Origin of the sequence: Hyphomicrobium sp. DMF-1 (assembly GCF_027886585.1) — a bacterium.
Taxonomy (GTDB): Bacteria; Pseudomonadota; Alphaproteobacteria; order Rhizobiales; family Hyphomicrobiaceae; genus Hyphomicrobium_C; species Hyphomicrobium_C zavarzinii.
The window spans coordinates 4,613,251-4,669,524 of record NZ_CP115706.1; the positions used below are offsets into that span (position 1 = coordinate 4,613,251).

Consider the following 56,274-nt stretch of genomic DNA (forward strand, 5'->3'; position numbering starts at 1 on the left):
CGGACAGCGTTTCGACGATCTGGCGCTCGCTCGCGCCTTGGCCCGCGAGCGCGAACGCGAGGCGTCCGGTGCCGGTCAGCCGATCGAGGTCAGCCGCGTCCGTGAGGAGAGGCTGGGCGGAAATGCCGTCGAGCGTGATGTTGGCTGCGAGGCTCGCCGTGTTGCCGGCGGTGCCATCGAGCGTCACCGTGCCATGGCCGCGTCCATTGTAGAGGCGCACCTCGTCGAGCGTGGTCTTCATCACGCGGTTCTTGAGGGCGACGGTGAGATCGGACTGGTCGAGGTGGATGGTGCGGACGGTCAGCCGCCCGATCGAGAGCTTTGCGTTGGCGTCGATTGCACCGAGACCGTCGAGGTTCAGCGGCTCCTCGTCCCAGCCGTCGCGCTTGGTGTAGCCCTGCACGCGCGGACCAGGAGGCGGCCGCTCGCTTTCCTGCAGCAAATCCTCGATGGACTGCGCGCCGCCACCGCTGCTCTCGCGGGGCTTCGCTGCGGGCGCAGATCGCACGCCGTGGGACGCATACGTGTTGAGGTCCAGCTCCGTGAGCTTGAGATTGGCTTTCACGTAAGGCCGGGCGCCGCGCGTATCGAGACTGATCTCGCCGCGCGCCGTCGTCTTGTCGAGCACGATCTCCGCGGTCGAGAAGCTGAACTGGTCCGGCGCGCCGCGGAAGAGCCCCTTGGCCGTCATCGGGCCAAAACCTTCGGACGGCGGGATGTCCGTGCCGAGCCAGGCCGCGAGGGAGCGCGCCGAGGACGACTTAGCGGACAGGATACCTTCGGCGAGGAGCGCATCCTTGAAGTTCGCCGAGCCCTCGAAGGTGGCATCGAGCGCGTTGGCGGCGAGTGTCAGCTTGAGCTTCGCCGGCCGGCTTTCCATGACTTCCGAGAGCGACGTCAGCGCGCTGTCGAAGGTGACTGTCTGGCCTTTCCACGCGACGTTGCCTTTGGCGAGCAGCGGCTCTGTGAGAGCGGCCAGTGCCATGTCGACGTTGATCGCGGAGAGCCGAGAGGAGCTGCCCGTGCGCGCGTCTTGATAATTGAGCGTGCCGTTGTCGATGTGCACGTCGTCGAGCTTCAGGTCCCCGAGGCGCAGGAAGGAGCCGTTCCGGCGCGCGGGCAAGGCGGGCGCGTCGGAGGCAGGCGCACCGGCCTGCGCCAGCCTGATGCGCGCCGCGCGATCATCGAGTGCTGCGAAATCCCACGATCTGCGGCCGTTGCGGTCCACCTCGAGATTGAAGACCGGCTCGCGCAGGCGCAGCGTCTTGACGCGCACCTCGCGCTGGATCAACGGCCAGAGTGCGACGCTGACGTCGAGCGACTGCATGCTGACGAGGGGCTTCGCGCCTTCAAAGCCGGGAGCGCCGGACAGCGAGACGTCCGCCAGAGAAATGCCGACCGAAGGATAGAGCGTGAACGAGGACGGCCCGGCAATGACGAGATCGCGCCCCGTCTTCTCCTTGACCGCCGCGATCACGCGGTCACGCACGAAGTTGGCGGGAAGCGCCGCGACCGCGAAGGCCGCTGCGCCGGCCGCCATCGCAATCAAACCCAGCACGCCATAAAACAGGAACGACCGCACACCCGAGCGCTGCGGCTCACCGTAGGGCGGCGGATAGCCTCGCTCCTGATAGGGCGCGGGACCACGCGACGCCGACATCGGAGGATAGCCGGGACCTTGCTGCGGCGGATAATGCCCCTGCCCTTGCGGCGGAGGGCGGCCTGGCCTGGCAGGCGGCGCGCTCCGCTCCTCCGCAGGACGATAAGTCTCCAAACGGGGCGGTCTCCCCTGCGGAGGCGGGGTTCTGCTCGTCATCGGGCTCCTGACCTCGTGACTGGCCGTAACTCAAGAACGCGCACCTCTGACGTTTCGGCCGTAACTTGCGCTCATAAACGGCAATTGTGTCAGGGCGCGGCCCGTTTCGCGCGCCCTGCAGCAGATTTATCCACGCTTTGGCGCAGCAGCCGGCGAGCGCCTTACTTCGCCGTTGCCTCGCAAAATTACAACTTTTACGCGAAATTCACTTGTGCGACTCACGAGTTGTATTTAATTCAAATTTAGCGAGCCTTATCCGTCATTTCTCAGACTCGTTTCGGGCATCTTTGCGTCACCCCAGGGTCTGCTTTTCGACATCCCCATCTGTCATATCTCAACCTATGAGCGAGAAATACCGTTTTGTCCGTCCGCTGCTTCCGGTGGCGTTCGCGCTGGCCGCATCGGTTCATCTCCTTAGCCCTCCCACAAGCGCGGCTCCTCCGCCAGGCGGCTCGGCGATCCTGAGCGGCAAGGCGACCGTCATCGACGGCGACACGCTGGAGATCGCGGGTGAACGCGTGCGGCTGGAAGGCATCGACGCGCCGGAGAGCGACCAGACCTGCGGTGGCGGCTGGTTCGGGAGCTGGAAGTGCGGACGCGCGGCGACAGCGCAGCTCAGATGGCTGGTCGGCGGACGGCGCGTCGATTGCGAGTCCGGGGGGCGCGACAAGTACGGCCGCGTGCTCGCATGGTGCTCCGCCGACGGGCGGGACATCAATGCGGAGATGGTGCGCACGGGCCATGCCTGGGCGTTCGTGAAGTACTCCACGCGCTACGAGACGATCGAAGCTGAGGCGCGCAAGGCGAAGGCTGGAATCTGGCAGGGCGAAGCGGAGCCGCCGTGGAAGTTTCGCGAGCGCCGCTGGGAGGTTGCCGAGACGGCCGCTCCCAAGGGCTGCGCCATCAAGGGCAACATCACCGCGAACGGGCACATCTATCACATGCCCTGGAGCCCCTGGTACGCGAAGGTGAAAGTGGAGCCGGGGAAGGGCGAACGCTGGTTCTGCAGCGAGGACGAGGCCGCCAAGGCCGGGTTCAGGCCTGCGATGGGACTTTGAGCCCACTCCAGGTTCACGAGATTTCGCGGGCCGTGCGGAAGCGCCGGCCCGCTTTCCGTTTCAGTACGCACGTTCCCTCATCCGAACATTGCGCTGCAAGATAGTTGGCAGGTTGACTTCCCATAACGGAGGGAAGACATTCCCGTCCCGTCCATGTCGAGGAGCGAGTCACGGGAGCATCTCCCGCCGTCTCCTGCTCGCCGCGGGCTCGCTACGCCCTCCAATTTGGTGGCGCTGGCCTCATTGTTCTTGCGGTCTCGGGTCTCGAGAAGGGAATACCCCCAATGGTCCGTCCGAACCTTCAGCGCTTGCCGGCCATCCTCGCCGCCGCCGTGCTTTCGGCCTTCGCGTCCCTCCCTGCACTTGCGAGCGACAGTTGGCCCGGCATTCACGCCGAAGCCTTCGCGGGGCGGCCGCTGCACGACGCCCGTGGGATCGTGAAGCTCACCGCACCCTATCGCCCGGACGACGTGCGCAGCGTTCCGCTGGAAGCGGACATCTCCGTCGGAGAGAACCACACCATCAAGACCGTCTCGTTCGTGGTGGATGAAAACCCTTCGCCGGTTGCCGCGGTCTTCCGCATGGGAGAGGGGCGCAGCAAGGCGCACCTCGTCACGCGCATTCGCCTCGATCAGCAATCCGACGTGCGCGTCATCGTCGAGACCGATGACGGAACGCTCTACATGGCCGAGCAGCTCGTGAAGTTCGCAGGCGGGCAAGCCTCATGCTCCGCGCCTCCGGTTGGAGACCCGGCCGAGATCGCCGCCAACATGGGCAAGATGGATTTCGCGGCAGTGGGCGACAAACCCAACGGATCGCATCAGGTCGCGCGGGCGCGCTATGCGCTCAACCATCCGAACCACACCGGCATGGTGCTGGACCCAGTCTCGCTGCTCTATATCCCCCTGCTGATGGTGGAGCACATCGAAGCGCGGCAGGGCGAAGATCTGGTGTTCGAGATGACGGGATCGATCACGCTCGCGCAGAATCCGGCCATCGAGTTCGACTACGTGACGAACGGTGCGACGGAGATGACGGTGATCGTGCGTGACACGAGCGGCGGCACGTGGACACGCCGTTTTCCCATCGGCCCGGCCGGCTAAGGCGCGTTCACACTCTCCTCACAGTCCGCTTCTTTGAGCGCGCCCGAACGCGGCCGCATGGGCGCGCCATTCTGAAATGCGTTTACCGGGCGCGCCAGCCACGGAACCAATCTTCCAACGGAACGTTACTCCCCCGTCAATGACCTAACGTTTCGGAGGAGGATAATGGGCAATCTGTTGCACTGGGCCGTTGTTTTCCTCGTGGTTGCACTTGTCGCGGCTTTTCTGGGCTTCGGCGGCGTGGCCGGTACGGCGATGGAAGGAGCGCGCCTCCTGTTCTGGGTGGCGATCGTTTTCCTCGTAATCTCGCTGGTACTCGGACTGATACGCCGAGCTTAGTTTCTCACGCGCGAGCATTGCCGCGAGGCCGTGTCCGCACAGCTTTCCAACCTTCAGGTTCAGCCTCTCGATTGCTCCGATCAAGCGCCGGAGCAGAAGGATGCGCATGGCCTGATGGCACTACCACTACGTTTCAACCAGCTATAGGAGTTCGCAATGAACTGGGATCGCATTGAAGGCAACTGGAAGCAGTTTTCCGGCAAGGTGAAGGAGAAGTGGGGCAAGCTCACCGATGACGATCTTGCCGTGATCAACGGCAAGCGCGATCAGCTCGAAGGCAAGATCCAGGAGCGTTATGGCTACGGCCGCGATCAGGTGAAGAAGGAACTCGACGACTGGTCGAAGTCGCTCTAAGCGGATCCTCATCCGCTAACGAAAAATCCGTCGGCGAGCCTTTGCTCTCCGGCGGATTTTTTTATGTTTTGCTGGGCGCGCCCTGATCAGCCGCCGGGGAAGGTGATCATGATCTTCATGCGCACGAGCTCGGGGAAATAAGCTTCGAGGCCCTTGCCCGCGAAATAGAGAACGACGCCAAGCAGCATCAAGGCAGGGATGGCCGCGAGGGCCCCCTTCAGGAAAAAGACCACGAGACGCCCGAAGGGAACGTCGAAGCTGCGAACGGAGGCGGCCACTGGCTCGCTGTCGTAGGACGTAGGCGTCGACCGTCCCCGTGAAAGATAGGACGGGGGATCGCCGAGGGCCGCGTCCATGCCGCGTCCTTCGCGGGCGCGCTGCTCGCGCTCCCTCGCCTCCCGTGCACGGGCATCGCGTTCCCGCCTCAGCGTGCGGGGCAAGTCGTCAAAATCGCTATCCGCCGTCAGCGGAAAGTTCGCATCTGTCATCTCGTCACCATGGGTCCACAAGGGCGTCTCGCCACGAAGTACTCAGCGTCCGCCCCGGCGCGGGTCCTCCTATCCTGAGGACAGTGTTATTGCTAAGTTGCGCCGCGATTTTGACGGGGAGGTGTTCTTGAGCTCGCTAAAAGATCTAATCCGTACAATTCCGGACTACCCCAAGCGCGGCATCATGTTCCGCGACGTGACGACACTGCTGGGCGATGCTCAAGGCTTCAAGGCGGCTATCGCGCAGATGGCCGAGCCGTTCCGAACGCAGCCCATCGACGCAGTGGCGGGCATCGAGGCGCGCGGGTTCATCCTGGGCGGCGCCATCGCCGACCGGCTCGGATGCGGCTTCATCCCGATCCGCAAGAAGGGCAAGCTTCCCTGGAAAACCATCGGCCAGGAGTACTCGCTCGAGTACGGGGTGGACGTGATCGAGATCCACGAGGATGCCTTGACGGCCGGCCAGCGCATCCTGATCGTCGACGACCTGATCGCGACGGGCGGCACGGCGGAAGCGGCCGCCAAGCTCGTGCGCCGCTCGGGCGGCACGATCGTGGGGGCCACCTTCATCATCGACCTGCCGGACCTCGGCGGCAGCAAGCTCTTGAAGAGCCACGGCATCGACTGTCATGTTCTTGTGGCTTTCGAAGGACATTGAATGGGCTTTTCCGCGGACGAGATGAACGCCGCGCTTCACGCAATCGCGCGTTGGCGAGCCGAGCCTGAGGCTTCGCTCGCTTGTTCCCGCTGCGGAGAGACCGGCCTCTCGCTCGCAGACCATTCGGCGCGCCCGTATGCCGAGTGGTATCAGCTCTCCTGCCGGGCCTGCGGGCTCGAGGAGATGGTCCATATTCCGCTCGGGCCGCCCGTGATGGGCGGTCTCGACTGAGCCTCGGCGAGAGCGCATGAAAATCAACGGCAAGGCAACGCGCACGATCTGGCCCGAGAACGGTGGAGCCTCCGTCGCGATCATCGATCAGACCCTGCTGCCTCATCGTTTGGAAACCGTCTCGCTCGAAACCGTCGAGGATGCGGCCCGCGCCATCCTGACGATGCAGGTGCGGGGCGCGCCCCTGATCGGGGCAACCGCCGCCTACGGCCTTGCGCTGGCGCTCCGGCAGGATGCCTCGGATAGAGCGCTCGCCGACGCCATCGCGCTGCTCGCCAAGCAGCGGCCGACGGCGGTCAATCTCAGGTGGGCGCTCGAGGAAATGCGCCGCGCCCTTGCGGACCTTGCTCCCGAAGCGCGCGCGGCCGCTGCCCTCGCCAAGGCCGCCGCGATCGCGGACAACGACGTGGAGACCTGCCGCCTCATCGGTGTGCACGGCCTACCGCTCATCGAGGCCATCGCCAAGACAAAACCAAAGGGCGAGCCGGTTAACATCCTCACCCATTGCAACGCCGGCTGGCTCGCGTGCGTAGATTGGGGCACGGCGACATCTCCGATCTACCACGCGCACGAAACGGGCATTTCCGTCCATGTGTGGGTGGACGAAACCCGGCCGCGCAATCAGGGTGCGTCGCTCACCGCGTTCGAGCTCGGCAGCCACGGCGTGCCGCACACCATCGTGGTGGACAACGCGGGCGGCCATCTGATGCAGCACGGCAAGGTCGATCTCTGCATCGTGGGCACGGACCGCGTGGCGGCCAACGGCGACGTTGCGAACAAGATCGGCACCTACCTCAAGGCGCTCGCGGCGCACGATACCGGCGTGCCGTTCTACGTGGCGCTCCCCTATTCGACGATCGACTGGTCGCTCGCCTCCGGCCGCGACATCCCGATCGAGGAGCGGAGCGCGACGGAGGTTTTGGCCATGACGGGACGTCTCGCGGATGGATCGGTGGTGACCGTCGACATCGCGGCCCGAGGGTCACCCGCGGCCAATCCTGCGTTCGACGTGACACCCTCCCGGCTCGTCACGGGCTTCATCACGGAGCGAGGCGTTGCGCCCGCCAGCCGCGACGGGCTTCTTTCGCTCTATCCGGAACGCAACGAGAGCGCAGCATGACGAAGGGCGAGGCCAGCAAGCGCGACAGGGAGAAACTACGCAAGCCGCAGAGCCGCAACGAGACGCGGCTGCGCGAACTCGTCATCGAGACCGCGCTCTCCATGAGCCGCAGCGGCCTTTCGCCGTGCCGCTCGGGAAACGTCTCCTGCCGTTTCGAGGACGGCATGCTGATCACGCCCACTGGGCTCGCCTACGAGGACCTGGGCGCGAAGGACATCGTGTTCGTGGCGGGTGACGGCTCGGTGCCCGGAAAGCAGAAAAAGCCGTCCAGCGAGTGGCACTTCCATCTCTCCGCCTACGCTGCACGCCCGGATATGAATGCCGTCGTCCACACGCATTCGCTGCACGCGGTGGTGCTGGCGTGCGCGGGGCGGGCAATCCCGGCCTTTCACTACATGGTGGCGGTGGCGGGCGGCGACGACATCCCCGTCGTGCCCTATGCCACGTTCGGAACGCCGGAGCTGGCCGAGCACGTGGCGCGCGGCCTCCAGGATCGCAAGGCCTGTCTGATGGCGCATCATGGAGCGATCGCGCTCGGCGAGACGCTGCCCAAGGCGCTCGAGCTTGCGCATGAGGTCGAGGTGCTGGCGGAGCAGTACTACAAGCTGCTCTTGCTCGGTCCGCCGGAGCTGCTCTCCGACAGCGAGATGGCGCGCGTGATCGAGAAGTTCAAAAGCTACGGGCAGAACGCCCAGAGCTGAGAGGCGCGCCTCACTCGGCGGGCAGCATCGTATCCAGCATATGGTGCATGTTCTCGCGGCCGAAATAGCCGCTGATGCGGCCGATCTCCACGCCGTCGCGCACCAGCACCAATGTCGGCACCATTGTCACGGGGGCCGTGAGCTTGAAGCTGTCGGCTGCGCGATCGTTGATGTCCACGAACCGCAGCGGGGCCGCCTTTCCGGCGCGCGAGGCGGCATAGGACGGCACTACGTCCCGGCGAAACACCGGGCAATAAATGCAGCCCGGCGCCTCGAACGCGATCAGCTCTATTCCCGCCGGAGACGCGCTACTGGTCGCGTCCTGATCCGGCGCGGCGCCGGCTGAACCGGGGAGCGCGAGCGCCAGCAGTCCCATTCCGAGACACCTGGATTTGGCGAGAATGAAGGTTCGTATGCTCATGGCCCCGGCGCTGCAGCTTCGGTGCCATCAGGCGGAGCGCAGCGGGCGGCCTGCCGTGTTCCGTCATTCACGGTAAAGACTGCCGCGAACCCAGAGCGCTCCCGTTGCGTTGTAGGTGACAGAGAGCGAGGAGGCCGGTGTCATGAAACGCGCAGCCGTAGCCTACGAGGCGGGATTTCATGTTCTCATGGGGGATGCGCGTTCTCAGGCGGCATCCATGGTGATCGAGCCGGGCGGCACGGAGGGCGGCGCGGACAATCGCCACCGTGGAGCAGACCAATGGCTCTATGTGGCGAGCGGCCATGGGGAAGCGCTGGTCAACGGCCACGTCTATCCGCTGAAGGCTGGAGCGCTGATGTTGATCCAGCGCGGGGATACGCACGAGATCCGCAACACAGGAGAGAGCGCGCTCAAGACCCTCAACGTCTACGTTCCACCCGCCTACAGCGCGTCCGGTGACGAGCTTCCGCCCGGAAAAAGCGATTGACGAGAACGGTTTCGCCGCTGCTTCCTATCACTTAAGAACTATCCCGTAAGGGACTGAAGAGATGGAACTCAGCGTTAATTTCGATGTTAGATTTGTGAAATTCTAAACAAGTTCCGGGTGCTCACGGTGCAAGACGAAACGACCAGCCTTCCCTACCTGCTCTCCGGATCGACCCTGATCCTCGTTCTGGCCGCGTTCTACGTGGGGCGGTCTCTGTGGATCGCGCGCCGTGAATGGCCGCAGTGCAGCACGGACACCAAGGTGCTGTATCTGCTCGTGGCTCCGCTGCTGACGCTCGCGGTCGACGTGCTCGAGGTCACCGATCGTCTGTTCTGGAGCGGCCGGAAGGGCAAGCCGCAGGTTGCGAAGCGGATGGTGAAAGCGCCGCTCGGTGTGATTCCCCTCAGGCCCAAGTCAGCCCTTCGCTCGGAAGGCTAAGCGCATTCCACGCCTATCGATGCTCGCTCGCTTCCCTGCGCGGGGCGGCGGGCCTGTTCGCGCGTGCGTGGCGCTTTTGCCGTAAACGGACGATTAAGCGAGCAACCGCAATTCGCGGCGGCAAATCAACGTCGTTTGAGGTCCTTTGGGGGACAATCCGCTGATTACCTTCCGTGCGGGGATCTCCATGACGCTCAAGACGTTCGGGCAGCGCAATAAGGACATGGCATCGGCCGCCACAAGGCCCACACCTGCGCCCGCCAAGACGGGGCGCCCATTCCTCAAATGGGGGCTGGGCGTGACAGTCGCCCTCCTGACGCTGGTCTACTTCAGCAAGGACCTGTTCGAGCGCTACACGGCTCCCCGATGGGCCGACGAGGCCGTCACCGCGCAGACGCCGTTCCACACTTACTTCAAAGACAAGGACTTCTCGCGCCCGCCCGGCTTCCTCGCGCTCGACGCGACGATGATGATCTACGCGGGAGCGAAGGCCTGCAACGACACGCCGCGCGCCAAGGCCGCCTGGGACCGCATTCCGAAAATCTATGAGCTGCTGCTGCTCGAAAGCTCGGACAAGGCGAGCATTTCGGTGGTCGAGGACGCGTTCGAGCGGGGCTACGAAGACCTCAGCAAAAACCTGCCGGCCAGCTTCTGCGAGACGAGTTACTATTACCTCATCCACGACCACAAGATTTACAGCGCTCGTATCGCAGACAAGCTTCAGATGAGCATCGCCCAGAACGAGGCGAACATCCGGCAGCTCACAGCGAGCCAGGAGTCCGTGGAAGCCTGCATGAGGCACTACATCGCCTATCGGTTCCACACGAGCGAATGCCTGCGGCTGACGAAGAGCCTCCAGGACCGCCGCGAAGCCTCGCCCTGAAGCCCTCCGCTTGTCACGCGCGGAACATCGGGTCTCGCACGGGCACGTCATAACCAGCGCCGAGCCGCCCAACGGCCCCCACCTCTAACCTTCCCTCATCTGGCTCCTGCGCGACGCCCGCCGACGCGGCCGCTTCCGCCGCCAGACACCGACAACGGAGACGACATCGATGCGTGGCATCACACTGGGACTCATGCTGGCTGTTGCGACCTCAGCACTCGTAGCCGTTACCGAGCCGCTCACGACGCCTGCGATGGCAGCTGACATCACGCTCGATACGAGCAAGCTCGCACGCCTTCCGGGAGCAAAAGAGACCTACGCCAGCCCGGCCACGACCATTTTCACGAGCCCGGATTCCGTGCCCGCCGCGGCGGATGCCGCCGCCAAGCTTCTCGCCGCCGACGGCTGGCAGCGCTACGAGGATCCCTTCTCCGCAAGCGCCGCCAATCCCAACCTCTCCATCATGACGTTCAAGAAGGAGCGGCAGGGGCTTTCCGTGTTCGTCACGCTAGCGCCTGCGCAGGGCAACGCGACGAGCGTTTCCTACACGGCCAATGCCATCGTCGACGACCTGCCGTTTTCCAAGGATGCCTCCGAGATCAAGTATGCGCCGGAGCGGCCGCATCTCGCCCTCGTCACGCAGGCTCCGCTCGAAGAGCAGTTCTCCTTCTTTCGCCGCGAATTGACCGCGCGGGGGTGGCTGCCCTACTCGCGAAGGGAAAACCGCAAGATGACGGCGGACGACGACACGTCCGAGCCCAACGAGCGCGGCAAGTTCGCGTTCTTCGTGCGCGATAACCATCGCCCGCTCATGCTTCGCCTACAGAACCGCGAAGACGGCCGCCTCGACGTCGTGATCGAGGCTGTGCCGCAAAAATTGCTGACGCTGCTCGTTGAAAAAGAAGAACCTGCCGCACCTCCGGCTGCGGCTGCAGCTCCCCCGGCGGAGAGCGAGCCACACAACGAGACCGCAAAGGGCATGGATGCAAACGATGCCTTCAACGCCATCGCCGGTGAAATCCTGAACGAGGTGCGCAAGGCGACCAAGGACGCGATGGCCGATCTCAATCGCCCCGCATCGCAGGCCTCCGGCTCACCTGCCGCAACAGAAACGCTCGCCGAGCTTGCCGACGGCAATGCGCCGATCCCTCTCCCGGCAACGGCAGAGGAGATCGACTTCGACGGCGGACGCGGTTCGCTCGAGTTCGAAAGCGCCTCCAGCGTCAAATCTGTCGCGGCGTTCTATCGCGACGTGATGAAGCGCGGCGGATGGAAGGCCGATCGCTCGGTCATCGACAAGGACAACATGGTGGTGCTGCGCTTCTCCAAGGCTGCGCAAGACCTCTCGCTCACGATCATGGCGTTCGGCAAGAAGACGCGCGTCACGGCCTCGGGCTCGGCGCTCGCAACCGCCGAAGCAGAGCCTGCGGAAAACGCCTCGGAAGAGAGCCACGCGGAGGCAAAGCTCGTCACGGAGCTGACCGCCGAAGAGCGGAGCGGCTTGCCTGTTCCTGCGCCGCACTCGGTCAGCGGCAGCGAGAAGAGCCTGTTCCGCCTGTCCGTCAACGCGACGGTGCCTGCGTCGACCGAAACCGTTCTCGCCTTCTACCGGCGTGAGCTCGCCAAGATCGAGTGGAAGGAACAGGCGGGTAGCGCTGTCCTTTCGGCGGACCGCGCGGACGTTGCTTTCACGTCGCCGCAAGGGCCTGCCCGGCTCGTGCTCACGTACAAGAACGGCGAGACGACCTCGGTTCTGAGCTTGCGCAAGACGGAGGAGGCCCGCAAGTCCGGCCTGCTGCCGCCGGACGGCAAGATCAAGCTGCTTTTCGGCAATATGCTGGAGCAGGACGCCGTGCTCACGATCGGCAAGACGACGGTAAAGATCGGCGCTGGACTTGGCAGCAAGAAGCCGGACGGCCCGACGCTGGAGATTGCGCCCGGCAAGCACACCTACTCGCTGAAAGTCTCCGGACAGCCGGCGCAGACGGACGCGTTCGAAGTCACGGCGGGCGACATCTGGGGCCTCATGATCGGACCCGGCGGCGTGCTGCCGTTGCAGATGTACTGAGATTGACGGCCGACGCTCTCAAATCAGGGCGTCGGCGCCGTCCTCTGCCGGATCCACAGCACGAGAAGCACGAGCGCGGAGCCGATGATCGCCGAGACGACGTCGCGCAGCGAAATCGTGATCTGATCGAGATTGGGGAACAGCCCCAACAGACGGAACAGGAGGCCGCCAACCAGCGCGCCTGCCAGACCGAGCGCGAGGTTCTGGAACAGGCCGAACCCCTTTCGCTCGCGCCTCACGATCAGGCCAACGAGGCTCCCGCCGATCAGCCCGATGATGGCCCACACGAAAAACTGAGCGAACGAAAAGGACATGCCACTTTTCTCCGTCTCTGTGCCCTCGCCGCCTGCCAGCCCAGCATCCGGGAGGCGCGGCATTCCTTCCCTATAGCACCCTTGCAGACCGAGGCACGCGAGTTCCGCGCAAATGGGTTGATCGGCGGTTGATCGCCGCCATCAAGGAGCATCCTGGGAAAAAGAGCAGCCGGACACGGCGGACACGCCGCGCCCGGCTCAAGATCACTCCGGCAGGATGCGCACGGCGCCCTTGTCGGCGCTGGCGGCGAAGGCCGCATAAGCCTTCAGCGCGGTGGTGACATTGCGCTTGCGGGGCGCGGCCGGCTTCCAGCCGAGCTTGTCCTGCTCGGCGCGGCGGGTGGCGAGTTCCGCTTCGGAGACCGCAAGGTTGATCGTGCGGTTCGGGATGTCGATCTCGATGATGTCGCCCTGGCGCACGAGGCCGATGGCGCCACCCTGCGCCGCTTCCGGCGAGGCATGGCCGATGGAGAGGCCCGAGGTGCCGCCCGAGAAGCGTCCATCGGTGATGAGCGCGCAAGCCTTTCCGAGACCCTTGGATTTCAGGTAGCTCGTCGGATAGAGCATTTCCTGCATGCCTGGTCCGCCCTTCGGCCCTTCGTAGCGGATGACGACGACGTCGCCAGCCTTCACCTCGCCGCCGAGGATGCCCTTCACGGCTGCATCCTGGCTTTCATAGACGACAGCGGGGCCCGAAAACTTCAGGATCGATTCATCGACGCCGGCCGTCTTCACGATGCATCCGTCGAGGGCGATGTTGCCGGAGAGAACGGCAAGGCCACCATCCTTCGAGAACGGATGCTCGACGGAGCGGATGACGCCTTTCTCTCCGTCCGTGTCGAGGTCGTCCCAGCGCGCCTCCTGACTGAAGGCGACCTGGGTTGGAATGCCGCCAGGCGCGGCGCGGAAGAAGGTGCGCACCATCTCGCTGTTGGTGCGCGTGATGTCCCAGCGGTCGACGGCGTCACCCAGCGTTTCGGCGTGCACGGTCGGCGTGTCGCGATGAAGCAGACCGCCGCGATCGAGCTCGCCCAGGATGCGCATGATGCCGCCTGCGCGATGCACGTCCTCCATGTGCACGTCCTGCTTGGCGGGCGCGACCTTGGAGAGGCACGGCACCTTGCGGGACAGGTGGTCGATGTCGTCCATCGTGAAGTCGACTCCGCCTTCGTAGGCGGCCGCCAGGATGTGGAGCACCGTGTTGGTCGAGCCGCCCATGGCGATGTCGAGCGACATGGCGTTCTCGAAGGCCTTCTTGTTCGCAATGCTACGCGGCAACACGCTCTCGTCGTTCTGCTCGTAGTAGCGGCGGGCGAGATCGACGATCAGGTGGCCGGCCTCGACGAACAGGCGCTTGCGGTCGGCATGCGTCGCGAGCGTGGAGCCGTTTCCGGGCAGCGACAGGCCGAGGGCCTCAGTCAGGCAGTTCATCGAATTGGCGGTGAACATGCCGGAGCAGGAGCCGCACGTCGGGCAGGCCGAGCGCTCGATGACCTTGACGTCCTCGTCCGACACCTTGTCGTCGGCGGCGGCCACCATGGCATCGACGAGATCGAGCGCGTGGGTCTTGCCGTGGAGGACGACCTTGCCGGCTTCCATCGGTCCGCCGGAGACGAAGACGGACGGGATGTTGAGGCGCATGGCGGCATTCAGCATGCCGGGGGTGATCTTGTCACAGTTCGAGATACAGACCATGGCGTCGGCGCAATGCGCGTTGACCATGTACTCGACCGAGTCCGCGATGATCTCGCGCGACGGCAGCGAATAGAGCATGCCGTCGTGGCCCATGGCGATGCCGTCATCGACGGCGATCGTGTTGAATTCCTTGGCGACGCCGCCGGCCGCCTCGATCTCGCGCGCGACCAGCTGGCCGAGGTCCTTCAGGTGGACGTGGCCCGGCACGAACTGGGTGAACGAGTTCACCACCGCAATGATCGGCTTTCCGAAATCCGCGTCCTTCATGCCGGTCGCGCGCCAGAGGCCGCGGGCACCGGCCATGTTACGGCCGTGGGTGGTGGTTCGGGAGCGATAAGGAGGCATTGTTTGGGATCTTTCTAATCTCTTCCGATACCGCCCCGTACGACCTTCCCAGACGGTTGTAAAATATATTATTGAGAACACATTAGGTCGCACGGAGACTTTATGTCATGTTGGACCTGCGCCAGCTCCGCCATTTTCTCGCCGTCGCCGACACGCTGCATTTCGGGCGGGCCGCGGAACGGCTGGGCATGACCCAGCCGCCGCTCAGCCAGTCCATCCTGGCGCTCGAGCGGCAGCTGGGAGCCGCGCTTTTCACCCGCTCGAAGCGGAATGTGGCGCTGACCGCGTTCGGGCGGCAATGGCTCGAGCATGTTCGCCCGGCCGTGGAGAGGATAGCGGCGTTGCCCGACATCGCGCGGCGGATCCGCGACGGCACGGTGGGACAGCTCGGACTGAGCTTCGTCAGCACGGCGGACTACAGCCTGTTACCCGCGCTGGTCCGCCGGTATGCGGCGCGCTTTCCGTCCGTGGAGGTCAACCTCACCGAAGCGACCAGCGACGTGCAGATCGAAAGTCTTTTGGGCGGACATGGCCATGCCGGGATCATCATCCCGCCCGATACCGCGCTGCCGGAGGCGCTGGCCTATATGCCGTTGCTGCGCGAGCCTTTGGTTGCGGCCGTCCCGGAGGCCTGGGTTTCGGACGGGCGCTCTTCGGATGGGGACTGGCTGGACCAGCCGCTCATTCTCTTTCCGCGGCGCGTGGCCCCTGTCTTTCACGACCTCGTCACCGGCTACCTCGCCAGGCGAAGCGGGTCCTTGCATGTGAGGCAGGAGGCCATCCAGATGCAAACGATCATCAGCCTCGTCTCGGCCGGCATGGGCTTCGCGCTGGTGCCGGACTCGTTACGGAACCTTGCCCGGACAGGCGTGCGCTATCTGGAGCTGCGGGAGCCGCCGGTGCTGGAAACGGGCCTCGCGTGGTTACGCGAGAACGACAGCGCGACACTCCGAGAATTCCTGAGCGTTGCCGCAGACGTCAAAGCCGCGTGAGACCCGGCGCGATGCGCGCTGCTCGGCGGAATTATCTTTTTATTTCAGGGAGTGGTTGGTGGAGCCAAGCGGGATCGAACCGCTGACCTCTTGCATGCCATGCAAGCGCTCTCCCAGCTGAGCTATGGCCCCTTACCATGGGTTCTTGCGTGTTGGGGAACCGAAGCTCCCTTTCGCAAGCGGGATCCTGAGGCGTGTGCCGCGCTGGTGCTTGCGGCGCCGTCAAGATCACGAAGACCGGCTCATTAGGCCGATCGCCTCAAAACTGCAAGAGCGAAGTTAGCGCATGCACGCCAAAAAGATACGGACGTGCCACCTTCGCCTTCCTTGCGCCTCGCAGGCCGCGTGTGACGCGCCAGATGGCAGGATCTGGCGCGATCGTGGTCGCTGGCCGGACCGACGATTCACGCGCCAGATGGCAGGATCTGGCGCGATCGTGGTCACTGACTGGACCGACGATTCACGCGCCAGATGGCAGGATCTGGCGCGATCGTGGTCACTGACTGGACCGACGATTCACGCGCCAGATGGCAGGATCTGGCGCGATCGTGGTCGCTGCCTGGACCGACGATTCACGCGCCAGATGGCAGGATCTGGCGCGATCGTGGTCACTGACTGGACCGACGATTCACGCGCCAGATGGCAGGATCTGGCGCGATCGTGGTCACTGACTGGACCGACGATTCACGCGCCAGATGGCAGGATCTGGCGCGATCGTGGTCCTAACGCTCCTCGTCGCCTTCGGTGACCGGGCCGCCGATGATGTTGGACATATCGCCGCCTTCTTCCTCTTCTTCCTCGAGGAAGGTCTCGTCCTCGTCGGCGGCAACGGCGGTGTCGCCATCCTCGATGTCCGGCAGCGCATCGTCGGCGTCCGCCTCTGCGGTCTCCACCGGCGCCTTCTCGGTATAATCCGACTTGCGGCCGCGACGGCTCGATTTCTCCTCGCCAGCCGCAGCGAGCGCGAGCGGCGACGAAGCCAGCTCATAGATCGAGCCGCAGATCGGGCAGGTAATGGGATCTCGGTTGAGGTCGTAGAACCGAGCACCGCATTCATTGCTCTGGCAGGTGCGCTTTGTCCCGCGCGCTTGCTTGGTCGCCATGGCTGTCTCACCTGTCAAATTGGGATAGCGGGGTCTGCCACAGCATCCGGCGGCTGTCAAAACGAAATCCGGTGCCGGTGCTGATAAAGCGTCGCGCGGCGTTGACAGGGCCTGGATGGGGCGGCTCTATGCCCGGGCTTTCCTTCACAACCCGGGCTCAGGCGTCCCTCCGGCGCCTCCCCGCGACATTTCGGGCGCCACCACGTGACTCACGCCGATCCTACCCCGCTCGCTTCCCGCCGCTCCGGCCCCCTCAAGGGCACACTTCGGGTGCCCGGTGACAAATCGATCTCCCACCGGGCCCTGATGCTCGGCGCCTTGGCGACCGGAAAAACGCGCATCCGCGGCCTTCTCGAGTCCGAGGACGTGATCAACACCGCACACGCGGTCACGGCCCTCGGCGCGCCTGCCCGGAAAACCGGAGACACCTGGGAGGTGCTCGGCCGCGGCACCGGCGGGCTCACGCAGCCCGACAAGCCGCTGGATTTCGGCAACTCGGGCACCGGCACCCGCCTGATGATGGGCGTGATCGCGCCGCACGACATCACGGTGACGATGATCGGCGACGCCTCGCTCTCCAAGCGGCCGATGGGCCGGGTTCTCAACCCGTTGAAGCAGATGGGCCTCGAGGTGGAGGGTGACCGCGACCGGCTGCCCTTAACCCTCCGCGGCACCTCTGAGCTCGTGCCGATGGTCTATGAGCTTCCGGTGCCGTCGGCCCAGATCAAAAGCGCGATCCTGCTCGCGGGGCTCGGCGCCGCCGGCGAAACCACAGTCGTCGAGCCCGAGGCAACGCGCGATCACACCGAGCGGATGCTCCGGCATTTCGGCGCGGACGTGCGGACGGTTTCCGAAGGCGGCGCAACCCGGATCACGGTGCGCGGCGGCGCGGAGCTCGAGGGCCGCGATGTCACGGTGCCGGGCGATCCCTCCTCCGCTGCATTCCTGATCGCATCGGCGCTCATCGTGCCGGGCTCCGACATCACCATCGAGGGGCTGCTCGTCAACCCGACGCGGACGGGCTTCTACACCACCCTCCAGGAGATGGGCGGCGACGTCACCTTCCTCAACGAGCGGGAGGAAGGCGGAGAGCCTATCGCGGACATTCGCGCCCGTTTCTCCGCGCTTTCCGGCGTCTCGGTGCCGGCGGACCGCGCGCCTTCGATGATCGACGAGTATCCGATGCTGGCGGTCGTCGCGGGCTTCGCCAAGGGCGCGACGCGGATGGACGGCCTCGCGGAGCTCAAGGTCAAGGAGAGCGACCGGCTCGCGGCAACGGCCGCGGGGCTCGAAGCGAACGGCGTTCGCACCGAGGTTTCCGGCGACACGCTCATCGTTCACGGCACAGGCTCCGTACCGGGCGGCGGGCTGGTTGAGACCCATCTCGACCACCGGATCGCCATGTCGTTCCTGGCCATGGGGCTCGCGAGCACGTCTCCCGTCACGGTCGACGATACGGCCATGATCGCCACCAGCTTCCCGGAGTTCCGGCACCTTATGGAGCAGATCGGGGCGCAGTTCGGCGAAGGCGGCGGCGCATGATCATCGCCATCGACGGACCGGCGGCCTCCGGCAAGGGCACCCTCGCCAAACGGCTCGCCGATCACATGGGTTACGCCTGCCTCGACACGGGCCTGCTCTACCGGGCGGTGGCGCGCGATGTGGCCTCGCGCGGGTTCCGGCTGGAGGACACCTGGGCAGCGGTGGCCGCAGCGCGGGGCCTCGTTCCTGCGACCTTCGACGATCCGGCGCTGCGGGGAACCGCCGCCGGGGACGCGGCCTCGATCGTCGCCAAGATTCCAGCCGTTCGGGCGGCGTTGCTCGCCTATCAGCGGGATTTCGCGGCCCAGCCGCCCGGCGCCGTGCTCGACGGGCGGGACATCGGCACCGTGGTCTGCCCGAACGCGGACGTTAAGATTTTCGTGACCGCTAGCCCCGAAATCCGGGCCCGGCGCCGGTTTGCCGAGTTCGAGGCGCGCGGCACAGGCGTTGCCTATGAAACGGTGCTGGCCGATATCCTGGCCCGGGACGCCCGCGATGCCGGCCGGGCCGACGCCCCCATGGCCAAAGCTGCCGATGCGATATTGCTCGATACCAGTAACTTGAGTATAGAAGCCGCATTCGACGCCGTCGTCGGATTGATCAAGAGGAAGATCAGCCACTAGGGGCGCATGACACATGCGTCTCAATTTTCACTGGCGGGCCAGGGCCCATCACGACGGTGCCGAGACAATATTCAAAGAAACGTGCCGGTAGAAAACCGTCCGCTCGCGCTTCCGTGCGCGTTCGGCGGGGCTCGCGGCCATCACTCATCCACGTCGCCGGGCAGCCTGCAACGGGTGCCGGGCGGCAAACATCCATTTCCAACACACGTTCAGGAGTCTGAATGACCACCGAAATCAGCAAAGACTACACCCCGTCGCGCGACGAGTTCGCCGCGATGCTCGCCGACAGCCTGGCGAAGGACGACGTTTTCGAAGGCAGCGTCGTCAAGGGTAAGGTCGTCGGCATCGAGAAGGATCTCGCCGTCATCGACGTCGGCCTCAAGATGGAAGGCCGCGTTCCGCTCAAGGAGTTCGGCCTCGGCGGCAAGCCGGGCGACATCAAGGTCGGCGATACGGTCGAAGTCTACCTGGAGCGCATCGAGAACGCGCTCGGTGAAGCCGTTCTCTCGCGCGACAAGGCACGCCGCGAAGAGAGCTGGACCCGCCTCGAGAAGCTCTCCGAGAAGGGCGAGAAGGTCACCGGCGTGATCTTCAACAAGGTGAAGGGCGGCTTCACCGTCGATCTCGACGGCGCCGTGGCCTTCCTTCCGGGCTCGCAGGTCGATATCCGTCCGGTGCGCGACATCGGTCCGCTCATGCATCAGCCGCAGCAGTTCCAGATCCTCAAGATGGATCGCCGCCGTGGCAACATCGTCGTCTCGCGCCGCTCGGTGCTCGAAGAGACGCGCGCCGAGCAGCGCGCCGACATCGTCGCCCGCCTCGCCGAAGGCCAGATCATCGACGGTCTCGTCAAGAACATCACCGACTACGGTGCGTTCATCGACCTCGGCGGCATCGACGGCCTGCTGCACGTCACCGATATGGCGTGGCGCCGCGTAAACCATCCGTCCGAGATCCTGAACGTCGGCGACACGGTGAAGGTGCAGATCATCCGCATCAACCCCGAGACGCAGCGCATCAGCCTCGGCATGAAGCAGCTCCAGTCCGATCCGTGGTCGGCCATTGAGGCCAAGTACCCGATCGGCGCCCGCTTCTCCGGCACGGTCACGAACATCGCCGACTACGGCGCGTTCGTCGAGCTCGAGCCCGGCGTCGAGGGCCTGATCCACGTCTCCGAGATGAGCTGGACCAAAAAGAACGTGCACCCCGGCAAGATCGTCTCGACCAGCCAGCAGGTCGAGGTGCAGATCCTCGAGGTGGATCCCGCCAAGCGCCGTATCTCGCTCGGCCTCAAGCAGACCCAGGACAACCCGTGGGATGCCTTCCTGGCTCAGCATCCCAAGGGCACCGTCGTCGAAGGCCCGATCCGCAACATCACCGAGTTCGGCCTGTTCATCGGCCTCGACGGTGGCGTGGACGGCATGGTCCATCTGTCGGATCTCGACTGGCAGAAGGCCGGCGACGAGGTCATCAAGGACTACAAGAAGGGCGACACCGTCAAAGCCGTGGTGCTCGACGTCGACAGCTCGAAGGAGCGCATCTCGCTCGGCATCAAGCAGCTCGCCGGCGACCCGGCCGACGAGCTCGGCAAGTACAAGAAGGGCGACCAGGTGACCTGCGAGGTCGTCCAGGTGCAGGAGAACGGCATCGAGGTGAAGATCGCGGATACCGATCTCACCACGTTCATCAAGCGCTCGGATCTATCGCGTGACCGTTCGGAGCAGCGCTCGGAGCGCTTCACCGTCGGCCAGAAGGTGGACGCGGCCGTTCTCTCGGTCGACAAGGCTGCCCGCCGCATCGGCGTCTCGATCAAGGCGCTCGAGATCGCAGAGGAGAAGCAGGCCGTTGCACAGTACGGCTCCTCGGATTCGGGTGCTTCGCTCGGCGACATCTTCAAGGCCGCCATCAAGAAGCGCGACGCGGGCGACGAGGGCTGAGCCCTTCCCCTCTCGCAATTCGAGATCACACCATGCGCGGGGCGGAGACGTCCCGCGCATTTTTCTTTCACGCGAGAGCGCCATTGCGCAGCGCCCGGCAGTTTCCTAATTTTGCAGCAACGACTTATTGGCAGGAGCGATGACCGATGTCCCTTGAGACCGAAGCCGTTCTCGACCGGCGCCGCATGCGCAGGCGGCTGGCCTTCTGGCGCAGCGCGGCCGTGCTGTTCGTCGGACTGCTGCTCGGCGCCCTGATGTTCAGCAGCGACGATCTTTCGAGCCTCGCCGGCACGCATCAGATCGCGCGCGTCTCCATCGAAGGCACGATCACCGACGATCGCGACCAGATCGCCATGCTGAAGAAGATCAAGGACGCCAAGCACGTCGAGGCGCTGCTGGTGTTCGTGAACAGCCCGGGCGGCACCACCACGGGCGGCGAGAGCCTGTATCTCGCGCTCAGGGACGTCGCGGAAAAGAAGCCTGTCGTGGCGCAGTTCGGCACCGTCGCGGCGTCCGCCGGCTATATCGTGGGGCTCGGCACAGACCACATCGTGGCGCGCGGCAACACAATCACAGGCTCAGTCGGCGTGCTGGCGCAGTGGCCGGAAATCAGCGAGATGCTGGCCAAGCTCGGCGTGAAATTCAACGAGGTTAAGAGCGGCGAGCTGAAGGCCGCGCCCAATCCGTTCGAGCCTGCCTCGGAAGGCGCGCGCCGCGTGATGCAGGACACCATCGACGACGGCTTTCAGTGGTTTCTGTCGCTTGTCGAGACGCGGCGGGGCATCGTCGCCAGAAACGTAAACGGCCTGGTCGAGGGGCGCATCTACTCGGGCCGACAGGCGCTCGAGAACAAGCTGGTGGACGAGATCGGCGGGGAAAGCGAAGCCGTGCGCTGGCTCGAGACGAGCCGCGGCGTCAGCAAGGATCTCAAGGTGGTCGACTGGAAACCCACGCCGGAAGGCGCCTGGGGCAAGGTTACCGGAAGCGCCTCTCAGGCCGCCATTTCGGCCCTTGCCTCCGTGTTAAGCAGTGTCGCACATCTCGCAACTCTTACCCCCGCCGTTGGTCGAGTTGGCCTTGACGGCCTCGTTTCTGTTTGGCAACCTTCTGAAAATTAGAATAAATACAATTACTTTCGGGAGGGCGTGTGCTTTGATTAAATCCGAACTGATCCAGAAAATTGCAGCCTCGAACCCGCATCTCTATCATCGGGACGTCGAACGCATCGTCAACGTGGTGTTCGATGAAATCGTAGATGCCCTTGCGCAGGGCGATCGTGTCGAGTTGCGTGGCTTCGGCGCCTTCACGGTGAAGCACCGCGCCGCCCGCCAGGGACGCAACCCGCGCACCGGGACGCCGGTTCCTGTCGCAGAAAAGTTCGTGCCGTTCTTCAAGACGGGCAAGGAACTGAGAGACCGGCTCAACACGAACGCATAAGCGGCGCCGATCGAATAGGCGTTGCAGGCGAACTTCGCAGACGAGACACGAGCGTGCTCAAACGTATCATTTGGCTGTTGATCGCGTTTCCCGCAGCGGCGCTGCTCATCACGCTTGCGATTGCGAACCGCCATTCCGTTCGCCTGGTGCTCGATCCTTTCCGGCCGGAGACGCCGGTTCTTTCCGTGGTGCTGCCGTTCTACGGTTTTCTGTTCGGTGCGCTTCTGATCGGCGTCGTTCTCGGCGGCGCGGCCACGTGGCTTTCTCAATCGCGATGGCGCCGCACGGCGCGCGTCAGGAGCGGCGAGGCCAAGCGATGGCGATCGGAGGCCGACCGGCTCACGCGCGAGCGCGATGCCGAGGTTGCGAGCCGGGCCAAGGCCCTTGCCGCGCCGGACAAGCGCAACGCGGCGTGAGCGTCTCCGCGCAGCGGACTCTCCTTGCGCCCCTATGTGCGATCCGCGAGCGTCCTCCACGATTCTCCGCACTGTCGCGCCAAGCCATATTCCGGTGATTCCGGGAACTCGTGGCAACACCGAGGGTGCCATCCGAAACTTTCAGCGCTGAACCGACGCCCGATGACGACGCAAGTCAAAATCTGCGGTTTGAGCACCGAGGCAACGCTCGAGGCGGCCCTCGACGCGGGCGCGGATCTCGTGGGCTTCGTGCTGTTTCCCAAGAGCCCGCGCAACGTGAGCGTGGAGCGCGCCGCCGCGCTCGCCCGCCACGCGCGCTCGCGCCGTGACGGCGTCCAGGTGGTGACGCTGCTCGTGGACGCCGACGACGTGCTCGTCGATCGCGTGACCGCAGAGATCAAGCCCGATCTCCTGCAGCTTCATGGGCACGAGACGCCCGCGCGCGCCGAGGAGATCCGCCGGCGCAGTGGCCTTCGCGTCATGAAGGCGGTTCCCGTATCGGACCGGAGCGAGGTGGATGACGCCTTGCGCTATCTCGCGGCCGGGGGCGGCGCCGATCTTCTGCTGTTCGACGCCAAGCCGCCCGCCAATGCCGATGCCTTGCCTGGCGGCAACGGGCTTGCCTTCGACTGGCACATCCTGGATGGGGCACGTGGTCGCGCTCCATTCGCGCTTGCCGGAGGCCTCTCGCCGGAGAACGTTGCTGCCGCAATCGAATTGACCGGAGCCGAGATCGTCGACGTCTCGTCCGGCGTCGAGAGCCGTCCCGGCCAGAAAGACCCCGATCTCATCCGCCGCTTCCTTCGCGCCGCAAAGGCCGCTAAGCAGGCATGAAAATTCTCCACCCGCCGCGGCGGGGCTAAACCGAGGACAGTGCCGATGGCCTCAAAAGACCAGAAGACCCACGAAGCGAAGCTCAACACGCTGCGCTCCGGACCCGACCCGCGCGGTCACTTCGGCATGTTCGGCGGACGTTTTGTCGCCGAGACGCTGATGCCGCTGATCCTCGATCTGGAAACGGCCTACGAGGCGGCAAAGAACGATCCCGCGTTCCAGGCCGAACTCACGCAGCTCATGCTTCACTACGGCGGGCGGCCGAGCCCGCTCTACTACGCGGAGCGTCTCACCGAGCATTTCCGTGGCGTGGCCAAGGCGGCGGGCGGCACGGGCGGCGCCAAGATCTATTTCAAGCGCGACGAGCTGAACCACACGGGCAGCCACAAGATCAACAACTGCCTCGGCCAGATCCAGCTCGCGCGCCGCATGGGCAAGACGCGCATCATCGCCGAGACGGGCGCGGGCCAGCACGGCGTGGCTGTCGCCACCGTCTGCGCGCGCTTCGGCCTTCCCTGCGAGATCTACATGGGCGCGACGGACGTGCAGCGCCAGGCGCCGAACGTTGCCCGCATGTACATGCTGGGCGCCAAGGTCAACCCGGTGACGGCGGGCGCGGGCACGCTCAAGGACGCGATGAACGAAGCGCTGCGCGATTGGGTGACCAACGTGCACGATACATACTACCTCATCGGCACGGCGGCAGGTCCGCATCCCTATCCCGCGATGGTGCGTGATTTCCAGTCGGTGATCGGCACCGAGACGCGCGAGCAGATGCTCGAGCGTGAAGGGCGCCTGCCGGACACGCTCGTTGCCTGCATCGGCGGCGGCTCGAATGCGATCGGCCTCTTCCATCCGTTCCTCGACGACGAAAGCGTGAAGATCTACGGCGTCGAAGCGGGCGGACACGGGCTCGATGTCGAGAACGGACACGCCGCCTCGATGAACGGCGGACGGCCGGGCGTTCTGCACGGAAACCGCACGTATCTCCTGCAGGACGCGGAAGGCCAGATCCTCGAAGGTCATTCGATCTCGGCGGGCCTCGACTATCCGGGCGTGGGTCCCGAGCATTCGTGGCTCAAGGATACGGGCCGCGTCGACTACGTCTCAATCACGGACAAGGAGGCGCTGACCGCATTCCAGCTCAGCGCCAAGCTCGAAGGCATCATTCCGGCGCTTGAGCCGTCGCACGCGCTCGGCTGGGTCACGAAGCTCGCGCCGACGCTCCCTCAGGACAACCTGCTCGTCATGAACATGTGCGGACGCGGCGACAAGGACGTGTTCGCAGTTGCCGGCTATCTGGGGATCAAGCTTTGACCAACACATTCGAAACGCGGATAGACCGGCGCTTCGCGGCGCTCAAGACGGAAGGCCGGGCGGCGCTCGTGACATTCGTCACGGCGGGCGACCCGGATCTCGAAACCTCGAAGAAGATCCTGGCCGGGCTGCCCAAGGCAGGCGCAGACGTCATCGAGCTCGGCATGCCGTTCTCGGATCCGATGGCGGATGGGCCCGCGATCCAGGCTTCCTCGCTTCGCGCGCTCAAGGCCGGGCAGAAGATGCGCGATACGCTCGCGATGGTTCGGGAGTTCCGAAAGACAGACCCGGACACGCCCATCGTGCTGATGGGCTATTACAATCCGATCTACGTGTATCCCGTTGCGGCGTTCCTGGAGGACGCGGCGGCGGCCGGGGTGGACGGGCTTATTGTTGTGGATGTTCCCCCCGAGGCCGACGACGAGCTTTGCCTGCCGGCGCGCGACAAGGGCATCAACTTCATTCGCCTCGCGACCCCCACTACCGACGATAAGCGCCTGCCAGCAGTGCTGAAAAACACGTCCGGATTTCTTTACTATGTTTCCATCACCGGCATCACCGGAGCCGGGGCGGCAAATCCCGACGACGTTCAACTGCAGGTGGCGCGGATAAAGAAGGCGACAACTCTTCCCGTCGCGGTCGGTTTTGGCGTAAGAACGCCGGAGCAGGCGCGTGCCATGGCGAAGGGCGCGGATGGCGTAGTGGTCGGCTCAGCATTGGTGCGCGCCATCGAAGAGAGCTTAACTGAGGACGGCCGCCCGACTGGAAATACGGTCGGCTCCGTTCTAAATTTGGTCGAAGGCTTGAGCGCCGCCCTGCGCTCTTCATGAGAGGCGGGCAGCGACAACCGGCCAGAGGCATTCGAAGCAGACGGTTTCGGGCGCTGGCGGTGGCACAATCTTTCTACGGCGAATGGCATGAGCGGCGCTGCCCAGGTGGGCAGACGGAACGCGGGGTTTCGAGGAGCGGTCAAGCGTGAACTGGATCAACAACGTCGTCCGGCCCAAGATCCGCAGCTTCCTCACGACGAAGCGCGAGGTTCCCGAGAACCTCTGGGTCAAGTGCCCGGAGACTGGCCAGATGGTCTTCTACAAGGACCTCGAGGCCAACCAATTCGTCGTGCCGGGCTCCAACTACCATATGAAGATGGGCTCGCGCGCGCGGCTCACCAATCTCTTCGACGGCGGCGTGTTCGAGCAGGTCGCAGTCCCCACCGTCGCGCAGGATCCGCTGCGCTTCCGCGACGGACGGCGCTACACGGACCGCATCAAGGATGCCCGCGCCAAGACGGGCCTCGACGATGCCGTGCTGATCGGCGAAGGCACGCTCGACGGGCGCATGGTGGTCGCGGCCGCACAGGACTTCGAGTTCATGGGCGGCTCGCTCGGCATGGCCGCAGGTGAAGCCGTCATCGCCGGAATGCTGCGCGCAGTCGAGCTCAAGGCGCCGTTCATCCTGTTCGCGGCCTCGGGCGGCGCTCGTATGCAGGAGGGCATCCTTTCGCTGATGCAGATGCCGCGCACGACGATCGCCGTGCAACGCCTGCGCGATGCGAAGCTGCCGTATATCGTCGTGCTCACCGATCCGACCACGGGCGGCGTCACGGCCTCGTATGCAATGCTGGGCGACGTCCACATCGCCGAGCCCGGCGCACTCATCTGTTTCGCGGGGCCGCGCGTCATCCAGCAGACGATCCGCGAGCAGCTTCCCGACGGCTTCCAGCGGGCCGAGTATCTGCTTAGCCACGGCATGATCGACATGGTCGTGCATCGCCACAAGATGCGCGAAACGCTGAGCCGCATCTGCAGCCTGCTGATGCACGGCGCAGCCATCGACAAGACCAAGGCGCGGCGCGGAAACGGCAAGATGCCGGTCAACGGAAGCGTGGACGGCAAGCTGATCGAATCCGCCGTCGAGCTGGAGCCTGTCGAAGAGGACAAGCGCTTCGGCGAGCAGAAGGGCGATGCGGACGCCGCCGGCGGCACCGCCAGGGAACAACCCAGGAATTGAGCTCGCCAGACGACTGGCGCGGGGCGTTGTGCCGATGGATTTGGCGCTCGTGCAAGGAGCGTTTCCGCTCCGGGACGCATTATTTCGCACTGCGGGATATTTCCTGTGCGTGTCGAGTCCTGTTGACCTCTCCCCAGGGCCAGGGCTTTCTCTCTTCGCCGGGCAGCCGGTTCCCACTATTCTCGACGCAGGCCAGCAGGAATCGCATGCAGATTGCGCGATCAAGACTGGCAGTGCGGGCGATGCCCGCTGAAGGAGGAGCGTGCCATCCTAACTAGCGACCAGCTCCTCGCGGACATGAAGCTCCTGCACCCCAAGCTCATCGATCTTTCGCTCGGGCGGGTGGAGCGGCTTCTGGCCAAGCTCGGTAACCCGCACAAGTCTCTTCCGCCCGTCATTCATATCGCGGGTACGAACGGCAAGGGCTCGGTCACGGCCTACCTCAAGGCCATGCTAACGGCGGCCGGCAAGCGCGTGCACGTCTACACCTCTCCGCATCTCGTGCGCTTCCATGAGCGCATCGAGCTGGCGAGCGCGCCAGGCCTCACGCAGCCGATCGCGGAAGCGGATCTCGTCGACGTGCTGTCGCGCACGCAGGCGGTGAACAGCGGCGACGACATCACGCAATTCGAGATCACCACCGCGGCGGCGTTCCTGGCGTTTGCGGAGCACCCTGCCGACATCGTTCTGCTGGAAGTGGGTCTCGGCGGACGTCTCGACGCGACCAACGTGATCGCAAAGCCCACGCTCACCGTCATCACGCCGATCTCGCTCGATCATGCCGAAAAGCTCGGCGGGACCATCGAGAGCATCGCGACGGAAAAGGCGGGCATCCTGAAGCGTGGCGTCGAGTGCATCGTCTCGCAGCAGGAAGACAGCGTGCACGAGGTCATTGCGCGCGAGGCGACACGCGTTGGGGCAAACCTTTTCGTGTGGGGGCAGAACTTCGACGCCTACGAGCAGCGCGGCCGTCTCATCGTGCAGAAGTCGGACCATCTTCTCGACCTGCCGCTGCCTGCGCTCATCGGGCGCCATCAGATCATCAACGCGGGCACGGCAGTCGCGGCTGCGCTGGAGTTGAAGGACGTCGTGCTCGACGAGGCCTCGATCGAGCGCGGGCTCGTCAATGCACGCTGGCCCGCCCGCATGCAGCGCATCGACAGCGGGCCGCTTCCTTCGCTGCTCAAGCCGGGCTCGGAGCTGTGGCTGGACGGCGGGCACAATCCCGCTGCAGGCCTCGTGATCGCGCAATCGCTCGCAGACCTCGAGGAGCGCGCGCCGAAGCCGCTCTATCTCGTCGTCGGCATGCTCGGCCTCAAGGATGCCCCGGGCTTCCTCGGACCGTTCCGCGGGCTTGCGCGCCACGTTGTCGGCGTGCCGATCCCCGGCGCGCACGAGGCACCGTTCTCGCCGGATGCCTTGGCCGATGCGGCACGCTCGGTCTCGCTCAGCGCGGAGGCGGCTCCGTCCGTCGAAGCCGCGCTCAAGCGCATCGAGGCGATCGATGCCGGGCCCAAGCGCATCCTCATCACGGGATCGCTTTATCTCGCGGGGCATGTGCTGGCGCTGCAGGAAGGCGTGGAGCCGCAGGCGAACTAGCCGGCAGCGCATCTAGATGCTGGCCTGTAGTTTTCGAACTCTCCGCAAAAACAAAAGGGCTCCGACGGATGTCGGAGCCCTTCGTCATTCGATAGCGTGCAGCGCGCTTAGGCCTTCGCGACCAGGGTCTCGCCGATCTGCGAGCCCAGCCACTCTTCGAGCTTGCGCTTCTGGACGAGTGCGCCGACGTGCTGGCCGGCGACCTGACCGTTCTTGAAGACGATCAGCGTCGGCATGGCGCGGATGCCGTACTTCGTCGTGATGGCGGGGCTCTGGTCCACGTCGATCTTCACGACCTTGACCTTGCCCTTCTGCTCAGCCGCGACCTGCTCGAGAGCGGGCGCCATAGCCTTACAGGGACCGCACCATTCGGCGAAGAAATCGACGAGAACGGGCTCGGTCGACTTCAGAACTTCCTCGTCGAACGTCTTGTCGGATACGAGTGCGGTCATCTTACGAATCTCCTTGTTCGGCGTCAGCCGAGAGCTGTGATGTTGCGTCTTATACGGGGAATTTCATCTTCCGGATCATATCCGGCGGGGTTCCCTCAAGCGCGATCCACTCGCTGGCTGCGCGGATCGTGAACGTAGGAATGCCGACCTCATGCGTCAAGACTGGATATATCCAACCGCCAGAGTTCGGCAGCATAAGCGTCGAGCGTTTCTTGAGGGATTTCCATGAGATAGGGACCTTGCGTCCAGAGCAGAGCAGCGCGGACCGGCTTGTCCGGGACGATTTCGCGCACAGCCAGGCGGTAGGCGGCAAGCTGGTAGAGATAGACCGGCGCGACGGCCGCCAGATCGCGCGGGGCGCCGCGGTTGGTCTTGTAGTCGACGATGAGGGCTTCGCTGTCCGTGATGGCCAGCCGATCGAGCTGACCGGCAATGCGAAGCGGCGGGCCCGCCGCGCCATCGGGACGGGGAATCACCGCCACGACCGGCACCTCGGCCTGGCTTCCGGCGCCGAACACTGGCGCAAAAGTTGTATCAGTCAAGATGGCCAGCACCTCTTCGGCAATACTCGCGAGCGTGCGTGCCGGAAGGCCGCGTCCGCGCTCGGCCAGAAAGGCCTTCGCCGCCTTCGCGCGAGCCTTGGGCGGAATGGCAGGCAGATGCTCCAGCAGGGCGTGCGTGAGCGTGCCGCGCAGGAAGCGGGACTGATCGGCGAGCTTGCCCGGGCTCATGGCCGCGGGCTCGGCCTTGGAGTCCTTCGGCGGCGGCGCCGGCAGCGGCTCGCCTTCATCGTCGGTATCGTAGGGCGCGAGCCGTGATGGAGCGAGCGGCACCGTGAGCTGGGGCTCGCGCGGCACCGCGGTTTCACTCCACGGCGGAAGCGGAGCAGCGGCTTGCTGCGCCGTCAGCGTAACCTTGGGCCGCTCCGGCTCGGCCGTCTGTGGCACGGCGAGGCGCAGCACCTCACGGCCTCCATCTCCCGGAACGCGTTCGAGCGCGCCTTCCAAGCCATTGCGGATCAGCTCGTACCAGCAGCCGGGCTCGGGACCGCGACGCCCTTCGAAGCCTGCCACGTACAGACGGTCGCGCGCGCGCGTCATCGCGACGTAGAGCAGCCGGTTGCGCTCCTCGCGGTCCTTCTGCTTCAGGCTATCGCGCGCCTCGCGGATCGGATCGAGCCCGCCCGTGCCCTTCACCGGCCAGACGAACGGGGGCGGCGTGCCTCCCGGGCGCTGCATCGCGTCGAGCTTCATGGGGCGGCCCGCCTGGCTCGCGGCCGAGCCTGCGCTGCACGTGTCGGGGAGGAACACGACGGGGGCCTCCAGCCCCTTGGCGCCGTGCACCGTCATGACACGCACCTGATTGCGGCCATGCTCCATGTCGCGTTTGATGTCGCGCGTGCCGTCGCGCATGAACGAGAGGAAGCCGGCGAGCGAGGGCGGCGCGCCATCGTCGTAGGTGAGCGCGAGATTGAGGAACTCGTCGAGCGGATCGATGGCATCGGGGCCGAGACGCGCGATGAGCTTCGCGCGCACCTGGTCGCGATCGAGGAGGTCTGCGAAGAACTCGAACGGCGGACGGAAGTCGGCCGCCTTGCGCCAGCGCTTCAGCGTTTCCGCCGCCTCGGTGAAGCGCGGCGTGTCCTTGCCCATTTCGAGCAGAGCCTTCCAAAGCGTGCCCTTGCGCGGCTCGTCGGCCCGTTCCCGTCCCCTGAAGGCGAGCGCGGTGAGATCCGAGTCATCGAGGCCGAAGATCGGGCTCTTCAGCACCTCGGCCAGGGCGAGATCGTCCTCGGGGAGCGTCAGGAAGTCTCCCAGCGAGAGCATGTCCTGCACCGCGATCTGCTCGGTAAGGCGCATGCGGTCCGCACCGGCGACAGGGATGTCGCGCGCCTTCAGCGCCTGCACCATCGGGGCTGCGAAGGGCGCGCGCTTGCGCACGAGGATCAGGATATCGCCGGGCTCGATGGGACGGCCTGCTGACGCCAGCATCTCGCCCCGCGCGAGCCAGTCCCTGATGGTGTCCGCGATGCGGTTGGCGAGCTTGACGACGGGCGGCTCCGCCGACTGCTCCTCCAGCGGCGACCAGGCATCCGCGGGATCGACGTCGACCACCTGCTCCGTCGGCCAGATCTCCACGAGACCGGCATGGCCTGCGCGCTTTGCCGCATGCGGGGCGGGCGTGACGCCGGGCGTGCGCAAGGGATCGGCGAACACGCGATCCACCGCATCGAGCACGGGAGCGACGGTTCGGAACGACAGCGTGAGCGGGATGCGCCGCCACGTCACCCCGGCGCTGGCGCCGAGCTCCGCGAACCGGTTTCCCATCTCCGAGAACATTTCCGGCGCGGCACCCTGGAACGAATAGATGGACTGCTTCTCGTCACCCACCGCGAACAGCGTGCGCGGCTCCTCGCGAGCGCCCACCCCCGAGAAGAACTCGGTGGCGATGGCCTCGACGACGCGCCACTGCGAGGGGCTCGTATCCTGGCTTTCGTCCACCAGGATGTGATCGAGCCCCTTGTCGAGCTTGAACAGCACCCATTCGGCAGACTCGCGCGTTGAAAGCAGGTTGCGGGTGCGGGCGATGAGATCGTCGAAATCGAGCGCGGCGCGCCGCACCTTGGCTTCCGTGTAGCGCTGCTGCACGGCATCGGCGAGACGCAGGAGCGCCATGGTCGCCTCCACGATGGCCGCACCCTGCTGCTCGGCATAGAGGGCGACGAAGCGGCCTTGCGCGCGCGCGAGCATCGGCTCGACCTCCGGGTTCTTCTCCTTCAGCGCCTTGGTGAGGAACTTGTCGCGGGGTGCGCCGTCGCTCTTCAGGAACAACCCGGAAAGGGCCTCGATGCGCGCGTGGTCGGTTGCGGCCTGAAGCGCATCGGTGATCTTCGCGGCCATGTTGGCGTCGGTCTTGCCGCCACCTAGCAGGACAGACCGCACGTGCGCGAGATCGCGCGGCGAGAGCAGGGTTGCAGCTTCCGCCTGAATGGCGGCGCGCGTGATGCCGGAACGAATGGAAAAGTGGCGCCGGTAGAGTTCGTCCACCGCGCCGAGGCCGGACGGCCCGCCGTCCGAAACGGAGGGCATGCGCACGGCCGTCTCCAGCCAGTCGCGGTGGCTCAAGGCATCGGCCAGGATCTCGTCGAAGCGATCGTCGGCGGCGTAGGCGATGGCGGCTTCGAGCGCCTGCCCCATCGGGCTCGACCGCTTGCGCGCGGCGGCGCCGATGACCTGATCGATGGCCTCGCGCATGAGCTTGCGGGATGTTTCCTCATCGAGGATCGCGAAGCCCGGCGTCACACCGGCTTCGAGCGGGAAGCGCTGAAGCAGGCGTTCGGCGAACGCGTGGATGGTCTGCACGCTGAGGCCGCCCGGCGTCTCGGTGGCGCGCGTGAAGAGCGTGCGGGCGAGCGCGGTCTCCTCGGGAGCGGGCACACGGCCCAGGAACTCCGTCAACGTGCGCGCAAGGTCGCTCTCCGGCAGCATCACCCATTTCGAGAGGCTCTCGAATACGCGCTTCGACATCTCGGCCGCGGCGGCCTTGGTGTAAGTGAGGCAGAGGATGCGCTCGGGCGGCGTGCCTGCGAGCAGGAGGCGCAGCACGCGCATGGTGAGCACGTGCGTCTTGCCGGTGCCCGCGTTGGCGCTGACCCAGACCGAGGCGACGGGGTCCGCCGCGTCGGCCTGGAGGCGCGTGGTGCGCTCGAGCTCAGCCTTGATGGACGCGAGGTTGGACATGACTCAGACCTCCTCCTCGCCAGAGGCACCGGACGACCATTCGGCAACGCGCGCGAGATGCGCGTATTCGTCGTAGTCGTATCCGAAGCGCGCGCGCCGCAGGGGACGATAGGGCGTCCGTTCGTCGTCGAAGCGGGCGACGTGACGCTGGAGGCCGACGAGAGCCTCCGCCGCCAGCGTGGCGACGTCCGGCACCTTGACATCGTGCTCCTCGCCCGGGGGCTCACCGCCGGACGCGCGAATGTAGCGTAGCGTGGCGACGGGGCGCTTCGGCATCTTCTCGAAGCCGAGCGTCGCATCGCCTGCGATGGCGGCTTCGAGCGGAAGCTGCGGCGCGACGCCCGCGAGCACCTTGGTATCGCTCGGCGGATTGCCGGTCTTGTAATCGGAGATCACCAGCGCTTCTTGCATGATATCGATGCGGTCGGCGCGAGCCGTCAGCGTGAACGGTCCGGCCGGCGCGTCGAACACGAGCTGGCCGTTGATTTCCGTCCTCACTTGCGCGACGCCCGCGCGCCGTGCGGGCTCGGTGGCGGCAAACCAAGCGGCAAAGCGCTCGAAGCGGGGAATCCAGAACGCGGCGATGCGGGGATGGGCGGCGTAGGCATCGAGCGTCGCCCGCGCGAAGCGGACAAGCTCGGCCTCGGTGTTTTCCGGAAGCTCCGTCGGATAAGCCTCCGCGAACGCAGACAGGGCGCCGTGGATGATGCTGCCGCGAAGCGCCGCGCCAGGCGGCTGGCCCAGCGGATCGAGCGGCTCGAGTTTCAGAATGTCACGGGCGAAGATCGCGTAGGGATTGCCGATCCAGGTCTCGATGCGCGAGACGGAGAGCTTGCGGGGGCGCTGCGCGAGCGTGGGACGCGGCTCCGGCACCTTGAGGCGCGGCACGGGCGCGACAGCATCGCGCTGACGCGCCCATGCGAGCCAAGGTTGCTTCGGCACGAGGGCGTAGCCGACGTTCATGCCATCGAGCAAGGCTTGCAGACGCAGCAGCCAGCGCGACGGCACGGTGGGCACGCCATCCTTCTTCTCGGCCCGCGTGAGGATCACCTCCGGAGCGGCGAGCAGCGTCGCGAAATCGTGGGCGGACTGTCCGATCTTCTCCTCGGGCGAAGGCAGGCCGAGCGCTTCGCGCATGGGCCGGTTGAGCCAGGGACCGGGATCCGACGATTTGGGCCACGTGCCGTCGTTGAGCGAACCCAGGATGACCACGTCGGTCTGCTGCAATCGCGCTTCGAACGGTCCCCAGATGAAGAGACGCGGATGGACGGGGCCGCGCGGGCGCACGGTCTCGGCGCTCGCAAGGCTGCGATAGAGATCGGCGTAATCGGCAGGAGGCAGCTCGAGTGGCGGGAGTTGCTCGTCGAGAAGGCTCGCGAAGAAACGCGCGGCCGTCTCGCCCGCCTCATCGCGCCAGAGCGAGCTTTCCGGCTCGTCCTTCCCGTCGGGATCGGGAGGCAGCTCGGCCATGGCTTCAGCGGCCTTGCAATGCGCGTCCACCAGGGCGCGAAGCGGCACAGGCGCGCCAGGCTCGTACAGCGCGATCAGCGGGGCGAAGGCCGCGCGGAAGCGCGCCAGCAGATCGCGTGCGCCTTGCCAATCCTCGGTCCAGAGACGCGTGACGGCCGGATGGAGGCGCACGCGCCGGTCGCGATCGGCGGAGGCACGCTCGAAGGCGGCTTCCACGCCGTCGAGGCCATCGCCAAGGTAGGGCGCGCGGAAGGTCGCGATTTCGAGAGCGCGCGCGGCGCGGCGTGCCGCGAAGGGATCGAGGCCGAGGCGCGTCAACGGATGCTTCAGAAGCGCAACCACCTCGGCGGGGGCAAAGCGCGTCGCGGCGGCATTGACCACGAGATCGAGGAAGGCGCCGGGCGGCGTCTTGGCGAGCGGCCGGCCGGCGGAATCGTCCACCTTGATGCCCCAGGCTTCGAGGCGGATGGCGACGCGGCGGGCGAGGAGACGATCCGGGGAGACGAGCGCGGCGGTGCGGCCCGGCGTCTCGGCGGCTTCACGCAGAATGAGCGCGACGGCCTCCGCCTCGTCCTGCGATGTCGGCGCCTCGATGAGGCTCAGGCCTTGCGGCGCGGCGCCTGCCGGATCTCGGCGCGCGGCGGCGGCGAAGGCTTCCCAGCGCTCGGTCGTTCCGGCCGGGCGCATGGCCTCGGCGATGAGACGGCTGCGGGCCCGCGCGGCCTCCGAGGCGTGCTCGCCCAGGCGCTGCACGGCGGAACGCTCGCAGCCCAATTGATCAAGCAGCTTCTTCAAGCCGAACTGAGGGTGCTCAGGATGCTCGGGGCCGATGGTGCTCCAGCTTTCGGCATCGAGATCGGTATCGAGCGCGGGCAGCACGATGGCGCCTTGCGGCAGACCGGCGACGGCGCGCATCAGCTCTACTGTCGCGGGAATGGAGCCGGTGACGCCGGCGACGATAACGGGCGCATCGGGCGGCGAGGTTGCGAGGCGGTTCGCCTCGGCGCGGATCACGGCGTTGCGGCGGCCCACGGCGGAGAGGTGGCCGCTCTGCGCGAGATAACCCGGCCACGCCTGCGTAACGATCTCCAGGAACTGGAGCGTCTTCTGCCAATGCTCGGAGAACATCTCGGGCACGAGCTTGGCGAGGCCGTCGAGGCTCACGTTCTCGGTCTCGACCATGTCCATCAGAGCGGCAAGCTCTTTGGCGAGAACGGACGCTTGCGCGGGCGTGCTGCTCCCCGCCGCGGCCAGCGGCTCCAGCGCCGCGTCTCCGCGCGCCCGGTGCATGGCCTCGGTCCACCTCTGGATGAGGCTCGCGAGAACGAGGCGGCGCTCCAACTCCGAAATGGCGGGTGGGATAGCGCCGAGATCAGCCGATGCCTCGGGTTGCGCGGCCGCCGAGATCAGCGACAGATCCTCCTCGCCTTCGGAGATCGCCACGATCTTGGGCAGAAGCAGCGCACGGCCACCGGAGGCGCGCAGGAAGGCATCCTGCAAGGCACGCGTGGCGCGCCGCGTCGGCAGGTAGAGCGTGATGCGCGGCAGGTCCATCAAACCGGGCGCATGGCCGCCCGAAGCAGGCAGGCTGCCGTCGAGAATCGCCGTCGCCAGGCAATCGAGGAACGGCCGCCCAGCTTCAACAGTGTAGATATTTGCGCGTTCCCGCAGCGTCATCGCCAGCGTGATGCCCCCAGACCCCGTCAAAGTGCAGACGCGTGGGGTATAGCACTATCGGGAAGGGTTTCAGGCACTTGCCGCGCGATCTATCCACCGTTCCGCTTCCTCCACGGATTGCGGCGTGCCGACGTGCATCCAGGCGCCTTCGAGGCGCAGTCCGAAAAGGCGCCCGCGATCGATGGCGCGATCCCACAGCGTGTTGAGGGAAAACGCACCTTTCGGGGCATCCTCGAACAATCTGGGGTGCGCGATGGACACACCAGTGAAAACGAACGGTGCCTCGCGCCTTTCGCCACGCCGCGAAAGCACGCCGTCCGCGTCCATGGCGAAATCGCCGTGCCCGTCGTAGCCGAGGCTGGTCGCGCCGAGGGCGAGCAGCATCAGGCTATCCATGCGATCGGGATCGAATGCCTGGATCAGGCGGGCGATGTTGGAGCCGACGCCTTCGATCCACACCGAATCCGAGTTGTGAATGAGGAACGGCGCATCGCCCAGGAGCGGCAATGCGCGCACTACGCCGCCGCCTGTGTCGAGCAGGGCGTCGCGCTCGTCGGAGATGATGATGGCCGGATTCGTGCGGCTGGCGAGATGCGCCTCGATCAGGTCCGGCAGGTAGTGCACGTTCACCACGGCCCGCTTGATGCCGCCCGCGGCCAACCGATCGAGCACGTGGTCGATCAGCGGCTTGCTCTTGAGGCGCACCAGCGGCTTCGGCACGACATCCGTCAGCGGGCGCATCCGTTTGCCGAGACCGGCGGCCAGCACCATCGCGGTGGTGATGTTCTCTGTCACGCGCGGCTCCCGTCCAGGGGCGAAAGACGACGCGCTGTAGGTGCGTCCCCGCACAATCCGCAACCGTGTCTGGACCCCGACCTCCGTCGGGGTGACGTCAGAGATGGGGCGAGCCTTCGCCGATATACACCCGTCATCCCGGCGGTCGTGGCAGAGCCATGCTTCGCATGGATGGCCGGGGTCCAGACATGGTTGCGGCACGCTGTCGGCTTCGGGCGCGCGAGGTAGGCGCTCATGGGCATCTCGTCAGATGTTCGGAGGCTCATTACGGGTGGCGGCCGGGACATGACGATCGAACCAGCCCTTGAGAGCCGCAAGCTCGGGATGAGCCAAGCCGCGCTCCAGATAGCGCCATATGCGAGGGATGTGACGCAAATACGCTTGCTTGCCGTCCCGCATGGCGAGACGCGCGAAAATTCCCAGGATCTTGGTGTTTCGCTGGACGCCGAGCGCCGCATAAGCGAAGCGGAACGCCTCCCGGTCGAAAGCCGGGTCGACAGCCGAGCGCATGCGCAGATAGTAGGACAGCAGCTCGGTCTCGAGATCGGCGGGCACATCGAGGCGCGCATCCTGCAGCAACGAGACGAGGTCGTAGGCGAGCGAGCCCGCGAGCGCGTCCTGGAAGTCGAGGAGCCCCGCGCGCTTGTAGCCTTCGCGATCCGGCAGCCACACGAGATTGGGCGAGTGATAGTCGCGCAGCACCCAGCCTTTCGGCTCCGACGCCAAGCGCGCGAACACGCTATCCCAGGCCGCCAGGAACTCCTGGCGTATCTCGGGGGGGATCGGTCCTGCATGGATCGCGCGCCAATACCAATCAGGCAGCAGCTCCACCTCGATTTCGAGCACGCCGCGATCCTGGGGCGGGACGCGATGCACGCCGCCGCCCGGCAGCTCGATCTCGTCCGGCACCGGCAATGTGCTCAGCACGAGCAGCGCATCTGTCGCCGTGCGCCAAAGCTCGGCCTGAGACGCCGTGCCGTTTGCGATCTCGGCGCCGAACACGCGATCCCCGAAATCCTCGAGCAGCAGAAAACCGGTGTCCATATCGGCGGCGTAGATCTCCGGCGCACTGAGGCCCGATTGGCGGAGCGCGGACGCCACGGCCACGAAGGGGCGGACATCCTCCGCCAGGCGTGCGATGCGGCTATAGGGCAAGCCGTCGCGGATCGGCGGACCATCGGGCTGGCGCGGCTGATCCATCAGGATGGCTTTCCTGCCATTCAGAGTCAGGCGCGCATAGGCGCGAGCGGACGCGTCGCCTTGAAGGTAGGCCGCGCGGGCCTCGGCCCAGGGACGCGACCGGCTTAGAAAATCACCCATGGCGGCGACGCGGGCGAGCCTCACGCTCCACGTTCCCTTAGCCTTGAAGGTCACCGTCCGCTGGTCGGACTCAGTTCCTTGCTCCAGGTGAATGTCGAGCCTGTTGTCGTGGCGCAGGCTCGGGGCGCGCTCCGGCCATTCCACCAGCGCGGCGCCGTTGGCGACATACTCGTCGAAGCCGAGCTCGATCAGCTCGTCCTCGCCCGAGAGGCGGTAGAGATCGAGATGAGCGAGTTCGACGCGCGGCGAGGCATAAGTCTGTACGAGAGAAAAGGTCGGGCTCGGAATTTCCGCTTCCGCATCCGCCAGCACGGCGCGAATGAGGGCACGGGCAAAGGTGGTTTTTCCGGCCCCCAGGTCTCCCGAGAGGGTCACGAGGTCGCCGCGGGCGAGCTTCAGCGCGATGCGTTCTGCCAAGCGCGCGACGGCTGCTTCGTCGGCGTCAATTACGCGCCAATCGTGCTGGATCGGGGCGCGCTGTGTCGAGGGTGGCGTTTGCGGGGGCATTCCGGTTCTGCTCAAGACCACGTTCCGGGAACCGTACCGTGACCTTGGTTCCTCTTCCAGGCTCGCTGTCGAGCATCATGTCGCCCCCGTGGAGGTCCACCAGGCTCTTGACGATGGAGAGGCCGAGCCCTGCCCCACGGTGCTTGGAGCCCTGGCTGCGGCTCTCGAAGCGCTCGAAAATGCGCCGCTGCTGCTCCTTGGGGATGCCAACGCCCTGATCTTCCACCGAGAACACCATGGCGCCATCCTCCCGCCAGCAGGAGAGGTGGATGACCCCTTCGGGCTTCGAGAACCCGACGGCGTTGGACAGCAGGTTGTAGAGCACCTGGCGCACGCGCTGCTCGTCGGCGGTGAAGGTGACGGCATCGTCCGCGATGGCGATGTCGAGCGTGAGGCGGGCGCGGGCTGCGCGCTCGCGGACGCCGTTGATGGCGAGATCGATCACTGCTCGCACGTTCACGGCATCGAGCTTCAGCTCCAGCCCACCGGCATCGATGGTGGCGAGATCGAGGATGTCGTCGATGATGGCGAGCAGCGTTTTGGACGAGAAGGCGATGTCATCGAGATATTCACGCTGACGCGGCGTGAGGGAGCCGAAGATCGGATTGGCCAACAGCTCGCTGAAGCCGATGATGTTGGTCAGTGGCGTGCGCAGCTCGTAGGAGATGTGGCCGATGAACTGGTTCTTCAGCTTGTCGGCGGTCACGAGTGCTTCGTTGCGCTCGATGAGGGCACGCTCGTAGCGTTTCGAATCCGTCACGTCGACGAAGGTGAGCAGCGTGCCGCCATCCGGCAGCGGCGTCACCGCGTAGTCGATCACGCTGCTGTCGGGGCGCACCATCTGGCCTTCGAGCGGCTCACGCTGCTCGAACGAGGTCACTGAGCGGCTGATCTCCGACCACGTGGCCATCTCGCCATAGAGCACCTGCGTGACGCGGATGAACTCATCGATGTGCGGGCTTTCGGCAAGCTGGGGGCGCGAAAGCTTCCAGATCGAGGCAAAGGCCGAGTTGAAAAGCGACAGGCGGCCGTCGGTGGCGAACACCGCGACGCCTTCCTTGAGGCTGTTCAGCGTCTCGGTCTGCACGCTGATGAGCGCGTTATACCGGCTCTCGAGCGCGATGCGCTCGGTCTCGTCTTGATAGAGGTAGGTGACGCCGCCATCCGGTCGTTGTGCGGCCATGACATGGAGATCGCGGCCGTCGGGCAGATGCCACCAGTCCTCGTGCTCGGTGTCCTCCTTGTAGCACTTGAGGACCTTGGACTTCCATTCGCGGTAATTCACCACCTCGGGCAAGCGGCCGAGCTCACGCAGCCGGTCGAGCACGGTTCCGTCGCGCGGGTTGGTCGCCAGCCAATCGGCATCGAGCCGCCAGAGCTTCTGATACGCCGCGTTGAAGAACGTGAGCTTCTGCTCGGAGTTGAAAATGGCAACCGCCGTCGCCACGCGATCCAGCGTGCGGTCGTATGCGGCGATCTGGCGATCCAGCTCGCCCTTCGCGGTTTCGAGATCGGCGACGTCGATGGCGGCGCCGGCGGTGGCATCGCCGAGCGGCAGAACCGTGACCTCGTGCGTCTTGCGCTCGGAGCCGACGACGAGCGGCATGCGCTCCTTGAAGGTCTGGCCGGTTTTCAGAACGCGTGACACGGCCTTGCGCTGGCGGGATTCGAGCAGCTCGATCTGGCTGTCGATGACCTCGGTCTCGTTCTCCGCGTCCACGGCCTTCACGTAGGCGCTGTTGACCCAGGTCAGCCGCCCGCTCGCGTCGTGCAGCCAGGCAGGGTGGGGCAGCGCGCTCAGAAGCGCGCGGCTCGAGCGCACGTCACGCGCGAGACGCATGTGCTGATCGAGAATGACGGAGAGATCGCGCTTGTAGCCGGCGACGTCCTTGAAGCGCAGCACCGCGCGGCCGCCCGCAGCGCGCCCGTCCGCTTCCACGTGACCACCGGCTGCGGTCTTCAGAATGAGATTGAAGGCACGCCCTTCGGCAAGCAGACCGTCGAGCGCGGACTTGAGCGCCGCGGTGCTCTTCTGGTCGAGCCAGAAGTTGAAACGCACGAGTTCCACCGAATTGGCCGGAAGCCCCGGTACGCCCGCGAGCGTGTTGGTGACCACGGAGAAGCCCTTACCCTGCTCCCAGTGCATGAGAACCTGCGGCTCGGCCTTGATCAACGCCTCGGCGGCGGCGAGCGCGCGGCGCAGGTCGCGGGCTTCGTCCTGGGCGCGGCCGGTCTGGCGGCGCAGGCTCGTGATGGTCTGGTAGAGCAGATACAGCGCGCCCGCCGCACCTGCCGCCACCAGCGCGGCCAAAATCCACGGGCCACCCGGCAGGCCGCCTTCCTCCATCATCCGGCGGCCGGAGGCGAGCGTAGCCGTCAGCACGGTCACGCAGGCGAGGCTCGCCAGGATGAGCATGATGAGCTCGACCCTGGTGTTCTGCCGCTCTGGCGTGGGGCTCTTGGTTGGCATCGATCTCGGGGTTTTTCAGGCCATGAGGCCGCGGCGCCGGAAAAGGACGCTGCGAATCGCTTCCGAAGTATGAGGAGCTTCGGGGGCCGATGCCAGCCCATCCAGGGCACAGCGTGGCGGCCAAAAGAGCCGTTGCGGGACGCGGCTATGCCCTCCGCATGATTCGCTGCATCACAAAAAAGAAAAACCCGCGAGCGGCAGCGCCCGCGGGTTTCGTTCGTTGTCGGATCGCTTGTGCGATCAGTAGCGATAGTGATCCGCCTTGTAGGGGCCTTCGACCGGCACGCCGATGTAGTCCGCCTGCTCAGGACGCAGCTTGGTGAGCTTCACGCCGAGCTTCTCGAGGTGGAGGGCGGCGACCTTCTCGTCCAGCACCTTCGGCAGCGTGTAGACCTTCTTCTCGTACTTGCCGGGGTTGGCCCACAGGTCGATCTGCGCCAGCGTCTGGTTCGAGAACGACGACGACATGACGAACGACGGATGCCCCATGGCGTTGCCGAGGTTCACGAGGCGGCCTTCAGACAACAGGATGATGCGGTTGCCCGAGGGGAACTCGATCTCGTCCACCTGCGGCTTGATGTTGGTCCACTTGAAGTTCTTGAGGCCCGCAACCTGGATCTCGTTGTCGAAGTGGCCGATGTTGCAGACGATGGCGCGATCCTTCATCTGCCGCATGTGCTCGACGGTGATGATGTCCTTGTTGCCGGTGGCCGTGACGTAGATGTCGGCGCGGCTGAACACGTCCTCGATGGTCGCGACCTCGTAGCCTTCCATCGATGCCTGCAGAGCGCAGATCGGATCGACCTCGGAGACGATGACGCGCGCGCCGGCCTGGCGGAGCGAAGCGGCCGAGCCCTTGCCGACGTCGCCGAAGCCCGCGACGAAAGCAACCTTACCGGCGAGCATCACGTCGGTTGCGCGGCGGATGGCATCGACGAGAGATTCGCGGCAGCCGTAGAGATTGTCGAACTTCGACTTGGTGACGCTGTCGTTGACGTTGATGGCCGGGAACAGGAGCTGGTTCTGCTCAGCGAGCTTGTAGAGGCGGTGAACGCCGGTGGTGGTCTCCTCGGACACGCCGCGGATGGAGGTCGCCACGTGAGCGAACCAGCCCGAGGGCTTCTCCTTGAGCAGGCGCTTGATGAGGGCGAAGAAGATCTCTTCCTCCTCGGAGCCCGGCTTGTCGAGGAAGGCGGTGTCGCCGTTCTCGGCGCGCAGGCCGTGGTGGACGAGCATGGTGGCATCGCCGCCGTCATCGAGGATCATGTTGGGAACCCCACCGCCGTGCCAGTCGAAGAGGCGGGCGGTGTAGTCCCAGTACTCGACCAGCGTCTCGCCCTTGTAGGCGAACACCGGCGTGCCGGCCGCCGCGATGGCGGCCGCGGCGTGGTCCTGCGTCGAGAAGATGTTGCAGGAGACCCAGCGCACGTCGGCGCCGAGGGCCTTCAGCGTCTCGATCAGAACCGCGGTCTGGATGGTCATGTGGAGCGAGCCCGCGATGCGCGCGCCCTTGAGCGGCTGCTTGGGGCCGTACTCGGCGCGGATCGCCATCAGGCCCGGCATTTCCGTTTCCGCAAGCTCGATCTCCTTGCGGCCGAAGGCTGCGAGCGAGATGTCCTTGACGATGTAGTCCTTGGAGGCGGTCATGGGGGTCCCTTTTTCGAGCGTTTCCCGAGAGACCAATGGCTCATCGGGCCGAAAGTCCGCCCTCCTATAGCCGCGCCGTCCGCTCCTCGCAATAAGATATAAACAAGTCCTTATGTCCCCGCGACGGGATGCCTTAGAGGGGACCGGCCGGGGATTTCGGCAAAGGGCCGGTTTTAGCCCACCGGGTGCAGCGCCTTGCGCGTTTCAATTCTGGCGTGTCTGGATCCCGGCCTTCGCCGGGATGACGTTGGAATTTGTTGCACCGGATTGCCTCCCCTTCACCCGTCACCCCGACGTCGTGGTGACGCCATGCTTCGCAGGGACGGCCGGGGTCCAGACACGCGTGCCGCATTGGCGGCAGGCGGGTTGCGATGCCGACCCGAGGAAACGGAGTTGGAAAAACTCACCGGCCTTCTCTTCCTTCGAGAAGGGCCGAGCGTCACGGCACAGGAGTTTCAAAGTGAGAACGACGGCGCGCCCAGCGGGGCAGGTGATCGAGAAAGATCAACAGCAGCGCCACGCCCAGCGGGCCGCCCCCCGATGGATCAGACACGCGAGGCTCAGTCTTCCTCGGCCAGCTCCTCGCCGAAGCCGGTTTCCACCAGATTGACGAGGGCTTCCAGCGCTTCGGGGCCTTCCGCACCCTCGGCGGTGATGTACAGCGTCGAGCCGGGGCCAGCGGCGAGCATCATGAGGCCCATGATGGATGTGCCGCCCACGGTCTGTCCGTCGCGCGTGACGGTGACAGCCGCTTCATAGCTCTCGGCGAGTTTCACGAACTTGGCGGACGCACGGGCGTGCAAACCCTTGCGATTCACGACCGTAACGACGGCCTCGGGACGCTTGCTGTCTCGGATCTCGGGCATTCGCGCGTCCCGTCACACTCTATTGCTCGCCCGACAATTCCTGACTGGCGACCTTAATGTACTTGCGCCCTGCTTCGCGGGCCAGAGTTACCGCCTCGTCCAGCGGCACCTCCTCGCGCAGCCCGGCAAGCTTCACCAGGATCGGCAGATTGATGCCGGCAATGATCTCCACCTTGGCCTCGTCCATGACGGAGATGGCAAGGTTGGACGGGGTGCCTCCGAACATGTCGGTGAGGATGATGACGCCGGACCCGGTTTCCGTGCGGCGGACCGCTTCCAGGATCTCGCTGCGGCGCGCTTCCATGTCGTCCTCGGGACCGATCGAGATGGTCTCGAGCTGGGTTTGAGGCCCGACGATGTGTTCGAGTGCCGCCCGGAATTCGACTGCCAAGCCACCATGGGTGACGATCACGAGTCCGATCATCGAGCTGTGCCGAAATTGTTTCGAGTTCGCATATGCCGAGCGCTGGCCCGATGTCGGGGGCGTCCCCTAAGTCTCCTTGGCGTCACGACAATCTCCGTGGTGTCATGATGCTTGCGGCAGCCGCCGCCCCGTCTTGTACGGCGGGCCGGAGACTTACAGGGGTTCGCGGGCAAAGCAAGGGGTTTCCTGCTCACACTCACGGGGGAGTTAATATCGCCGGGGCCGCATCGAGAGCCAGAACCAGCTTGAGAGGAGCAGAGGGTTCGAACGCCGCGAGGCGCACGACGGGCACAGACAGGCCGAAAAAGGTCTCCCGCCTCTCCTCCAGCGGATAGCGAGGGACCTCGGCCGCGGGGACGAGATCCACGACCAGCGCCAGCAACGCCGAAGGGCAATACGGAAGCTGCACGATGCCGAGGCCCCGAACCTCGATTTTACCGGCAATCGTGGGTGGCGGGGTGACCTCGATACCGCCCGGGGTAGAGACCAGACGCACCTGATCGTCGGAGAGAAGCTCGACACGGTGGGTGAGATGCGCGAGCCGGGGCGTCGCGATGGCGCGCAGGGCGAGGTCCGATTTTCCGGATCCCGACGGGCCGCGGATCAGCGCAGCCTTGCCGCCCAAGGCCACCGCCGTCGCGTGGACGAGATCAGCCGCGCTCTCGGATTGGCTCATGATACCGATCCGCTCCCGCACGCCGGCCGCTCGTGACGCCAGCGCGGGCCGAGCTCAGAAGTCCCGGAAGCCGCACGACGAAACGCCCGCCACGCTTCTTGCCGTCACCCTTCACATTCTCCGCGTAGATCTCGCCGCCGTGGGCGCGGATGATCTCACGTGAGATCGAGAGGCCGAGGCCCGAGTTCTTGCCACGGGTCGCCTCGGTGTCGGGGCGGTCCGTGTAGAAGCGGTCGAAGATGATCTCCAGGCGGTCGTCGGGAATACCGGGACCTTCGTCCTCGACGGAAAGCTCCACCATGCCGTCGACACGGCTGACATGCACGGAAACGGCCTTTCCTTCGGGCGAGAAGGAGATGGCGTTGTCGACAAGATTGGTCAGCACCTGACCGAGCCGGCCCGCATGGCCGTTGACGAGGAAAGCGCCGTCGAAGGGCGCGGGGACGATGGTGGTCTCCACGCGGCGCGTATCGCCGGACAGGATATCGCGGAAGATCTGGGTGACGCTGGCGACCACGCTGGTCGCGTCCAGGGGACCCATCTGCTGGCGGGCCAGCTCCGCATCGAGGCGGGAGGCGTTGGAGACGTCGGTGATGAGACGATTGAGCCGCTTCAGCTCGTTCTGGATCTGCTTCACGACCTCCTTACGCTGATCCTCGGTCTTGGCGTAGGCGAGGGATTCCGCCATCGAGCGCGCGGCGGTCAGCGGGTTCTTCAATTCGTGCGCGACGTCGGCTGCGAAGCTTTCGCTCGCCTCCACGCGCCGATAGAGAGCGGCGGTCATGGCCGAGAAGGCTGAGGCCATCTGGCCGACCTCGTCGGTGCGTTGGGCGAAGTCCGGCAGCTCGTGGCGCGCGCTGATGTTGCGGCTCACGAGCTCGGCCGCGGCGGAGAGACGGCGGATCGGGCCTGCAACGGTTCGGGCCAGCATCAATGCGCTCAGCAGCGTCGCGAGGATCGCAAAGGCAGCCAGGAGCCAGATCTGGTCACGCTGGTCGGACAGGATCTGGTCGATCTCGCCCGGTGGCGTCGACATCAGCAGCACGCCCTGCACAACAGACGCGCGCTGGATCGGTACGGCGGTCGAGACGATCTGCTCGCCCTTCTCGTTGAGCAGAAGCATGGCGGTCGCGGTGCCTTGCAGCGCCATCCTCACCTCGGGATAGGAGGTGCCGTTGGCGTTGCCGATCTCCCGGTAAACCGGCAGATCCTCATTCATGAGCATCCAGGACTTGAGGCGAGTCCAGAAGTTCTTGGTGCGGGTCTTGCTGTCGCCGCTCACCTTCGGCTCGTGGCGCGAAAGCTGGCCGCGCTTCAGCAGCGTGGCCGAGTCCATCACCAGCGTTCCGTCGCGGCTGTAGACGCGGGCGCGGCGCGTGGTCGGCTGAATGAGACGGCGCAGAATGGGCGCCACGCGCTCCGGCCGGATGGACAGCTCGTGCGCGGTGAAAGCCACGTCGTCCGGGGGAGCGGCCTTCTCGTTCGAGGGCAGGCTATCGGTATGGATGATCAGGCGGCCGGTCTCGACACGGGCATCGCCCGCGATGGCGGCAGCGATGATCTCGCCCTGAACGCGCAGCGACTCGCGCTTAGCGTCGATCAGCCAGGCATTGTTCTCGCTGAAATAAAGGATGCCGCCGATCATCACGACAAGACCGGCGAGACTGGCGACCAGGATGCGCCGCAGAAGGCTTCCGCTGACGAACCGTACGACCGGGAATGCGCGCCACCAGCGGCCGAACCCGGTCGCGGCTGCCTGAGACTCGGGAGGCGCGGGCTTTCTGCGCAGGAAGTAGCGGGACCGCGCAGCCAGCGACGTCATCCACCGGCGCACGCCGGCTACCATGGCCTCGGGCCCGGTAACATCAGCCGGCGTTCGCTCGGTCTCGAGCGCCATAAACCCTCCATTGCCGACCGAATGTCTCGATCAGCCCGGTTCACCACTTTTCCTGTAGCCCTCGCCCGTCCGGACGCGCATCCGGACACTTCGGGCGGTCCGGCCAGGCTACGCTTCCTTGAAGCGGTAGCCTACGCCATAAAGCGTCTCGATGACGTCGAAATCGTCGTCGACTTGCTTGAATTTCTTGCGCAACCGCTTGATATGGCTGTCGATCGTGCGGTCATCGACGTAGACCTGATCATCGTAAGCCGCGTCCATCAGCGCGTCGCGCGTCTTCACCACGCCCGGGCGGTGGGCGAGCGCCTGAAGGATCAGGAACTCGGTGACGGTGAGCGTGACGGGGCGGTTGTCCCAATGGCAGGTGTGGCGCTCCGGATCGAGCTTCAGCTTGCCGCGCTCCAGGATGTGGGCGACGGTCGGCTCCGGGGCCTGGCCATCCTTCGGCTGAAGGCGGCGGAGAATCGCCCGCACGCGCTCGACGATGAGGCGCTGCGAGAAGGGTTTGGCGATGTAGTCGTCCGCGCCCATTTTCAGGCCGAACAGCTCGTCAATCTCCTCGTCCTTCGAGGTCAGGAAGATGACGGGCATATCCGATTGCTGGCGGACGCGGCGCAGAAGCTCCATCCCGTCCATGCGGGGCATCTTGATGTCGAAGATGCCGAGATCGGCAGGATCTTCAGTGAGGGCCTCCAATGCGGAAGCTCCGTCGCTATAGGTCCGAACCTTGTAACCTTCAGCCTCGAGCGCCATACCAAGCGAGGTCAGAATGTTCCGCTCGTCATCGACCAGCGCAATCGTGCTTTTCTCTTTCATGTCCCGATTATCCTCGCGGCACCCTAAACCGTAGATGGCGCTTTATGGTCCCAAGGTGGATCAATTGTGGCAGGAACCTTCCTACGTGCCGACGTCTGAACCCAGTCTGAACGGCCCCTGGGCCCTGAAACAAACCAAGTGAGATCCTAATGGCAGCTCCCAACCCCGGCATCCCTCAGCAGCAAACTGCCGCACAGATTTCTCCAGGCGAGGCCACGCGCGTCCTGATGCGCTGCGCCCTCAAGGCTTCGCTCGCCACTCTCGAGACGTCGACGGGCCATCCTTACGCCTCGCTGGTGACAATCGCAACCGATGTGGACGGTACGCCGCTGTTCTTCATCTCAACCCTCGCTCTCCACACGAAAAATCTCCTGTCCGATAGCCGGGCGAGCCTCCTGTTCGACGGCACGGACGCCAGCGGAGACCCCCTTGCCGGGGGCCGCGTGACGGTCATGGGGCGGGCGGTCAAGACGCAGCGCGCCTCGGCGCGGGAGCGCTTCCTGGCCCGCCAGGACCATGCCCGGGCCTATGCCGATTTCCCGGACTTCGCGTTCTACGAGCTGGTCCCCGAGCGCGCGCATTTCATCGGCGGCTTCGGCCGCATCGTCGACCTCAAGCCGGATGACATTCTCGTGGATACGAAGGGGGCCGAGCCCCTCATCGCCGCCCACGCCGACATCGTCTCGCATATGAACGAGGATCACGCCGCGGCGGTCGAGCTCTATGCAACGGAGCTTGCCGGCGCGCCGAGCGGCCCCTGGCGGCTTACGGGCGTGGATCCCGGCGGCTTCGACATTGTCTGCGATGGATCAGCGTTGAGGCTTCCATTTTCCACTAAAGTCGAAACGCCAGACGGGGCACGGCAGGAATTCGTGCGTCTCGCAGCCTTGGCGCGTGACCGAAAGTCGAAGGCATAAGTACCCACCGCACGCTTGAAGGGGTAATATGGCGGGTGCTAGTTAGCACCCGCAGCAAGACCCTATTTTTTCAGTGATTGTGCAAGCTCTTCGGAGCTGCGCGCGCGGAGGGCTATTCATGAACGCGATGCCACCGGTCAAACCCGCAACCCAAAATCCTGCGGTTCTGGCCTTTGTGGACCAAGCGAGATCGCTGTTCAAACCCGAGCGCGTCGTCTGGTGCAACGGCAGCAAGGCCGAATACCAGCAGCTCCTCCACGCGATGGTGGCGACGGGCACCGCGCAGTGGCTCAATCCAGAAAAGAGACCCAACTCCGTCATCGTGCGCTCGGATCCTGCCGACGTCGCGCGGGTCGAGGACCAGACTTTCATCTGCTCGCTCTCCAAGGACGACGCAGGCCCGACCAACAACTGGGCGGACCCGGCAGAAATGAAGGCCACGCTCCAGGGCCTGTTCGACGGCGCCATGGTGGGCCGGGCCATGTATGTGGTTCCCTATTCGATGGGGCCCGTGGGCTCGCCCATCGCCCGCATCGGGATCATGGTGACCGACAGCGCCTATGCGGTCGCGAACATGCACATCATGACGCGCGTGGGAGATGCCGTGCTTGGCGCGCTCGGCTCCAGCACCGATTTCGTGCGCGGCCTGCATACGGTCGGCGTTCCGCTCAAGAAGCAGACCTGGGCCGACGAGCCCTGGCCCTGCAATACGACCAAGTACATCTGCCACTTCCCGGAGACCCGCGAGATCTGGTCGTTCGGCTCCGGCTATGGCGGAAACGCGCTTCTCGGAAAGAAATGCCATGCTCTTCGCATCGCCTCCGCCCAGGCGCGCGACGAGGGCTGGATGGCCGAGCACATGCTCATCCTGAAGCTCACCAATCCGGACGGGCGCTCGAAGTTCGTCGCGGCCGCCTTCCCGTCTGCCTGCGGCAAGACCAACCTCGCCATGCTCATCCCGACCATTCCGGGCTGGAAGGCCGAGACGATCGGCGACGACATCTGCTGGATGAAGTTCGGCAAGGACGGGCGGCTCCGGGCCATCAATCCCGAGACCGGCTTCTTCGGCGTCGCTCCCGGCACATCCAACGAGAGCAACCTCAATGCGATGCGCACGCTGGACGCCAATTGCATCTTCACCAACGTCGGCCTGACGGACGACAACGACATCTATTGGGAGCAGATGGGCGGCCAGCCCCCTGCGCACCTCACCGACTGGCTGCGCCGCTCCTGGTCCCCCAGCGCGGGCCGCACGGCGGCTCATCCCAACGCGCGCTTCACAGCGCCTGCCGCCCAGTGCCCCGTGATCGCCAAGGAATGGGACGACCCCGAGGGCGTGCCGATCGACGCCATCCTGTTCGGTGGACGGCGCGCAACGGTGGTGCCGCTCGTCTCCGAAGCGCTCTCCTGGCAACACGGCACGTTCCTCGGCTCCATTATGGCATCTGAGAAAACAGCGGCTGCCGCCGGCACGGTCGGCGAGCTTCGCCGCGACCCGATGGCGATGCTGCCGTTCTGCGGCTACCACATGGGCGACTACTTCCAGCACTGGCTCGACATGGGCGAGAAGGGCGGAAGCAAGATGCCGAAAATCTTCTACGTGAACTGGTTCCGGAAGAGCGCCGAAGGCAAGTTCCTGTGGCCCGGCTACGGCGAGAACAGCCGCATCCTCAAATGGATCTTCGAGCGGTGCGAGGGTACGGCGGACGCCGTGGAAACGCCGATCGGCAAACTGCCCGCGGAAGGCGCGCTCGACGTTCAGGGCCTCAAAGTCACGCCCGAGGCGATGGCGGAGCTGCTCAAAGTGGACCGCGACGGCTGGAAGGCGGAGCTTCCCTCGATCGGGGAGCATTTCGCCACCTTCGGAAGCAAGCTTCCGCGCGGCCTCTCGGACGAGCTCGCCGCGCTCGAGCAACGCCTCGGCTAATCACGACACCGTGCTCCAGCAGCGCGCCTCGGGTGCAAGCCCGGGGTTTGCCGCGCTTTGTTTCGCTCGCTACCGCAACGCGACGCATCGGCTATCGATCTCCCGCGTGAATCGTGGTCTATCGATTTGAGAAGGATCAAAAAGCGTCCTCACACGCGCTATAAATCAAGTGTACTGACGACCTTTCCTCCGGCTGTCGAGGCGAGCCGCGGCTCGATACTCACGAGAGTGGAGGGCGAATAGCGGGCCGGGCTCCGAGAGGCTGGGTCATGGGACAATCGCGATGCTGAACTGGCTTTCGAGGCTGTTCCTGCGACGCCATGAGGTCGCCCCTCGACGCCGCCCCGCGACGACGAGCCCCGTTCGCGTCACCCACGACGACAAGACCATCACAGTCCGCGACGGTGCCGAGGTCTCGACGCTTGCCTGGGCGGACGTGGCGAGCGTCACGGTGCTCACCACCGACCTCGGACCATTCGAGATCGACCTTTTCTGGGTTCTCTCCGACCGGGACAATCGAAGCTTTCTCACCATCCCGATGGGTGCCGACGGGGAACATGCGCTTTTGCAGACCATGCAGGTGCGCCTCACGGGCTTCGACAACATGGCCGTGGTGGAGGCCATGAGCAGCACAGGCAACGGCGTGTTCCAGATCTGGCCGGCGGCCGAGCTCGTGTAAGAGCGCGGGAAGCGCTCAGGCGCGCGGCTTGGGGGAGCCGGCGGGCGCTTGCGCGGCGTGGAAGCTCTGCAGCGCGCTCTGCCACGTCTCACGGGCAATGTTGCGTGCCCAGCGGGCCAATCCCAGGGCCACGGACGCCCAGCGGCGCGCCCACCAGTATATCCCGGTGTCCGTCGCCATGCCCTTGGCGCTGGCGGCGAGCGCGCGGGATTTGCGATCGGAGCGGACTTTCGCGGCATCGTCGTAGAAGTCGGCGATCTTCTCGACGCCCATGCCGGGCGTTGCGAGCCAGGTGGAGACATAGCCGTTGCACAAGCGCTCGACGTCGATCATCGCCTTGCGCGCGCCGGTTCCGGTCGCGGGGCAGGCCGTGCCGAAGGCATCGCCGATCAGCACCACGCCCGGCTGGCGATAGTTGCTCGTGCCGTAGAAGTCGATGGGGCGAACCTTCACCGGGCCTGCCACGCGGAACGGTCCCGCGAGGCGCTCGAGGCGGGGCATGGTGGCCTTCAGCATGGCCTCGGGCGCGGCGCGGAACTCGCGCAGCCACGGATCGTCGAGGTCACGGTAGACGAAGAAGTTCGCCCGCAAACGCGTGCCGATGGGAAACAGCGTGATGTAGGAGACGCGGGAACGGGGATGCTCGCCGTAGTACGTCAGCGCGCGGAACGGGAAACTGCCTCCCTCCGCCGGCTCCAGGTCAAAGCCGAAGGTAATGGAATAGCACGGCTTGAAGTCGCAGCGCTCCATGCCGAGGGATTGGCGCAGGCTGTTGTTCAAGCCGCTAGCCATGATCACGAGCCGGGCGGTGAGGATCTCGCCCGAGGCGAGCGTCACCTTTTGCGTCTCGGGTCCGTTGGCGACGGCGGTGACCTTGCCGCGAATGAAGGTGACCTCCGGCGGAATCTCCGTGCGGATCGTGTTGACGAGGCGTCCGTAGTCGATGCCGAGCTGGTCGCTCGGGCGCTTCTCGACCAGATGGCCGAGGCGCGAAACCCAGGCGGTTCTATCGTGGGTGGCTGCGGCTAGGACCGCGGAGCCGATGCCAGCCTTATTCAGGATGTCGATCTGGTCGAAGTCGATCTTCTCGCAGCGGAACTCGTCCGGATAGGTCTCGTTCGGGTCGACGATCGCCACGGAATGGCCGGCGCGCGCCAACATCGTGGCGGCGATCGACCCCGCCAAACCCGCGCCGACGATTGCGACCTCGAACTCGCGCATCACCCACTCCAGACCGGAGACATCCTGGATTGCACCGGACTTCATCGGCCGGGATTGTCTGTGGCGTTGCGCTAAGTGCGAGTTAAGGATTGCGTTGCGCGCCGCTGTTCCTGGCGGGATGGCTAACAGCCCGTTAAAGGGGCCCCGGCGCTCTGGACGATCGCTCAGTTACGGAAGGCGCGGTCGAGGTTCTTGGCCCGATCCAGGTTCTTGGCCTTGCCAGCGTTCGCCATCGCGCCGATGCGGGCGTTGTTCACATCCGCCCCATCGAAATCAGCGCCGTCCACGTTGGCGCCCGTGAAGTCGGTTCCGCCGAGCTCGCTACCCGCCAGGGAGGCGCCCGTGAGATCGGCGCCGTTGAGGTCGGTGAACTCGATCAACGCGCGGCGTAGGTTGGCATTCCGCAGGGACGCGCCTTCGAGGTTCGTTCCCTTGAAGGTGCCGCGCATGAGGCCCATGGACTGGTTCTTCTCGTCGGCCGAGAGATCGGCGCCGTCGAGCCTGGCGCCTTTCATGCTGGCCTTCGAGAAGTCACCCGCCACGCGGGCGCCGGTCAGATCCGCCCCATCGAGCTTTGCGCCGATGAGCTGGGTTCCGAACAGGCTCGCGCCCTTGAGATTGGCGCCGGTCCAATCGGAATTGAGCGCCCAGACCGAATCGAGGTTCACGCCCTCCAGGTTCGCCTTCGCGAGGGTCGCCCCCATCAGGCGCGCGGCCTGAAAATTCACGCGGCGCAGATCCATGCCCGAGAGGTCGAGCTTGTTCAGGGCCTTGCCGAAGAGGTTCAACGTCTCGCCCTCGGGCAGGCTGGCGAGGGCGGCCTCGATGTCGGCGCGGGTCATCTCGGCCTGAGTGAACTGGGGCGAGGAGAGATCGACCATGTCGATCATGCTCTGAGCGCGAAGCTGGGGCACGCCTATAGACGTGGTCAGCAGGACCGCTCCCGCGATCAGGCTTAAACAGGCGGCCTTCCCAAACATGCTCGCTCCCTTTGGCAAGAGTCTTGTCTGAGCCAGATGCTCACTATGATCCATTTCGACGATCGGGTCACGCGGCAGCGCGCGGGCGGGCGCGGGCCGCAAGGCAACCGGGGCCGCCGCATTGGCCGCACGCAAGGAACTTGAGTTTGCTCAAGTGGTTGGGCCAACCAGGGGCGTATTCCTCAAGCGGCGACCGGTCCCCCACTGACGTCTCGACCCATTTCCGGCTATGGTGGCGCCAGCCAGCCTACATGAACGCACAAATTTCGAGAGAGGATTGCCGTCGATGTTCGACCCCGAAAGCCCGCCCGAGCTTGAAACAGCCCATTGGCTCAACACCGAGGCGCCCCTCAAGCTCAAGGAGCAAAAGGGCAAGGTCGTCGTGGTGGCGGCGTTCCAGCAGCATTGTCCCGGCAGCGTGAAGCATGGCCTGCCGCAGGCTGCCCGCATCGCAGGTGCATTCAGCCCCGACGAGGTGGTGGTGATCGGCCTCAACACCCCGTTCGAAGAGACCGAAAAGCAGAACAAGGCAGCGCTCGAGAAATTCGTGGAAGAGCACGAGCTTCCGTTCGCCATCGCGCTCGACAAGACCAACGGCAAAAGCCTGCCGAAGACGATGGAAGCCTACGAGATCCAGGGTACGCCGACCGTGCTCGTGTTCGACCGTCAGGGCCGTCTGCGCCGCCACTACCTGGGCCAGGTGGACGATCTGCGTCTCGGCGCGGAGGTGATGGCGCTCGCCATTGAGGCACGCGACGCGCCGCGCGAGCAATCGATCGCGATCGAGCGCCGGCTGGCCGCGACGCTGGTCGACCCCAACGCGCACCATCACGCCGGCGGATGCGGATGCGGGCACGATCATTCCCATGATCATGGGCACGACCATCATGCCCATTCGCACGAGGGCGGCGGCTGCTGCGGCGGCCAGGGCCACGCGCACGATCATGACCACGACCATCAGCACGCCCAGGGCGGCTGCGGCTGCGGACACAATCACTGAACTCCGGCACTCGCACTCACTGACCCAGGCTCCCTTCTCCCCACCGGCTTCGATGAGGAGAAGGGATGTGCCTACTTCCGCTCCTTGAAGGATGGGCCTTCGAAGGTGCGAACGGGACGGCCGCGCTCCAGGGCATCGTGCTGGGCCCAGCGGTCGCGCTCGGCGTCCGCCTTCGCAGCGTTGGCACCCTCCGCCAGAAGCCCCGCGAGACGCGCGAGTGCGAGCTTCTTGTTCATGGCCTGAGAGCGCTCCTCGCGCGCCGTTGCGACAAGCCCGGTGGGGCGGTGCGTGGCCCGCACCGCGCTTTCGGTCTTGTTGACGTGCTGGCCGCCGGGGCCAGAGGCGCGCATCGCCTCGAACGCCACGTCCGCCGTCCGAAGCGCCGTTGCCCCTGCGTCCGGCGGCGCGAGAACCTCCACGCCGACGAACCAGTTCTTGCGCTTGTGCCCTGGACGGAGAGGCGACGGGCAGATCCAAAGCACGCTGCCGCGCGAACGATGGGCGAAGGCGCGGGCACCCTCCCCTTCGAGCGAGAGCAGCGCAGACAGCGCCGTTCCGCGCTCGCGGCCTTCGACGATGTCGAGCAGCACGCAGGCGAGCCCCTGCTTGCTGGCCTCCTTCTCCAGCACATCCGCCAGCCTGGCGACGGCGAGCTGGCATTCGGCGGGGCCGCGCCCCGACGTGACCTGAAGCCAGATGTGCTCGTGCTCCTTGCTGTCAGTCCTCATCGCGCGCCCTCCGCACCTTGTAGGTGAGCACCGGCCGGTAGACGGCGACGGTGGTGACGAGACCGGCCGCCTCCAAATCGGCGATCACCTGGGCGATATCCTTGTAGGCTTGGGGCGCCTCGTCATAGAGCAGCTCGCGAGCCTCGCAGATCACGCGGCCGCCGAGCTCCGTGCGTGCAAGGTCCTCCACGCGGTACTTGTGCGAGAGACGCGACTTGGCGTAGCCACGCTGCCAGCGCCGCCCGGCCCCGTGAGCGAGAGACCAGGCTGCCTTCTCGCCTTCGCCCGCGAGCGCCCGCACAAGATAGCTCGGCGTGCCGCGCGATCCCGGGATCATGAGCGCGCCGTGCTCCGGCGCCTCACGCGTGGACGCCGCCCCCTTGCGATGGAACCAAGCCGGAGCGCCCGCGAGGTCCTCGCGCGTCACCATGTTGTGGGCGACGTCCGAGATGCACCGGAGGCCAGCGCCCAGCTCGTCCGCGAACCGGTGCGCGATGAGCGCGCGGTTGGCGCGGGCAAAGCGCATGGCGTGGTCATGCCGCGCGAGATAATGAGCAGCCGCCTCGCTGTCCTCCCCGAGCGGGTTGGCGCCGTGACGCTCCAGCAGCTCGCGAAAGATGTCCTGGCCGAGGGCGCGGCTGCCCGAGTGGATTAGGAGAGCCGCGCAGGCCTTGTCGAGCCCCAGCGCCGCGAATGCCTCCGCATCGCGGACCTCTTCCGCCACCTGCAGCTCGGCAAAGTGGTTGCCGCCGCCAATGGTGCCGAGCCCCGCATCCGCGAGAGACGGCGCGATGCCAAACTTGTCTCGCCAGGGGGTAAGATCGCCATCCCAGGGCGTTTCGAGCCCCGTGATCTTGCGCTCCAGCCGGTCGAGCTTGAGCTTGCGGGCCGGAATGTCCAGCGCCCAAAAGCTCATGCCGCAGCCGATGTCGTTGCCGGCGAGAGCCGGATAGACCACGCCACGCGAAACGAACGCGGCGCCGACGGCGATGCCCTTTCCGGGATGGAGATCCGGAAAGCCAGCCGCCAGCACCATGCCCGGAAGGCGTGCCGTGGTGTTCAGTTGCTCGAGGGCCGCGCCCTCGATCCAGGATTTGTCTGAGGTGAAAAGCCGGACGTTGCTCGGCGCGCTAGGCGTCGCGTCCGTGAGTGAATTGCCCATGGCAGTTGCTCAGGAGATAGAAGGTATCCATGCCCGCGATGACGCCACCGCGGACGGCTGCTGTCAGCGTCTCGTTGGTGGCTCGGCGCATGGAGGTCTCCTTTCGGCAATTCGTATGGGCGGCGCTGATAGCTGCGAATTGCGCCGAAAACAAGCCGCTTCTCGCTCAAAGAGGCGTGAACGGCTGTTTCCTGCGGCACATCCACGGGACATGCACTTGCAATTTCCACCATCATGTAACATATTTAGTTACATGAAACACGACAGCAAACTCTCGGGCGTTCTCCACGTCCTCCTGCACATGCTCTTCACGAAGGGGCCTGCCACATCCGAGCAGCTCGCGAAGATGATGGAGACCAATCCCGTGGTCGTCCGCCGCGTGATGGCGGGGCTGCGCGAGCAGGGCTTCGTCGCCTCGGCAAAGGGCCACGGCGGTGGCTGGACCGTGGTGTGCGATCCGGCGGCCGTGACGCTCGCCGACATCTACAAGGCGGTCGGCGAGCCGCCTCTCGTCGCGCTCGGCCACCGCAGCGACAATCCCCAATGCCTTGTCGAGCAGGCGGTGAACCAGGCG

Annotated in this window: 52 protein-coding genes and 1 tRNA gene (2 of these 53 cut by a window edge); 29 read left to right on the top strand and 24 right to left on the bottom strand. The window is 65.6% G+C overall.

Annotated features, from left to right (window positions below):
• Positions 1-1,660: the 5' portion of an AsmA family protein gene (locus PE058_RS21405; protein ID WP_271029470.1), read on the bottom strand. It extends 551 nt beyond the left edge of the window; 1,660 of the gene's 2,211 nt are visible here — the first part of the coding sequence; its start codon is at positions 1,658-1,660; its stop codon lies beyond the left edge, outside the window.
• A gap of 497 nt (positions 1,661-2,157) precedes the next feature.
• On the opposite strand from PE058_RS21405, the gene PE058_RS21410 reads away from it, so the two are divergent.
• The 4 genes from PE058_RS21410 (at position 2,158) to PE058_RS21425 (ending at position 4,670) form a co-directional block, all read left to right on the top strand.
• On the top strand, positions 2,158-2,874 hold the full coding sequence (locus PE058_RS21410) for a thermonuclease family protein (RefSeq protein WP_271029471.1): 717 nt from the start codon (positions 2,158-2,160) through the stop codon (positions 2,872-2,874).
• A gap of 284 nt (positions 2,875-3,158) precedes the next feature.
• A complete protein-coding gene (locus PE058_RS21415) occupies positions 3,159-3,977 on the top strand; it encodes a quinoprotein dehydrogenase-associated SoxYZ-like carrier (RefSeq protein ID WP_271029472.1) in 819 nt (272 codons plus the stop codon).
• A gap of 165 nt (positions 3,978-4,142) precedes the next feature.
• The gene (locus PE058_RS21420; protein ID WP_020084680.1) at positions 4,143-4,316 is read left to right on the top strand and encodes a DUF1328 domain-containing protein; all 174 of its coding nucleotides are present in this window, start codon (positions 4,143-4,145) and stop codon (positions 4,314-4,316) included.
• A gap of 156 nt (positions 4,317-4,472) precedes the next feature.
• Positions 4,473-4,670, top strand: a complete 198-nt coding sequence (locus PE058_RS21425) for a CsbD family protein (protein ID WP_020084679.1) — start codon at positions 4,473-4,475, stop codon at positions 4,668-4,670.
• An 86-nt stretch (positions 4,671-4,756) separates the two neighbouring features.
• Here the strand turns inward: PE058_RS21425 and PE058_RS21430 are convergent, their stop codons facing one another.
• Complete coding sequence (locus PE058_RS21430) at positions 4,757-5,158, bottom strand: hypothetical protein (protein ID WP_271029473.1); 402 nt, start codon at positions 5,156-5,158, stop codon at positions 4,757-4,759.
• 121 nt (positions 5,159-5,279) lie between these two features.
• On the opposite strand from PE058_RS21430, the gene PE058_RS21435 reads away from it, so the two are divergent.
• Genes PE058_RS21435 through PE058_RS21450 form a run of 4 tightly spaced genes read left to right on the top strand, consistent with a single transcriptional unit; the run spans position 5,280 to position 7,868 of the window.
• On the top strand, positions 5,280-5,816 hold the full coding sequence (locus PE058_RS21435) for an adenine phosphoribosyltransferase (protein WP_420537153.1): 537 nt from the start codon (positions 5,280-5,282) through the stop codon (positions 5,814-5,816).
• Positions 5,817-6,047, top strand: coding sequence for a hypothetical protein (locus tag PE058_RS21440; RefSeq protein ID WP_271029475.1), 231 nt, complete (start codon positions 5,817-5,819; stop codon positions 6,045-6,047).
• Between the two features lie 16 nt (positions 6,048-6,063).
• The gene (gene mtnA, locus PE058_RS21445; protein WP_271029476.1) at positions 6,064-7,167 is read left to right on the top strand and encodes an S-methyl-5-thioribose-1-phosphate isomerase; all 1,104 of its coding nucleotides are present in this window, start codon (positions 6,064-6,066) and stop codon (positions 7,165-7,167) included.
• Entirely contained in the window at positions 7,164-7,868 is a 705-nt protein-coding gene (locus PE058_RS21450; protein ID WP_271029477.1) for an L-fuculose-phosphate aldolase, read from the top strand. The genes mtnA and PE058_RS21450 overlap by 4 nt, the downstream gene beginning before the upstream one ends.
• Positions 7,869-7,878: 10 nt before the next feature.
• Here the strand turns inward: PE058_RS21450 and PE058_RS21455 are convergent, their stop codons facing one another.
• Entirely contained in the window at positions 7,879-8,289 is a 411-nt protein-coding gene (locus tag PE058_RS21455; RefSeq protein WP_271029478.1) for a thioredoxin family protein, read from the bottom strand.
• 142 nt (positions 8,290-8,431) lie between these two features.
• Here PE058_RS21455 and PE058_RS21460 point away from each other — a divergent pair, with 142 nt between their 5' ends.
• From PE058_RS21460 to PE058_RS21475, 4 genes are all read left to right on the top strand, one after another.
• Entirely contained in the window at positions 8,432-8,776 is a 345-nt protein-coding gene (locus tag PE058_RS21460) for a cupin domain-containing protein (RefSeq protein WP_271029479.1), read from the top strand.
• A gap of 126 nt (positions 8,777-8,902) precedes the next feature.
• Positions 8,903-9,214 (top strand): hypothetical protein, encoded by a 312-nt coding sequence (locus tag PE058_RS21465; protein WP_156827237.1) that lies wholly within the window; start codon positions 8,903-8,905, stop codon positions 9,212-9,214.
• A gap of 187 nt (positions 9,215-9,401) precedes the next feature.
• The gene (locus PE058_RS21470) at positions 9,402-10,097 is read left to right on the top strand and encodes a hypothetical protein (RefSeq protein WP_271029480.1); all 696 of its coding nucleotides are present in this window, start codon (positions 9,402-9,404) and stop codon (positions 10,095-10,097) included.
• A 169-nt stretch (positions 10,098-10,266) separates the two neighbouring features.
• Positions 10,267-12,165 (top strand): hypothetical protein, encoded by a 1,899-nt coding sequence (locus PE058_RS21475; RefSeq protein ID WP_271029481.1) that lies wholly within the window; start codon positions 10,267-10,269, stop codon positions 12,163-12,165.
• A 23-nt stretch (positions 12,166-12,188) separates the two neighbouring features.
• On the opposite strand, the gene PE058_RS21480 is transcribed toward PE058_RS21475, so the two are convergent.
• Together PE058_RS21480 and ilvD are read right to left on the bottom strand one after the other, a co-directional pair.
• On the bottom strand, positions 12,189-12,479 hold the full coding sequence (locus PE058_RS21480) for a GlsB/YeaQ/YmgE family stress response membrane protein (protein ID WP_040497936.1): 291 nt from the start codon (positions 12,477-12,479) through the stop codon (positions 12,189-12,191).
• Between the two features lie 204 nt (positions 12,480-12,683).
• Positions 12,684-14,519: a dihydroxy-acid dehydratase gene (gene ilvD, locus PE058_RS21485; RefSeq protein ID WP_271029482.1), complete on the bottom strand. Its 1,836-nt coding sequence runs from the start codon at positions 14,517-14,519 to the stop codon at positions 12,684-12,686.
• Positions 14,520-14,626: 107 nt separating this feature from the next.
• Between ilvD and PE058_RS21490 the strand changes: the two genes are divergently transcribed.
• Positions 14,627-15,511 (top strand): LysR family transcriptional regulator, encoded by an 885-nt coding sequence (locus PE058_RS21490; protein ID WP_020084667.1) that lies wholly within the window; start codon positions 14,627-14,629, stop codon positions 15,509-15,511.
• Between the two features lie 56 nt (positions 15,512-15,567).
• Here PE058_RS21490 and PE058_RS21495 read toward each other — a convergent pair.
• Positions 15,568-15,643: transfer RNA gene (locus PE058_RS21495), tRNA-Ala, on the bottom strand.
• A 590-nt stretch (positions 15,644-16,233) separates the two neighbouring features.
• Positions 16,234-16,614, bottom strand: a complete 381-nt coding sequence (locus tag PE058_RS21500) for a TIGR02300 family protein (RefSeq protein ID WP_020087953.1) — start codon at positions 16,612-16,614, stop codon at positions 16,234-16,236.
• A gap of 204 nt (positions 16,615-16,818) precedes the next feature.
• On the opposite strand from PE058_RS21500, the gene aroA reads away from it, so the two are divergent.
• The 11 genes from aroA (at position 16,819) to PE058_RS21555 (ending at position 28,329) form a co-directional block, all read left to right on the top strand.
• Positions 16,819-18,156 (top strand): 3-phosphoshikimate 1-carboxyvinyltransferase, encoded by a 1,338-nt coding sequence (aroA, locus tag PE058_RS21505; protein WP_271029483.1) that lies wholly within the window; start codon positions 16,819-16,821, stop codon positions 18,154-18,156.
• Positions 18,153-18,779, top strand: a complete 627-nt coding sequence (locus PE058_RS21510; protein WP_020087955.1) for a (d)CMP kinase — start codon at positions 18,153-18,155, stop codon at positions 18,777-18,779. The genes aroA and PE058_RS21510 overlap by 4 nt, the downstream gene beginning before the upstream one ends.
• Before the next feature lie 221 nt (positions 18,780-19,000).
• Positions 19,001-20,716 carry a 30S ribosomal protein S1 gene (rpsA, locus tag PE058_RS21515; protein ID WP_020087956.1) on the top strand — a complete coding sequence of 572 codons (1,716 nt, stop codon included), beginning with the start codon at positions 19,001-19,003 and terminating at the stop codon, positions 20,714-20,716.
• A gap of 146 nt (positions 20,717-20,862) precedes the next feature.
• Entirely contained in the window at positions 20,863-21,834 is a 972-nt protein-coding gene (gene sppA / locus PE058_RS21520; protein ID WP_020087957.1) for a signal peptide peptidase SppA, read from the top strand.
• A 34-nt stretch (positions 21,835-21,868) separates the two neighbouring features.
• The gene (gene ihfB, locus PE058_RS21525; RefSeq protein WP_020087958.1) at positions 21,869-22,153 is read left to right on the top strand and encodes an integration host factor subunit beta; all 285 of its coding nucleotides are present in this window, start codon (positions 21,869-21,871) and stop codon (positions 22,151-22,153) included.
• Between the two features lie 53 nt (positions 22,154-22,206).
• Positions 22,207-22,569, top strand: a complete 363-nt coding sequence (locus tag PE058_RS21530) for a hypothetical protein (RefSeq protein WP_020087959.1) — start codon at positions 22,207-22,209, stop codon at positions 22,567-22,569.
• Between the two features lie 162 nt (positions 22,570-22,731).
• Positions 22,732-23,403 carry a phosphoribosylanthranilate isomerase gene (locus tag PE058_RS21535; protein WP_020087960.1) on the top strand — a complete coding sequence of 224 codons (672 nt, stop codon included), beginning with the start codon at positions 22,732-22,734 and terminating at the stop codon, positions 23,401-23,403.
• 45 nt (positions 23,404-23,448) lie between these two features.
• Entirely contained in the window at positions 23,449-24,720 is a 1,272-nt protein-coding gene (gene trpB, locus PE058_RS21540) for a tryptophan synthase subunit beta (RefSeq protein WP_020087961.1), read from the top strand.
• Positions 24,717-25,550, top strand: a complete 834-nt coding sequence (gene trpA, locus PE058_RS21545) for a tryptophan synthase subunit alpha (RefSeq protein WP_020087962.1) — start codon at positions 24,717-24,719, stop codon at positions 25,548-25,550. Before trpB ends, trpA begins: the two co-directional genes overlap by 4 nt.
• 145 nt (positions 25,551-25,695) lie before the next feature.
• A complete protein-coding gene (accD, locus tag PE058_RS21550) occupies positions 25,696-26,730 on the top strand; it encodes an acetyl-CoA carboxylase, carboxyltransferase subunit beta (RefSeq protein ID WP_020087963.1) in 1,035 nt (344 codons plus the stop codon).
• A gap of 297 nt (positions 26,731-27,027) precedes the next feature.
• Entirely contained in the window at positions 27,028-28,329 is a 1,302-nt protein-coding gene (locus PE058_RS21555) for a bifunctional folylpolyglutamate synthase/dihydrofolate synthase (RefSeq protein ID WP_020087964.1), read from the top strand.
• A gap of 107 nt (positions 28,330-28,436) precedes the next feature.
• On the opposite strand, the gene trxA is transcribed toward PE058_RS21555, so the two are convergent.
• The 12 genes from trxA to PE058_RS21615 form a co-directional block, all read right to left on the bottom strand.
• Positions 28,437-28,781 (bottom strand): thioredoxin, encoded by a 345-nt coding sequence (gene trxA, locus PE058_RS21560; protein WP_020087965.1) that lies wholly within the window; start codon positions 28,779-28,781, stop codon positions 28,437-28,439.
• 149 nt (positions 28,782-28,930) lie between these two features.
• Positions 28,931-32,521 (bottom strand): double-strand break repair helicase AddA, encoded by a 3,591-nt coding sequence (gene addA / locus PE058_RS21565; protein WP_271029484.1) that lies wholly within the window; start codon positions 32,519-32,521, stop codon positions 28,931-28,933.
• Positions 32,522-32,524: 3 nt separating this feature from the next.
• Entirely contained in the window at positions 32,525-35,698 is a 3,174-nt protein-coding gene (gene addB, locus PE058_RS21570) for a double-strand break repair protein AddB (protein WP_271029485.1), read from the bottom strand.
• A 39-nt stretch (positions 35,699-35,737) separates the two neighbouring features.
• Entirely contained in the window at positions 35,738-36,439 is a 702-nt protein-coding gene (locus PE058_RS21575) for a nucleotidyltransferase family protein (protein ID WP_051113900.1), read from the bottom strand.
• A gap of 270 nt (positions 36,440-36,709) precedes the next feature.
• The gene (gene tsaE / locus PE058_RS21580; RefSeq protein ID WP_271029486.1) at positions 36,710-38,290 is read right to left on the bottom strand and encodes a tRNA (adenosine(37)-N6)-threonylcarbamoyltransferase complex ATPase subunit type 1 TsaE; all 1,581 of its coding nucleotides are present in this window, start codon (positions 38,288-38,290) and stop codon (positions 36,710-36,712) included.
• Positions 38,226-40,760 carry a sensor histidine kinase gene (locus PE058_RS21585; RefSeq protein ID WP_020087970.1) on the bottom strand — a complete coding sequence of 845 codons (2,535 nt, stop codon included), beginning with the start codon at positions 40,758-40,760 and terminating at the stop codon, positions 38,226-38,228. Before PE058_RS21585 ends, tsaE begins: the two co-directional genes overlap by 65 nt.
• A gap of 240 nt (positions 40,761-41,000) precedes the next feature.
• Complete coding sequence (ahcY, locus tag PE058_RS21590) at positions 41,001-42,407, bottom strand: adenosylhomocysteinase (protein WP_271029487.1); 1,407 nt, start codon at positions 42,405-42,407, stop codon at positions 41,001-41,003.
• A 560-nt stretch (positions 42,408-42,967) separates the two neighbouring features.
• Positions 42,968-43,273: an HPr family phosphocarrier protein gene (locus tag PE058_RS21595; protein ID WP_271029488.1), complete on the bottom strand. Its 306-nt coding sequence runs from the start codon at positions 43,271-43,273 to the stop codon at positions 42,968-42,970.
• A gap of 19 nt (positions 43,274-43,292) precedes the next feature.
• Positions 43,293-43,697: a PTS sugar transporter subunit IIA gene (locus PE058_RS21600; RefSeq protein ID WP_020087973.1), complete on the bottom strand. Its 405-nt coding sequence runs from the start codon at positions 43,695-43,697 to the stop codon at positions 43,293-43,295.
• 196 nt (positions 43,698-43,893) lie between these two features.
• The gene (locus tag PE058_RS21605; protein WP_020087974.1) at positions 43,894-44,373 is read right to left on the bottom strand and encodes an HPr kinase/phosphorylase; all 480 of its coding nucleotides are present in this window, start codon (positions 44,371-44,373) and stop codon (positions 43,894-43,896) included.
• Positions 44,348-46,270, bottom strand: coding sequence for a stimulus-sensing domain-containing protein (locus tag PE058_RS21610; protein ID WP_020087975.1), 1,923 nt, complete (start codon positions 46,268-46,270; stop codon positions 44,348-44,350). Before PE058_RS21610 ends, PE058_RS21605 begins: the two co-directional genes overlap by 26 nt.
• Positions 46,271-46,378: 108 nt before the next feature.
• Positions 46,379-47,086 carry a response regulator transcription factor gene (locus tag PE058_RS21615; RefSeq protein WP_020087976.1) on the bottom strand — a complete coding sequence of 236 codons (708 nt, stop codon included), beginning with the start codon at positions 47,084-47,086 and terminating at the stop codon, positions 46,379-46,381.
• Positions 47,087-47,235: 149 nt separating this feature from the next.
• Between PE058_RS21615 and PE058_RS21620 the strand changes: the two genes are divergently transcribed.
• The 3 genes from PE058_RS21620 to PE058_RS21630 all read left to right on the top strand — a co-directional run bounded on the left by PE058_RS21620 (position 47,236) and on the right by PE058_RS21630 (position 50,609).
• Entirely contained in the window at positions 47,236-48,003 is a 768-nt protein-coding gene (locus PE058_RS21620; RefSeq protein WP_020087977.1) for a HugZ family pyridoxamine 5'-phosphate oxidase, read from the top strand.
• 118 nt (positions 48,004-48,121) lie between these two features.
• The gene (locus PE058_RS21625; protein ID WP_020087978.1) at positions 48,122-49,930 is read left to right on the top strand and encodes a phosphoenolpyruvate carboxykinase (GTP); all 1,809 of its coding nucleotides are present in this window, start codon (positions 48,122-48,124) and stop codon (positions 49,928-49,930) included.
• Positions 49,931-50,213: 283 nt separating this feature from the next.
• Positions 50,214-50,609, top strand: a complete 396-nt coding sequence (locus tag PE058_RS21630) for a hypothetical protein (protein ID WP_271029489.1) — start codon at positions 50,214-50,216, stop codon at positions 50,607-50,609.
• Positions 50,610-50,624: 15 nt separating this feature from the next.
• Here PE058_RS21630 and PE058_RS21635 read toward each other — a convergent pair whose 3' ends face one another.
• Both PE058_RS21635 and PE058_RS21640 read right to left on the bottom strand, forming a co-directional pair.
• The gene (locus PE058_RS21635; RefSeq protein WP_271029490.1) at positions 50,625-51,875 is read right to left on the bottom strand and encodes an FAD-dependent oxidoreductase; all 1,251 of its coding nucleotides are present in this window, start codon (positions 51,873-51,875) and stop codon (positions 50,625-50,627) included.
• 119 nt (positions 51,876-51,994) lie between these two features.
• Positions 51,995-52,810 (bottom strand): pentapeptide repeat-containing protein, encoded by an 816-nt coding sequence (locus PE058_RS21640; RefSeq protein ID WP_271029491.1) that lies wholly within the window; start codon positions 52,808-52,810, stop codon positions 51,995-51,997.
• Between the two features lie 286 nt (positions 52,811-53,096).
• Here PE058_RS21640 and PE058_RS21645 point away from each other — a divergent pair, with 286 nt between their 5' ends.
• Positions 53,097-53,810 carry a peroxiredoxin family protein gene (locus PE058_RS21645; protein WP_020087982.1) on the top strand — a complete coding sequence of 238 codons (714 nt, stop codon included), beginning with the start codon at positions 53,097-53,099 and terminating at the stop codon, positions 53,808-53,810.
• 71 nt (positions 53,811-53,881) lie between these two features.
• On the opposite strand, the gene prfH is transcribed toward PE058_RS21645, so the two are convergent.
• From prfH to PE058_RS21660, 3 genes are read right to left on the bottom strand one after another with little or no spacing between them, the layout of a single operon-like run.
• Positions 53,882-54,538, bottom strand: coding sequence for a peptide chain release factor H (gene prfH, locus PE058_RS21650; protein ID WP_271029492.1), 657 nt, complete (start codon positions 54,536-54,538; stop codon positions 53,882-53,884).
• A complete protein-coding gene (locus PE058_RS21655) occupies positions 54,528-55,700 on the bottom strand; it encodes an RNA ligase RtcB family protein (protein ID WP_271029493.1) in 1,173 nt (390 codons plus the stop codon). The genes prfH and PE058_RS21655 overlap by 11 nt, the downstream gene beginning before the upstream one ends.
• Positions 55,669-55,791 carry a hypothetical protein gene (locus PE058_RS21660; RefSeq protein ID WP_271029494.1) on the bottom strand — a complete coding sequence of 41 codons (123 nt, stop codon included), beginning with the start codon at positions 55,789-55,791 and terminating at the stop codon, positions 55,669-55,671. The genes PE058_RS21655 and PE058_RS21660 overlap by 32 nt, the downstream gene beginning before the upstream one ends.
• A 162-nt stretch (positions 55,792-55,953) precedes the next feature.
• On the opposite strand from PE058_RS21660, the gene PE058_RS21665 reads away from it, so the two are divergent.
• Positions 55,954-56,274, top strand: partial view of an Rrf2 family transcriptional regulator gene (locus tag PE058_RS21665; protein ID WP_271029495.1) — the 5' portion only. 138 nt of this gene lie beyond the right edge of the window; 321 of the gene's 459 nt are visible here — the first part of the coding sequence; its start codon is at positions 55,954-55,956; the stop codon falls past the right edge of the window.

Excerpts from the sequence above, each read along its gene's own strand:
- PE058_RS21410 (WP_271029471.1), top strand. The coding sequence starts at position 2,158 with ATGAGCGAGAAATACCGTTTTGTCCGTCCGCTGCTTCCGGTGGCGTTC.
- PE058_RS21415 (WP_271029472.1), top strand. The coding sequence starts at position 3,159 with ATGGTCCGTCCGAACCTTCAGCGCTTGCCGGCCATCCTCGCCGCCGCC.
- PE058_RS21420 (WP_020084680.1), top strand. The coding sequence starts at position 4,143 with ATGGGCAATCTGTTGCACTGGGCCGTTGTTTTCCTCGTGGTTGCACTT.
- PE058_RS21425 (WP_020084679.1), top strand. The coding sequence starts at position 4,473 with ATGAACTGGGATCGCATTGAAGGCAACTGGAAGCAGTTTTCCGGCAAG.
- PE058_RS21430 (WP_271029473.1), bottom strand. The coding sequence starts at position 5,158 with ATGACAGATGCGAACTTTCCGCTGACGGCGGATAGCGATTTTGACGAC.
- PE058_RS21440 (WP_271029475.1), top strand. The coding sequence starts at position 5,817 with ATGGGCTTTTCCGCGGACGAGATGAACGCCGCGCTTCACGCAATCGCG.
- mtnA (WP_271029476.1), top strand. The coding sequence starts at position 6,064 with ATGAAAATCAACGGCAAGGCAACGCGCACGATCTGGCCCGAGAACGGT.
- PE058_RS21450 (WP_271029477.1), top strand. The coding sequence starts at position 7,164 with ATGACGAAGGGCGAGGCCAGCAAGCGCGACAGGGAGAAACTACGCAAG.
- PE058_RS21455 (WP_271029478.1), bottom strand. The coding sequence starts at position 8,289 with ATGAGCATACGAACCTTCATTCTCGCCAAATCCAGGTGTCTCGGAATG.
- PE058_RS21460 (WP_271029479.1), top strand. The coding sequence starts at position 8,432 with ATGAAACGCGCAGCCGTAGCCTACGAGGCGGGATTTCATGTTCTCATG.
- PE058_RS21470 (WP_271029480.1), top strand. The coding sequence starts at position 9,402 with ATGACGCTCAAGACGTTCGGGCAGCGCAATAAGGACATGGCATCGGCC.
- PE058_RS21475 (WP_271029481.1), top strand. The coding sequence starts at position 10,267 with ATGCGTGGCATCACACTGGGACTCATGCTGGCTGTTGCGACCTCAGCA.
- PE058_RS21480 (WP_040497936.1), bottom strand. The coding sequence starts at position 12,479 with ATGTCCTTTTCGTTCGCTCAGTTTTTCGTGTGGGCCATCATCGGGCTG.
- ilvD (WP_271029482.1), bottom strand. The coding sequence starts at position 14,519 with ATGCCTCCTTATCGCTCCCGAACCACCACCCACGGCCGTAACATGGCC.
- PE058_RS21490 (WP_020084667.1), top strand. The coding sequence starts at position 14,627 with ATGTTGGACCTGCGCCAGCTCCGCCATTTTCTCGCCGTCGCCGACACG.
- PE058_RS21500 (WP_020087953.1), bottom strand. The coding sequence starts at position 16,614 with ATGGCGACCAAGCAAGCGCGCGGGACAAAGCGCACCTGCCAGAGCAAT.
- PE058_RS21510 (WP_020087955.1), top strand. The coding sequence starts at position 18,153 with ATGATCATCGCCATCGACGGACCGGCGGCCTCCGGCAAGGGCACCCTC.
- rpsA (WP_020087956.1), top strand. The coding sequence starts at position 19,001 with ATGACCACCGAAATCAGCAAAGACTACACCCCGTCGCGCGACGAGTTC.
- sppA (WP_020087957.1), top strand. The coding sequence starts at position 20,863 with ATGTCCCTTGAGACCGAAGCCGTTCTCGACCGGCGCCGCATGCGCAGG.
- PE058_RS21535 (WP_020087960.1), top strand. The coding sequence starts at position 22,732 with ATGACGACGCAAGTCAAAATCTGCGGTTTGAGCACCGAGGCAACGCTC.
- trpB (WP_020087961.1), top strand. The coding sequence starts at position 23,449 with ATGGCCTCAAAAGACCAGAAGACCCACGAAGCGAAGCTCAACACGCTG.
- PE058_RS21555 (WP_020087964.1), top strand. The coding sequence starts at position 27,028 with ATGAAGCTCCTGCACCCCAAGCTCATCGATCTTTCGCTCGGGCGGGTG.
- trxA (WP_020087965.1), bottom strand. The coding sequence starts at position 28,781 with ATGACCGCACTCGTATCCGACAAGACGTTCGACGAGGAAGTTCTGAAG.
- addA (WP_271029484.1), bottom strand. The coding sequence starts at position 32,521 with ATGTCCAACCTCGCGTCCATCAAGGCTGAGCTCGAGCGCACCACGCGC.
- PE058_RS21575 (WP_051113900.1), bottom strand. The coding sequence starts at position 36,439 with ATGGTGCTGGCCGCCGGTCTCGGCAAACGGATGCGCCCGCTGACGGAT.
- tsaE (WP_271029486.1), bottom strand. The coding sequence starts at position 38,290 with ATGCCCCCGCAAACGCCACCCTCGACACAGCGCGCCCCGATCCAGCAC.
- PE058_RS21585 (WP_020087970.1), bottom strand. The coding sequence starts at position 40,760 with ATGCCAACCAAGAGCCCCACGCCAGAGCGGCAGAACACCAGGGTCGAG.
- ahcY (WP_271029487.1), bottom strand. The coding sequence starts at position 42,407 with ATGACCGCCTCCAAGGACTACATCGTCAAGGACATCTCGCTCGCAGCC.
- PE058_RS21595 (WP_271029488.1), bottom strand. The coding sequence starts at position 43,273 with ATGCCCGAGATCCGAGACAGCAAGCGTCCCGAGGCCGTCGTTACGGTC.
- PE058_RS21600 (WP_020087973.1), bottom strand. The coding sequence starts at position 43,697 with ATGATCGGACTCGTGATCGTCACCCATGGTGGCTTGGCAGTCGAATTC.
- PE058_RS21605 (WP_020087974.1), bottom strand. The coding sequence starts at position 44,373 with ATGAGCCAATCCGAGAGCGCGGCTGATCTCGTCCACGCGACGGCGGTG.
- PE058_RS21610 (WP_020087975.1), bottom strand. The coding sequence starts at position 46,270 with ATGGCGCTCGAGACCGAGCGAACGCCGGCTGATGTTACCGGGCCCGAG.
- PE058_RS21615 (WP_020087976.1), bottom strand. The coding sequence starts at position 47,086 with ATGAAAGAGAAAAGCACGATTGCGCTGGTCGATGACGAGCGGAACATT.
- PE058_RS21620 (WP_020087977.1), top strand. The coding sequence starts at position 47,236 with ATGGCAGCTCCCAACCCCGGCATCCCTCAGCAGCAAACTGCCGCACAG.
- PE058_RS21625 (WP_020087978.1), top strand. The coding sequence starts at position 48,122 with ATGAACGCGATGCCACCGGTCAAACCCGCAACCCAAAATCCTGCGGTT.
- PE058_RS21630 (WP_271029489.1), top strand. The coding sequence starts at position 50,214 with ATGCTGAACTGGCTTTCGAGGCTGTTCCTGCGACGCCATGAGGTCGCC.
- PE058_RS21635 (WP_271029490.1), bottom strand. The coding sequence starts at position 51,875 with ATGAAGTCCGGTGCAATCCAGGATGTCTCCGGTCTGGAGTGGGTGATG.
- PE058_RS21640 (WP_271029491.1), bottom strand. The coding sequence starts at position 52,810 with ATGTTTGGGAAGGCCGCCTGTTTAAGCCTGATCGCGGGAGCGGTCCTG.
- PE058_RS21645 (WP_020087982.1), top strand. The coding sequence starts at position 53,097 with ATGTTCGACCCCGAAAGCCCGCCCGAGCTTGAAACAGCCCATTGGCTC.
- prfH (WP_271029492.1), bottom strand. The coding sequence starts at position 54,538 with ATGAGGACTGACAGCAAGGAGCACGAGCACATCTGGCTTCAGGTCACG.
- PE058_RS21655 (WP_271029493.1), bottom strand. The coding sequence starts at position 55,700 with ATGGGCAATTCACTCACGGACGCGACGCCTAGCGCGCCGAGCAACGTC.
- PE058_RS21660 (WP_271029494.1), bottom strand. The coding sequence starts at position 55,791 with ATGCGCCGAGCCACCAACGAGACGCTGACAGCAGCCGTCCGCGGTGGC.